A 54,941-nucleotide genomic window follows, 5' to 3' on the forward strand; every position below is an offset into this window, starting at 1 on the left:
GGCCCAGTTTCAGGGCAAGAAGCGCTACGGCGAGGCAGTAATACTCGGCGTTCTTCGCCTTGCAGCAATCCTCACGGTTATCACGACGATCGGCATCGTGTTTGCCCTCCTGATACCGTCGCTTGGGTTCTTCCGCGAAGTTCCGCTCACCAACTTTCTCTTCGGGGACCGCTGGGCACCACGCTTCGCCGATGATTCGTTCGGTGTTCTCCCACTTATTTCAGCGACGGCTTGGACCACCGCAATTGCCTTAGTCGTCGCAGTCCCGCTTGGGCTGGGAGCGGCTGTCCTCCTGTCCGAATACGCCAAGCCGGGTGTCCGCAAGGTTCTCAAACCAATTCTTGAGATTCTGGCCGGTGTACCGACAGTTGTATACGGCTACTTTGCACTGACTTTTGTTCAGGCGACCGTCTTCAGGGAGTGGCTCAACCTTGAAACAGGGGCTTTTAGCGTACTCGCTGCAGGAGTGGTCATGGGCGTGATGATCGTCCCCACAATTGCCTCGATTTCCGAGGACGCCATGAGCGCTGTGCCATCAGCGCTAAGGCAAGGTTCCGCAGCACTGGGAGCGAACCGGATGCAGACGAGCATTCGGGTAGTCTTCCCGGCTGCCCTGTCGGGGATTGTCGCAGCAATTGTGCTCGGCGTATCCCGGGCGATCGGCGAAACCATGATTGTCGCGCTGGCTGCTGGCAACCAGGCACGGATTGTTAACAATCCGCTCGAACAGGGGCAAACGATGACGGGGTTCATTGCAAACGCGGCCCTTGGCGACTCCAGGGTCGGATCCCTCGAATACGACACACTGTTTGCTGTTGGACTCCTGCTGTTCCTGATCACCCTGCTGGTGAACTTCATCAGCATCCGCCTTGTCCGCAAGTTCCGGGAGGAGTACTGATGAGATCAATAGCCGACGTCGTCAAACCGCTGGGTCATCGCCAAAGCAAGTTCAGCGGTGAAAGAAGTCCAACTGCACTGATTTTCCTTATCCTCCTCTGGGCCTGCATCACGTTTTCTTTCCTCTTCCTCATTATTCTCATCATCACCACTTTTCTTGATGGGGCTGGAAGGTTCACTACTGGCCTGTTCACCGAATATCCCGCGTCCGATCCTGACCGCACCGGTGCGAGACCAGCCATCCTGGGTTCCGCCTGGGTGATTGGAACTACCGCCGTGATGACGCTGCCACTGGGCGTCGCAGCCGCTATTCACCTGGAAGAGTTCGCTGACAAACGCAAGTGGTACAACCGGATCATTGAATTGAACGTGCAAAATCTCGCAGCGGTCCCCGCGATCGTTTACGGACTTCTCGCCTTGGCTTTTCTCGCTCTCATCGGTGTGCAGAACAAGAACATTGTGATAGCTGGTGCGCTGGCTCTGAGTCTGCTGATCCTGCCGGTGATTATTATCTCGACCCGTGAGGCCATCAGATCGGTGCCGCTGGAGATCCGACAGGGGTCGATGGCGCTCGGGGCCACCAAATGGCAGACTGTCTGGCGGCAAATCCTTCCCGCCTCGGTGCCAGGCATCGCCACTGGTTCAATCCTGGCTCTATCTCGTGCGCTTGGCGAAGCAGCTCCGCTGCTCGTGCTCGGCGCGCTGGTCTTCCTCAGCTTCGACCCGAACGGGCTCATGAGCGGCTACACCACTATGCCTATCCAGATCTTTGACTGGACCAGCAGGCCTCAGGCAGGATTCCAGGAACTCGCCGCAGCCACCAGCATCCTGTTGCTCGGGCTCCTCCTGATCATGAACGGCTTGGCAATTTTCATCCGCAATCGCTTCCAGACACGGTGGTAAACATGACTGAATCAACGAATATGACGGTCGAGCCTGGGGGCAAGTCGGAACAGCAAGGTGTTCCTGTGCATTTCCGTAGCTCCCAAAAGAACGATAATTTACCGGACCAACCGGATGCATTGCTTACCTGCGATGACGTCAATGTCTACTACGGGAAATTCAGAGCCGTCACCGATGTGAACCTGAAGTTCGGGCTGAACGAAATCACCGCATTGATCGGCCCTTCGGGTTGCGGGAAGTCAACTCTGCTGCGGACCTTGAACCGGATGAACGATCTGGTCGAAGGAGCACGGGTCGAAGGAACCGTGTCCTTCCGTGGCGTGGACATGTACGCGCCAGGGATCGACGCGATTGAAGTGCGCCGGCGGATCGGAATGGTGTTCCAGAAGCCCAATCCGTTCCCGAAATCGATCTATGACAACATCGCGTACGGCCCCCGCGTCACTGGCATGAGGGTCGAGAGCATGAACGACCTAGTGGAGGAAGCTCTCACCAAAGCAGCTCTCTGGGGCGAAGTGAAGGACAAGCTGAAGCAATCGGCGTTCGGATTGTCCGGCGGCCAGCAGCAGCGTCTATGTATTGCGCGGACCATAGCTGTCCAGCCCGATGTAATCCTGATGGATGAGCCATGTTCGGCGCTTGACCCGATCGCCACCACTCGTATCGAGGACCTGATGCATGAGTTGCGGAAGGACTACACGATCGTGATTGTCACCCACAACATGCAGCAGGCGGCCCGCGTTGCCGATCGGACAGCCTTCTTCACGGCGCTCGCGGCCGAAGGCAGTGGGGACCGTACCGGCGTCCTGGTCGAATACGGCAAGACCACAAAGATCTTTGAGGATCCGGATGATCAGCGAACCGAAGATTACATCTCCGGCCGGTTCGGATGAGTGCGGTGGCCGAACGAGTTGAGAGCAGGATACGTAGGGTGGAAAGGACTGGGCCGTCCATGGGCGCGATCACCCGGTGGCCCTGCCATGTTGTCTCGGTGAGGTCGGCCTCCGTTTCCTACGCCAACGATGAACTGTCACTCATGCGTCAGGGCATCGAGATTCATCAGTACGACGACGGAGCCAGCGCCCTCTTGGGTATCGGAGCCAACAATCCGCAAGTGGTGATTGCGCCCACGGACATGGAGGGGGTACCGCTCGATAGGTTCGTCCATGCGGCGTCGGAATTGGCGGGAATCCCTGTTTTAGTCGGCATCCTGGCCACTGAAGCCAGCCAGATTCTGGGTTTCCGCGCATTGGAAGGCGGCGCGCGCGGGTTAATCCCATTGCCGTCCACTGCGGAGCGGATTGCAGCAGCGATCGGTCAGCTGGGTGTGCTTGCAAGCGGTTCAGGGAATGAGCTGAGCTCAGGTCCGTTGCACCTGAATCCTCAGTCGTTGCGGGTGACCGTTGAAGGTAATCCGGTGCACTTGGCTCCGAAGGAATTCGAGGTTTTGCGCTACCTGATGGCCGAGTCGCCTCGAGTAGTAGGCGTGGACGAGATTACATCACATTGCCAGGATGGCGGACCAGGCGGGGAAACCCGGTCCAGGCTGGCCATCATGCGGACGCGTAAGAAGCTCGCGCTCGCATCATCGTTCGGACAATCCTTTATTGAAACGGTACGAGGAGTCGGATACCGCATGGCTCTCTGATTTACCGAGGGGTGACAAGTTCTGGCAGTAAGGACTTGACCCGGTCGTAGATTTCATCACGAATCTGGCGTACTTGATCGTCGGTCAATCCGAGCGGGTCCTCGATTGCCCAGTCCAGATAGCGTCGACCAGGATACACAGGGCAGGCATCGCCGCAACCCATAGTGATCACAAAGTCGGACGCCTGAACTATTTCGTCGGTCAAGGGTTTTGGGTACTCCCCGGCCACCGAGATGCCAATTTCATCGAGGAGCCTGACGACTGTCGGGTCGACGCCTTCCCCGGGGGTTGACCCTGCCGAACGAACGTTGAGCCGGTCCCCTGCCAGCTGTTTGAGGATACTCGCGGCAATTTGCGACCGCCCGCCGTTCCGTACACAGACGAACAAAATTTCTGGCACCCGGTGAAGCGTTAATCCTCGGGCGGATGCGAGAGCCGTCAACCGGTCGGTAGCGAACCGGCTGGTCAACGAGGGCAGGAATCTTTTTACCTTGGCCCGTTCTTGGAGGAGAAGGTACGTATCACCGACGTAGCGGTACACGGTGTCATGCGAGAAATTGGCGGCGAACCGATGGCTGAGTTGGTCGGCGATCCTGACGATGATGTCCGGCAATATCTCCTGGTCGGACCCACGAGAAGCGATCAAGGTTCCAGCGGCGATCAGCCTCCTGTCATAGGAGCTCAATTCGATGGAGGGCTGTGCAGCAGTGGAAGGTTTGGTCAATAGTCTGCCGAATCGGATCCAGGCATCTGCCGACGGCGCGAGCGTCCCCGCAGACGAGTGTTCGACCAAGCCTGCGCGGACCAGGCGATCCAGGGCATCTTCAGTGACGTCTGACTCGAGGTCGAGGTCCTGGCTCAGGCCTTCCGGACGGTAGTGGTGATCGCTGCTGACGGCGAGCAGGCTCAGCACCCGGAGCCTTACCGGATCTGCCACAGCCGAGAGCTGGTAGGCCAGCTCGGTGGCTGAATGATCATCCAGCGGCTTCGCAATAGCACGCGAGGACAACTGATCCGAGGTCATCGCAGCAGGTCCGAGATCGAGGTGCGGTATGCACTCGCAATGGAATACCAGACCTTTCGGCCGCTTTGCTCCCTGTCCAGAATCCCCTCGTCATACATGATCCGTAAATGATGGCTGATGGTCGGCTGGCTGAAATTCAGCTGGTCGACGAGCTCCTTTACCGACACCCTGCCTCCCGTGCTTCCAATAATCATGCTCAGCAACTGGATTCGGGTGGGGTCGGCGAGGGCGCGAAGGGTGCGTGCCAGAACTTCCGCCGACGCCCTGTCCAGCGGACCACGGGGGATTTCGTTTCCCACATCGTGGCTGTGGCCTGAGGCTTCGGACATAGAACGAAGTCTAATGCGTTCATGCCACCACCCCGCTTTGCTACTGGTCCAACAGTTCGTCGGCCAGTTTGCGGACCCGCACGTCCAGGTCGTTCCGTACCCGTTCAACACCTGCCGCATCGAGATCAGCGGGGTCCTCAACGTGCCAGTCCTCGTAGCGTTTTCCCGGGTAGATCGGGCAGGTATCGCCGCAGCCCATGGTAATGACGACGTCGGCCGCACGCACCACGTCATCGGTGAGGGGCTTGGGGAAGTCGGCACCGAGATCTATACCGAGTTCCTTCATGGAATTGACCACGTTGACGTTGAGCTGTTCGGCGGGCATGGATCCCGCGGAACGGACATTGATCCGACCTTCTCCGTAATGTCTGAGCAGCCCAGCCGCCATTTGTGAGCGTCCGGCATTCTGCACACAGACGAACAGCACCTCGGCTTTTCCGCTGGGACGAATGCCCTGGGAATGGGCGAGGGCGTTGAGTCGGTCCTCAGCGAAGTGCTTGGTGATGGAGGCGAGATAGGTCTTGATCTTTGCCGTGCGGGCGAGAGCTGTGTAGGACTCGAAGACGTACCGATCCACCATCTCCGGGGTGAAGACGCCATCAAACCTGCCAGCCAGTTCACCGCTAATCCGGTGTAGGACGTGTTCGTCGTTGATCAATCCGGGCATCGGGTCGGGCTTGGTGGACATCATTGCTCCTTGGCGGTCAGTAGTCAGGATCGTTGGAGCGGCCGTGCGCCGTTCCAGTAGGAACTCCTACGGTCACGAGCTGCGGTGTGCTGCAGCAGCTGTCTGCCGCTGCTTCAGCAGCGGGGGCGGGGGCATCACAGGAGCCCCCCAGGTCGGTGCTGCACACTCCCGTTTCCGGCAGTTCCAGTTGGACATCCGCTGAGGCTGCCGTATCTCCTGCGATTGCTGCGACCACTGACCGCACCTGCTCGTAGCCGGTAGCCAGCAGGAAGGTGGGAGCACGGCCGTAGCTTTTCATCCCGACCAGATAGAAGTCCTTGTCGGGGTGGGCGAGCTCCTTGGCGCCGTGAGCGGGGACCGTTCCGCAGCTGTGGAACTCGGGATCAATCAGTGGCCCCAATGCGCGCGGTGCCTCGACCGCTGGGTCCAATTCCAGACGAAGTTCGCGGAGGATGCCGAGATCTGGCCGGAAGCCGGTCGCTGGAATCAGCAGATCCACCTCGACTGAGTCATCGATGGTGTGGACAGTCAGGGTGTCACCGGTTGAGAAGCTGCTGATGGTGAAGTTCGTTTTGAGCTCCACTACGCCGTCGTCGACCAGTTTGCGCAGCCGGGAGCCGAGCTGGCCGCGGGCTGGGAGGCCGTCAAGGTCGCCGCCCCCGTAGAGCCGTTCAGCGGAGCCGGTGCCGCGGACTGCCCAGATGAGGGTGGTGGACTCGGATGCCCGGGCCACCTGTCCCAATGCGATCAGGGTGTTCGCTGCGGAATGACCGGCACCGACCACCATGACCCGTTTGCCTTCGAACTGTGCCCGCTCGGACCCTGTGACGTCGGGGAGGGGGTGCGTGATGAACCGTGCCGCCTCTGCCTCCCCATGGGCGGGGAGTCCACTCTGGCCGAGAGGGTTGGGTTGGTCCCAGGTGCCGGACGCATCGATGACGGCGTGAGCAAGATGATCCTCGACCCCGTAAGGGCCTTGCACGCGAACCAGGAACGGCTGGGTGTCGCGGCCCTTGGTGCGGGTTTTGTCCATGCCCTGACGGGTCACGGCGACGACGCGGGAGTTCAGGTGCAGTGCCTCGGCGATGGCCGGGACGGCGGCGAGCGGCGCCACGTAGTCGGCGACCAGTTCGGACCCGTAGGGCAGCGCCGTTCCCCGCGGCGAGGTCCAGCCGGTGGGCTCCAGCAGGCGTCGGGCGGCGGCGTCGACGTTGAACTGCCACGGTGAGAATAAGCGGATGTGGCCCCAGTCGCTGATGGCTGCGCCCGGCGTCGTGCCGGCCTCGAAGATGAGGGGGGTCAGTCCGCGCTCCAACAGGTGAGCCGCAGCGGCGAGACCGATCGGTCCGGCGCCGATGATGACGACTGGGAGTCCGCTCATGCGGGGATCAGCTCTGCGATCAGCGCTTCGACGCGGCCCTTGATGGTGTCGCGGATGGGGCGAACCGATTCGACGCCCTTACCCGCCGGGTCTTCCAGTACCCAGTCTTCATACCGTTTCCCGGGGAAATAAGGGCATTCGTCGCCGCAGCCCATGGTGATCACTACATCGGAGTCCTTGACGGCGTCGTCGGTCAGGACCTTGGGGATCTCGGCTGACATGTCGATGCCCAGTTCACGCATGGCCTCGACTGCGGACGGGTTGATGGAATCGGCTGGCTGCGAGCCTGCCGATCGGACCTCAATCCGGCCTTCGGAAAGTGTGGTCAGGAAGGCAGCCGCCATCTGTGACCGTCCGGCATTGTGGACGCAGACGAAGAGGACTGAGGGTTTTGTCGATGAATCAGACATGAGAGGTTTCCTTTGATGGTGTCAGGGAGTCGGTGGAGAAGAAGCGCTTCCGCGTCCACAGGGCCACATAGACCAGTGCAACAAGAACTGGAACTTCAATCAAGGGTCCGACGACGCCGGCGAGGGCCTGACCGCTGGTGACCCCGTAGGTGCCAATGGCGACGGCGATGGCCAACTCGAAGTTGTTGCCAGCGGCGGTGAAGGCGAGGGTGGTGGTTTTGGCGTAGCCAAGGTTCAGGAGCTTGCCGATCACCATTCCTGCTGCGAAGACCACCAGGAAGTAGATCAGGAGGGGCAAGGCAATACGGGCGACGTCGAGCGGCCGGGCGAGGATCTCATCGCCCTGGAGGGCGAAGAGGATCACGATGGTGAACAGGAGACCGTAGAGTGCCCACGGTCCAAGCTTGGGGAGGAACTTCCCTTCGTACCAGTCGCGGCCTTTGGTGCGTTCGCCGATGGTGCGGGTCAGGAATCCGGCCAGCAGTGGTATTCCGAGGAAGATGAGGACGCTGATGGTGATGGCCCAGAAGGAAAAGTCTGCGCTGGTGGTTGGCAGGCCAAGCAGGCTCGGCAGCCCCTGCAGGTAGAACCAGCCCAGTGCTCCGAACGCGAAGACCTGGAAGACCGAGTTGATGGCGACGAGAACGGCCGCCGCCTCACGGTCACCGCAGGCGAGGTCGTTCCAGATCATCACCATGGCGATACAGCGGGCCAGGCCGACAATAATCAGGCCGGTGCGGTACTCGGGCAGATCGGGGACGAAGACCCAGGCCAGGATGAACATGAAGGCGGGGGCTGCGACCCAGTTGATCACCAGGGAAGTGATCATGAGCTTCCGGTCCTTGATCACGGCGCCGGTTTGGTCGTAGCGAACCTTTGCCAGCACCGGATACATCATCACCAGGAGGCCGAGGGCGATGGGCAGGGACACTGAGCCGACAGCCAGCGAATCCAGGGCACCGGCCATGCCGGGGATGAACTGGCCGAGCGCTATGCCCACCACCATGGCGGCGATGATCCACACCGGAAGCAGCCGATCGAGGGTGGACAGTTTGCCGGCCGTTTCTTCGGCGGGAAGGGTGTGAGTACTCAAGGGGCTCCGTTGAACTGTGGTGAATGACGGTCGCATGGATCGATGGTCTTCGATGCCTGAAGTATTTCCCAGGACATCGACGAATGTCAATGTCAGTGCATAATAGATGGATGACTACAGCCATGAGCACAACGCCGGAGGCGCTCACCGCCTGCTGCACACCCACGGGTGAGCCTGCAATGTCGGAGGAGACGGCGTCGTCGTTGGCTGCCCAGTTCAAGGCGATCGCTGATCCCAACCGGCTGCGGATGGTGTCGATCATCTCCTCAAGCGAGAACGCCGAGGCGTGCGTCTGCGATATTACCGAGCCGTTGAAACTTGGGCAGTCGACCGTGTCGCATCACCTGAAGATCCTTGTGGATGCCGGCGTCCTGACGCGGGAGAAGCGCGGTGTGTGGGCCTACTATTCGCTCGTGCCGGGGGCGCTGGACAGCCTCGCGGGAGTGCTCACTAGCCGTCCTTAGAGCGGAGCTATTCCCCGTCTGCCCGGCGTGGCTGTCAATAGGTCCTGCTCGCTTTGTCGTGGAACGGTGAAACGCCGACAGGACTAAACTGCCGGACAACTGACGACGGGAGCAGCTGATGCAAAGAGGAAAGTGGCAGGGGCACGTCTTTATCGGAATGAGCGTCGACGGGATGATCGCCCGCACAGATGACGACCTCGACTGGCTTACCGGTAGCCCCAGCGACGCTGCAGATCCGGAGGAGGCAGGGTTCTCGGACTTCATGCAACTGGTCGATCACATGGTGATGGGCCGCAGCACCTATGACATCGTCAATTCCTTCGGCGAGTGGCCCTACGGTGACACCAAAGTTCTGGTGCTCAGCACCACCCTTGAGTCCGACGATCCCCGGATCGAGGTGGTGCGTTCCCTCACCGAGGCACTGGCGAGGCTCGACGACGGCGGCGCCCGGCATGTCTACGTCGACGGCGGCAGAACGGTGCGGACGTTCCTGGCGGAGGGCCTCATTTCCACTTTGACGCTCACTCGGGTGCCGGTGCTGATCGGTGACGGTAAGCCCCTCTTCGGCTCAGTTCCCGCCGACATCCAGTTGACCCACGAGGAGACCAAAGTCCTGACCGGCGGTGCCGTCCAGTCCCGTTACCGGGTGAACGGTCCAGCAGGCAGCACATCGTGAGTATCGGCCCGGCACGGTTCAAAAACACCCGGCACGGACTCAGAAAAGTGGCCGGGCCGCACCCAAGTGGTGTCGCCACCACGAAGCTGCGGGTCCAGCACTTTTCTGGGCCGAGAAGGAGCTAGTCCAGCGGGGAGAACTCGATCCACCGCGGCCCCGGGGAGCAGCCATGGCTTCCGCGGTCGTGCAGCAGCCCGCTCTGCGGGTCGATCGCGTACAAGGTCATTCCGTCCGAGGCCTCCCCGCATGCCAGCAGAAATTCACCGCTAGGGTCGATGTTCATCCCGCGAGGCTGGGACTGCGTGGGTGTGGTGTCGACCAGCGAGAGCGTGCCATCGGGTGCCACGGCGACGACGGCGATGGTGCTGCTGGTGCGCTCGGTGCTGTACAGGAAGCGACCATCGGGGGACACCTGCAGCTCAGCGCACCAGATGGCGTTGGCTGCCGGTTCGGGCCCGGACCCGTCCCGGACCCGTCCGGGCACCAGATTCAGTGAGGGGGAAATCGAGGAGATCCGCTGCTGCTCGGTCAAGGCGCCAGACTCGGGGTCCCGGGCGAACGCCGCGATCTCCCCGGACATTTCGTGGAGCGCGAAGAGCGTCGCGCCCGACGGTGAGAAGCGGAGATGACGCGGGCCGCTCCCGGCAGGGGTGGCAATCTGGCCGTGATCAGTCAGCGTGCCCGTGGCCGAGTCCAATGCCCACCAGGCAATGAGGTCATCACCCAGGGCGGTGGCGTAGGCAAACCGACCATCGGGGCTCGTGACGACGGCGTGGGCGTGGGCCCCGGGAGCCTCGGAGGTGGCAGTGTCCGGCAGCATCCTGCCGTCGCCGTCGAGCTTCATCACACTGACCAGGTGGTCAGTATAGGACGCGCCCAGCAGGTGGCTGCCCGATGGGTCGACACCCAGATAGGCCATCCCGGCAATCAGAGCGGCGTTATGAGCCGTGGCGAGGCTGCCTGAGCTTGAGTCGATGGATAACGCGGTGACCGAGGGCGGGGAAGTGGCGAGAGCGGCGTAGAGCACTCGGCTGGAGGGGTGTATCGCGAGGCATTGAACCTTCACGCCCAGCGGCAAGGACTGGCCGGTCGCCAACGTTCCGGAGGCTGTGTCCAGCTGGAAAGTATCGATGCTCCGGCCGTCGGCGCAGGCAACATGTACGGCGAATCGAGTCATATGGCTCAGCCTAGCAACCGAGCCGCAGGACTCCCCGGATGTGCGAGCATTGCAGCGGTGCAGACGCATGTCAGGCGGGACGAAGGAGTTGCAATGCACGTTCAGTTGGTATTCCCCCACCAGCTCTTCGAAGAGCACCTGGAGGCCCCCTCGTCGCGCCGTTTCATTCTGGTTGAAGACGACCTGTTCTTCCGCCAATACCGCTTCCACCAGCAGAAACTGGTCCTGCACCGGGCGAGCATGCGCCTTTTTGCGCAACGCCTGAAAGATTCAGGTCACGCTGTGGATTACCTCGAAACGTCAGCAACCCAGGCGAGTCAGGACCGGCTGGGCGCCCTTCTGGGCGAACTTGGCGCCACACGGTGTACCTACTACGAAGTTGTGGACGACTGGCTGAACCAGCGGCTCGCCACGACCCTGAGTGACCTTGGCCTGCCTGCTCAGATCGAAACCAGCCCCGGTTTCCTGCTCAGTAGTGAAGACATCGGCGGCTACTTCAGGGCCAACGGTTGGCGCATGCAGAACTTCTACGAGTGGCAGCGCCGCCGGTTGGGCATCCTGGTCGAGCCCGATGGCAGCCCGATTGGTGGGCGGTGGAGCTTCGACTCGGAGAACCGCAAGAAGCTTCCGAAAGGGATGACGCTGCCGGACCTTCCCGTGTTTGACCGTTCGGATGAGGTGCTGAGTGCGCTGGAGTGGGTGGCTCAGGAATTCCCCGACAACCCAGGAGCCGCTGGCGGGTTCAACTGGCCGGTCACCCACCAGGAAGCGGCCGCTGCCCTGGAAGCGTTCTTGAATGACCGGTTCACGAAGTTCGGCCCCTATGAGGACGCCATCTCGGCCCCTGATTCCTTCCTGTTCCATTCGGTGCTGAGCTCAAGCCTGAACCTGGGTCTGCTCAGCCCCCTGGAAGTGGTTGACGTGACCCTGGATCATGCCGCGCGGCATGACACACCAATTGCCAGCGTCGAGGGCTTCATCCGTCAGGTCATCGGGTGGCGCGAATACATGCGCGCCTCCTACCTGCTGCGTGGCCGTGAAATGCGCACCATCAATACCCTCGGGTTTGAGCGTCGCCTCGACGACGGCTGGTGGACCGGGGAGACCGGGCTGGAGCCGGTCGACGTGGTCATCAAGCGAGTTGACGCCACCAGCTACGCGCATCACATTGAGCGACTGATGGTGCTCGGCAACGCAATGGCCCTGTTGCGGATGCACCCGGACGACGTCTACGAATGGTTCATGGCGATGTTCATCGACGCCTACGACTGGGTGATGGTCCCGAACGTTTACGCGATGAGCCAGTTCGCGGCCGGCAACATGATCACGACCAAGCCTTACGTGAGCGGCAGCAATTACCTGAAGAAGATGAGCAATTTTCCACCGGGCCCGTGGCAGGACAGCTGGGATGCGCTCTACTGGCAGTTCGTGAATGATCACCGCGAAATGTTCAGCCGGAATCCACGGTCCTCCATGATGGTCAGCCTCTATGACAAATTCGACGACGACAAGAAGGTGCGCCTGCAGAACGAGGCAGCACGGTGGTTGCAGGGCAAATAGGCGCATCACCGCCGCGGGCTGCATAGCGCACGCGTCGTGACGAGACCACCCGATACGGGTGAGCCCTGAAGGAGACCTTGATGGCAGGATGGGCCTCACCGAAGCGGGTAAGAAGCCCGAGAGAAAGTGAAATGCTCATGATCCGGTTTCTGTTCCATGTCGTCATCAATTTGATTACTGCGGCCATCGGTCTACTTCTGGCTGCGTGGCTTGTCCCCGGGGTGACTCTGCAGCTTGCGGGTTTCATCGTCGCCACTCTGGTATTTGCCTTCGCGCAGGGCATCCTGGGGCCATTTGTTTTCAACGTCGCGCGACAGTACGCGTCGCCCATCCTGGGTGGGATAGGGCTGGTGACCACGCTGATCGCCCTTTTCGTCGCCTCCTTCTTTCAGGGAGGGCTGGAGATTCGAGGTGTCTCCGCCTGGGTGCTCGCAACTCTGATCGTGTGGATTGTCACCGCGCTAGGAGGCTGGATCCTCGGAGCGATCTTTCTCAAGAACAGGAGCGCACGGCGCAAAGCTGAAACTCAATAGCGGAATGACCGGTGATGTCGCGATTTCAGGGGAAACGCGGGAAGTGCAGACTGTGGTCAGTAGCTTGGTGAGCTATTGGATTTTGGGGGGGTGTTGCCGCTCGGGGTGTCGTACTAAGGTTGGATTGTTAGCGTCAGACGGGTAGAGGGCGTCTGTCATAGTGCACGCTCCAACGAAGGAATCACTCATGACCGAAAACATTTCCCCCGCCAGCCAGGACCACCACAACATCCGGGACTGGGCAGATCTTGCCGAGGAAATGTGGACGTACCTCACCGGCAAGGGCGCAGCCGTAAATTACAGCTTCATCGACATGACCGTCGAGGTACCCCGGGATATTGGTCCCGACGCCCCTCGCGCCACATGGAAGCTGAACGGAACGTTGCGGGTCACAACCAGTGACAACGATGCAGCGGGCTCAGACACCCACCGCAGCTGAGCCATGACCGCAAAGATCCGGTTGGAGATCGATCTCGAATTTTCGGTGACCGAACCAGCAACGCCGGACCGCTCCCCCTCAACGATCAACGGGACCGTCAAGGCGGACGGATCGACCGTCGAGGTGTATCTCGATACGCCCGAGGCTTTTGGCGGGTCTACCCTTCCCAGCCTCGACGCCGTCCGGGAGTTGGCCAAAGCGTTCGCTGACCAGGGCGTTGCCGTATCGGTGTCCGGCCCCAAGGGGAACCTCGTAAGCCTCGGCGCCGTCAAGGTCTCGCGGGCGCAGCGGCTCCTGACCCGGTCACCCCACATCCGGCTGGGATCCCTCAGCGCACTCAAACCCATGGCCAAAAGCGTGCGGGCCTCAGGGAAGTCCGACGCCACCAACCTGCTGCCGCCGTCGACCCCGTTTCCCCTCGTGCCCACGGTGAACCGGAAGATCCGTCGGCGGGTGACCACCACCCACCACACGCCCGGCAGCGGGCGTGCCCGGCTGATCTTCGTCCAGGATTCAGCGACCTGGAATGGGCAGGTGCCACGGGAGTTCAACCTGGGGCCGGTGTCCACCACGATCGGCAGCGGAGACGGTGTCGATCTGGTATTGCCCGGCCTGGACGCCGTGCACGCCGAAGTGGTGCACAACGACGCCGACGAGTACGTACTCATCCCGCATGGACCGGTCAGCGGCAGCGTCAACCCCTCGGGGCCGTCGGTGCTCCGGACCGGGGCGCGCATCCAACTGGGTCAGTGGTGCCTCGCCTATTTCCGTGAGGAGTACGCCGATCATGGGCGGCCATTCGGCGGGCGCAGCGGAGGGGAACTGGCATACCAGCGACCGCAGTTCGATCCGCGCACCGGCAGGACCGAGGGTGACGGCTCAGAAGGCGTCGGGGACTTCCGCCGCCGGCCGCGCTAAACCGCTCGGTGGACAGCATTGAACTGCTGCTCGATGAGGGATCCGAGCAATTCATCCTGCGCGAGTGGGAGGCGCTTCAGGCGGCTGGACTGCCCAGCAGGGCTTCCCACCGTTCTCCACATAACCGTCCGCACATCACCCTCGTAGCCGCACCAGCCATCACCGGCAATCGGGATGAGCAAACAGGGGCAGGTCTGAACCTGCCCCTGGCGTTCACCTGCGGTGGGATGTTGCTGTTCAACGCCGGGCGGAAGGGCTACGTGCTGGCACGGCAGGTGATCTGCACCGCCGAACTGCTGATGCTCCATCGCGGAGTGCACGACGCCGGTGCGGTGGCTGGCGCGGCGCACACCTCGCTGCCCGGCAGGTGGATCCCGCACATTACGCTCGCGAACGCGGTGCCGGGAGAGCAGCTGGCAGCAGCGCTCGACGTCGTCGGCGCACCCATGCCCGAGGGCAGCGTGGTGGAGGCACGGCGCTGGGACAGCCAGGCCAAGACCATCACCTCACTGGCTCATCTCACCAACGCGACAAGCGGCTAGGTCAACAACCAGGCAATCACAATCAGGGCTGGCACCGACAGCATCGACGAAATCAGGATGACGTCCCTCGCGACAGTGATTCCGCGGTTGTATCGGCCAGCGAACAGGAACACGTTCTGGGCGGCGGGCAGGGCGGCCATGACCACCGCGCCAAACACCAGCTCATCATCCAGCTGAAACAGGAAGTTGCTGAGCAGGTAGGCAGTCGCGGGCATGACGAAGGTTTTAATGAGGGTCGCCACGATGACCTCGGTGCGGCCCTCGCTGGCACGCAGCGGGCGGCTCCCCCGCAGCGACATGCCGAACGCCAACAGTACGAGCGGAACCGCCGCCCCGCCCAGCAGCGCCAGCGGTTCCCAGATCAGTTGGGGCACGTCGAGGTCAGCCCATCCGACGGCCAAACCAATGAATGAGGCAACGATCATCGGGTTGCGAAATGGCTGGGTCAGAACGTTTTTGACCGAGGGCTTCCGTCCCGAGGAGAGGTCAAGAATGGTGAGATAGAGCGGAGTCAACAGAAGCAACTGCACCAGCAACACCGGGGCGACGGCCGTCGCGTTGCCCAGCGCGTAGACAGCGATCGGGATGCCGATGTTATTGGCGTTGACGTAGGAGCCTGCCATCGCACCGATGACTGTTTCGGCCGCTGGGCGCCGGAACCAGATCCGGCTCACCACTACATACAGGAGCGCCGCGACCACGGCAGTGATGAGCGCGATTGGCAGGTAGGCGGACAGGACCGACGTAAGGTCAGCGTCCGCGAGAATGGTGAACAGCAGGGCCGGATTGGTGATGAAAAAGGCCGTCTGGGTGAGAGCCTTTACGGTCTCGGGCCCACCGATCCGCAGGCGGGCAGCAATATAGCCCGCCAGGATCACCGCTCCGACTATCGCGAAGCCCGCCAGTACGCCGCTCAAAGGCCCTCCGACCGCAGTTGATGATGGGGAAAGTTCGGATGAGACCCGGGGCCTCGGGGTGCATCCGTCCCGTCGCTGTGGGGGTCGTTCGGTCGGTACTACCTGAGGTGGCCGACGAGCTGTTCAGCGATCCCCGTGTAGGTGGCGGGAGTCAATGCCATCAGTCGGGTCTCCGCCTCGGCTGAAAGCCCCAGGCCGGAAACGAACTCCTGCATCCGGGCGCCATCGACACGCTGTCCACGGGTCAGCTCCTTCAGGCGCTCGTAGGGGTCATCCATACCCGGGACACCGGCGATGCCCTCGGCCCGCATGACCATCTGAACGGCTTCACCGAGTACTTCCCAGTTGGAGTCGAGATCAGCGGCCAGCACTGGACCAGCGACGTCGAGCCGCTCCAGGCCCTTCGCCACATTCGACAGTGCCAACAGCGAGTGACCGAACGCGACACCAATGTTCCGCTGCGAGGATGAGTCGGTGAGGTCACGTTGCCACCGTGAGGTGACCAGGGTGGCCCCCAGTACGTCCAACAGGGAACAGGAGATTTCGAGGTTCGCTTCGGCGTTCTCGAATCGGATCGGGTTCACCTTGTGCGGCATCGTGGAGGACCCGGTGGCGCCTTCCACCGGAACCTGGGCGAAATACCCGATCGAAATGTAGCTCCACACATCGGTGCAGAAGTTGTGCAGGATCCTGTTGAAACGAGCCACATCCGCGTAGAGCTCAGCCTGCCAGTCGTGGGATTCAATCTGGGTGGTCAGCGGGTTCCAGGTCAGCCCCAGCCCCTCGACGAAATCCCGTGACACCCGCTGCCAATCGGCACCGGGAACGGAGGCGTAGTGGGCGGCGAAGGTGCCGGTCGCACCGTTGATCTTGCCAAGGTACTCAGTGCGTTCGATCCGTTTGAGCTGGCGGTCCAACCGGTGCGCGACGACGGCGAGCTCCTTGCCCAGCGTGGTCGGAGTTGCTGGTTGACCGTGGGTGCGCGAGAGCATGGGTACGGCTGCCGACTCGCGTGCCATTTCAGAGATCTGGGCAGTCAGGGCCCGGGCGGCGGGTAGCCAGACGTTCTCGACGGCACCCTTGATTCCCACGGCGTAGGAAAGGTTGTTGATGTCCTCCGAGGTGCAGCCGAAGTGGACCAGAGGTTTGAGGGCCGATATTCCGATCTCGGGGAGCCGGCGTCCAATGAAGTACTCCACCGCTTTGACATCGTGGACTGTCACCCGTTCCAGTTCGGCGAGCTCGGCGACCGATTCTCCGTCGAAACCGGTCACGATCTCCCGGAGTGCCGCCTCCTGATCGGACGTCAGGGGTGCGGTTCCCGGCAGGACGGCATTGCGGGTGAGGTGGATCAACCACTCCACCTCCACATGGACGCGGTCCCGGTTCAATGCTGCCTCTGAGAGATAGTCGACCAGGGCCGCCACGGCACCGCTGTACCGACCGTCCAGCGGGCCGAGAGCCAGCGGAACGCCCGACTGGGTTGAAGTCGATGCGAGGTTTACTCGGGAAGTATCAGCCATACCCAGATCATTTCACGATCTGGAGGGTGCCTGCTGTCGTGTGACTTGCCCCCGCCTCCAGCCAACGCACTGCGCCAGCTCACATAGCAACGCTTTCGCCCACGGCTGCCCTGCTGCGGGGGTACCGTTCGAGTGATACAGCCCCGGTTAGGACAGACAGGGAGATTCAATGAACGGTGCGGCTGGGTTACCGTGCGAGCCCTGGGCGACCGACAGTGGCACCGCAGTAGCGCTCAGCGCCCTGGTCCTGCTCCAGGCTGACGCGGTGGATAACGTGGCGTCCCGGATGGTGGAGGTTGCCGACCTTGAGTGGGAATCACCGGCGGGCCGGAACTATCGGGATTACGTTCTGGTCCAGGCGGGAGGAGTGCGCCTGTGCGGTGCACTGTTGCGAGACGCCGCGATCGGTGTCGAATCGTTCGCCGCCACGCTCAGAAGCTTCGAGTACAACCGGTACCTGGCGCAGCAGCTGCCATGAGGGCAACGGGCGACCTTTTGCCAGTCAACCCACCACCGGAACCGGTGGAGTCCAGCATCGTCGTCAACGGTGGAGTAGGAAGCATCAGGTTCCAATGGTCGGAGCTACGGCAGGGAACGGTACGGCTCGGGCTCCTGGCCGACAGCATCAGCGATATCCTCCAGCAGTGCGGGGAGCTCCAATGGCGGCTCCAAATGCTTCTCAAAGAGCAGGACCCGACCGTGCGGGGCGCAGGGGTCGGCGCCGTCACCGGCCTTGACGATGCGCGGACCGCGCTGGCGGCAGCCGAAGACGAACTGCGGGACACAGCCCAGCGGGTTGAAGCGTGCCGACTGGCCTACGAAGCGGCCGAGGCTATGGCTCGCCTGGCTTCGGCCGCAGCCAGGACCGCTCTGGGAGAGGTCGAACGGGACCTGGCTCGGGCCATCAGCCTCGCCAATGGTGGCGACCTGGCCGAACCCAGTGCGTTGAGCGTGGAACGGCTATCGCCTGTTGCCGGGCTGACACTCGACGGCACAGTGCCCGCGTTATTGGATCGGGTCCAGGCGGTCAATGCAGACGGACCAGGAGCCTTCGAGGTGCTGAAAGTTCAGGGACCGGAGGGGTCGGTGTTTGTCGTAGTGCTGCCAGGCACCCAGGGGTCGTCCATCACCGCCAGCACCCAGCCCTTCGATCCGACCGGAATCGTCGAGGCGGTCCAGTACGACAGCATGTTTGTCACCGAGGCAGTGGGAGCGGCGCTCGCCGAATCTGGAGCCGTCCCGGGGGACCGGGTGATGGTCGTCGGCTACAGCCAGGGCGGAATGCACGCAGCGAACATTGCCCAGAACCCGGGCTTCGTGGAAACCTACCAGCTTGAGCTGGTGTTGACCGCGGGATCTCCCACCGGCCGGGAACCCTCCGGTGGGGCTCAATACCTGCACCTGGAGCATGCCGACGATTGGGTCCATCAGGTGGATGGCACCTCGAATCCCGACGAACGCGACCGGGTGACGGTGACCCTGCGGGATCCGGTCGCAGGGATTCCCGACGGCGACAAAGGGTTGGGCGCAGCGCACAAGCTGGGCACCTATCTGGCCGGGGCCGAAGCGGTCGAGGCCAGCAGCCACCCCTCAGTGGTAGCGACCGTCGCCACACTCAGGGCTGCGATCGGTCCCCGGGTCCCGGCCGAACGGCATGTGTTCATAGCCCACCGCCCATCGGTTGAGGGGCGTACCTCCTCGACTGACCAGCGGCGACGGGGACATCGGTTCACGCCTGGTCCGGCCCCTGAGCCGGGCCGCTCGGTGGGTGGACCCCAGCTACCTGCGAGTGCCAGTGAGTGACCCTGCCACCATCGAGACCACGCTGATGATGAGTGAGCCGAGGACTGCGGTCCAGAAGAAATCGTCAACCGAGAACAGAATTGGGGTGAAAGAGGTCAGCCACGCGGTGAGCATCAGCATGCCTGCGTTGATGATGACGGTGAACAAACCGAGCGTCAGGATGGTGAGCGGGAGGGACAGCAATGCAACGATTGGCCGGACCAGCGCATTGACGATACCGAAAACCAACCCTACGAACAGGTAAGACAACACGACTCCGGTGGTATCCCCACTGGACGCCGCTCCTCCCACCTCGATGCCTGGAAGAAGCCAGGCCGCGACGAAAAGCGCCAGCGCATTAATGAGGATACGCACAATGAACTTCAGCATGACCCAATGCTGTCATAAGGCTCAACCCATGCCCAGCGATAAGCTGGACCTATGACTACACCAGAGCGCCAGGGCGACGACGCCGGGGCACAGGAACCTTCAATCCATCCCCGCAGCGTGTTGGGCCGCCTGCCACGCTATGCGGCCGGCAAGCCGCCGGTCGTTGTCGAGGGCCTGCAGAGCTACAAACTTTCCTCCAATGAGAACCCCCTCCCACCGCTACCGTCGGTGCTAGCGGCGATCGCGTCGCAGACGCACATCAACCGCTATCCAGACCCGATGACCACCGCGCTCCGGACGGCGCTCGCGTCGTTCCTCGCCGTCCCCGCCGATGACATTGTTGCCGGCGCAGGAAGCCTGGGCGCGTTGAACCAGGTCCTGGCCACGTTTGCGGGGCAAAACGACTACGACGCGGCCGATGAAGTGATCTATCCGTGGCGCTCATTCGAGGCGTACCCGATTTGCGTTGGGCTGGCCGGGGCGGCCGGTGTGCAGATTCCACTAAACCAGGATGGAACCCACGACCTCGAGGCAATGCTTGCGGCAATTACTGACAGGACCCGCGTCATCCTGCTGTGCACGCCCAACAACCCCACCGGACCGATCCTTAAGGCGGCCGAGGTCGCCTCGTTCCTGCAGCGGGTGCCGGCGCATATCGTCGTCGTCATCGACGAGGCTTACCAGGAGTTTGTCAGGGACGCCGAGGCAGTGGACGGGCTCGCGATGTACCGGGAGCACCAGAACGTTGTGGTGTTGCGCACGTTCTCCAAGGCGCATGGCCTCGCTGGGCTTCGCGTGGGGTACTCCGTCTCGCAGCCGGAACTGACTCAACATCTCAGGGTGAGCGCCGTGCCGTTTGCAGTCTCCCAGATCGCTGAACAGGCTGCGGTCACCTCCCTGGAGCATTTCGACGAGGTGAGGGAGCGCGTCCAGGGGATTGTCGATGAGCGGACCCGGGTGGTCGAGGGCCTGCGGGAGCTGGGCTGGACTGTGCCCAACGCCGAGGGAAACTTCGTCTGGCTCGCGCTTGGCGACAACACGCCGGAATTCGCGGGACTCGCTGAACAGCGGGCCTTGTCGGTCCGCGCCTTCGGCACCGAGGGGGCCCGGGTGAGTATTGGCGAGCCCGAAGCCAACACCCGTTTCCTTGACCTTTGCGCTGCTTACCCACATGGGCCCGGCCTTTCGTAGAGCGTCATAAATGGGTTGAGCACGATCACGTGACTAGTGTGGACGAGGTACATGCGCATGAGCGTATGTCCCAGCGATACATTCCATTCAAGGTATATAAGGACGGGGAGGGAGCACGTATGGACGTTGTGCAATCGACCGCAGCCGGGCTGGACAGCAACGGAAACGGCGTGGGTCCGGCCGGTGCTGGATTGGACACCCCGGACATGGTCCAGCTGATGACCGCAGACGGCGATCTGCTGGACGATGCTCGGTTCAGCGACTATGCCCCCGATCCGGACACCTATCAGGGCCTGTACCGGGACATGTTCCTGATCCGCCGGTTCGATCAGGAGTCGACTGCGCTCCAGCGGCAGGGCCAGCTAGCCCTCTGGGTGCCACTGACCGGCCAGGAAGCCGCGCAGATCGGCTCGGGTCGCGCAATGCAGCCACAGGACTATGCCTTCCCTACCTACCGGGAGCACGGCGTGGCACTGACCAGGGGAGTCGACTTACCGGACATCCTCAAGCTGTTCCGCGGGATCACGAACGGTGGCTGGGATCCCCGGAAGCACAACTTCCAGCTCTACACGCTGGTGCTGGCTGCCCAGACCCTGCACGCTGTCGGCTACGCGATGGGGATTCAGCGGGACCGTACCGCCGATCCTGCCGTCCCCGCGGCGGCATCGGTCGCCTATTTCGGGGATGGGGCCAGCTCCGAGGGTGACGTTCACGAAGCGATGGTCTTCGCCGCCTCGTTCAACGCCCCGGTGGTGTTCTTCTGCCAGAACAACCACTGGGCCATCTCGGTGCCCTCGGACGTCCAGACCCGGGTACCCCTGGCCCAGCGCGCCTCGGGCTACGGGTTCCCCGGCATCCGCGTCGACGGCAACGATGTCCTGGCAGTCAGTGCGGTCACCGCCTGGGCGCTGGAACATGCCCGGCAGGGCAAGGGGCCGGTGCTCATCGAGGCGTTCACCTACCGGATGAGTGCCCACACGACAGCCGACGACCCGACCAAGTATCGTGCCTCCGCTGACGAAGAATCATGGCTGGCGCGTGATCCTCTACTCCGGTTGGAAACTTATCTCCGAGCCAACGGCACCGCCGACTCGTTTTTCGAACGACTTGAGGCGGAGGCGGCGGAGCAGGCCGGCCGGCTCCGTCGCGCGGTCCTCGCCATGGAAGCACCCGATCTTAGCCAGCGTTTCGGCACGGCTTATGCCGAGCCGCACCCCCTGGTTCAGGAGGAACTGCGGTTCTGGCAGGACTACGAGGCTGGATTCGCGCCAGAGAAGGATGGAGGTCGCTAGATGCCGGTCATGACCATCGCCAAAGCGATCAACGAGGGCCTCCGCGCCTCGCTGGAGGCTTCCCCGACGACGCTGCTGATGGGCGAAGATATCGGCGCTCTCGGGGGCGTCTACCGCGTGACCGAGGGCCTGAAAGCCGAGTTTGGCGCAGATCGCGTAGTCGATACGCCGCTTGGCGAGTCAGGCATCATCGGGACAGCCATCGGGTTGGCCTTGCGCGGCTATCGACCCGTCTGCGAGATTCAGTTCGACGGGTTTGTCTTCCCGGGGTTTAACCAGATCACCACCCAATTGGCGAAGATGCATGCCCGCAGCGACGGAATGCTCCGAGTTCCGGTGGTCATCCGGATCCCTTATGGGGGCGGGATCGGTAGCGTTGAACACCACTCCGAGTCACCCGAGGCGTTGTTTGCGCACACCGCAGGACTGCGCATCATCACGCCCTCCAACCCCCAGGACGCCTATTGGATGATCCAGCAGGCCATCGAGTGCGACGACCCGGTGATCGTCTTCGAACCGAAACGACGCTACTGGCTCAAGGGGGAGGTGGACCTAACCTCCCCATCCGGGGACCCGTTCACCGCCCACGTGCTGCGTGAAGGCACGGACGCGACAGTGGTGGCGTACGGCCCGCTGGTGCCCGTTGCGCTCGCCGCCGCAGCGGCTGCAGCGGAGGATGGACACAGTATCGAAGTAATCGACCTTCGGTCGGTGTCACCGATGGATTTCGACACGGTGACGGCATCAGTCCAAAAGACGGGACGGCTGGTTGTCGCCCATGAAGCGCCCACGTTCGGCGGGATCGGCGGTGAGCTTGCGGCCCGCGTGACCGAACGCGCCTTCCTTTCGCTACAGGCCCCCGTGATGCGGGTAGGAGGCTTCCACCTGCCGTATCCCGTGGCGCGCATGGAAGAGCACTACCTGCCAGATATTGATCGGATCCTCGAATCCGTCGACCGGGCCCTGGCCTACTAGAGGAACCCCATGACACTCAATACGTTTAATCTCCCCGACGTCGGGGAAGGGCTCACCGAGGCAGAGATAGTTCAGTGGAAGGTCCAGCCAGGCAGCGTCGTCGCGATCAATGACATCATCGTCGAGATCGAGACTGCCAAATCCCTGGTAGAGCTGTCCTCCCCGTACGCGGGCGTCGTCGCGGAGCTTCTAGCCACGGAGGGTGAGACCATCGACGTCGGCTCGCCGATCATCTCTGTAGCGGACGGCGACGACGACGCGCCAGCTCCCCAGATGCCCGGCGAGTTATCCACCCCGCCGGCGACCACTCATCCATCAGCCGCGACGGACGCGTCAGCCACCAGCGGCTTCGCAGCCGACAGCGGACAGCCTCCGGGCGCCCAGGAGACACCGGAGGCCGGCCCACTGGTGGGAACCGGCCCGAAAGCTGATGCGGTGAAGCGGCGGCCTCGACGGGCTGACGCAGCGCCAATGCAGGCTCCAACTCCGCAGTCCGCCCCGCCGGCTGACGGGGCGCAGCCAGCCAACCGGGTGCTGGCCAAACCGCCGGTTCGGAAGGCGGCCCGCGATCTCGGAATCAACCTGTCCGATGTCGAAGGGACTGGCCGCTCGGGCGAGGTGACCAAGCGGGATCTCATGAGCTACCAGGCGCAGCGCGACGCCGAACAGGACGGCGCCAATACCTTCTGGGAAGCGACCCAAAAGCCTCAGGACCAGCGGATTGAACGCGTGCCCGTCAGAGGTGTCCGCAAGGCGACCGCCAAGGCGATGGTGGACAGCGCCTTCTCGGCGCCGCACGTCAGCATCTTCGTGGACGTGGACGCCTCCCGCACCATGGAGTTCGTGAAGCGGCTCAAGGCTTCCCGGGACTTCGAGGGAATCAAGGTGTCGCCCCTGCTCATTCTGTGCAAGGCAGTCATCTGGGCCGCCGCCCGCAACCCGTCGGTCAATGCGACCTGGGCCGGTGACGAGATCCTCGTCAAGCACTTCATGAACCTGGGCATCGCTGCCGCTACTCCTCGCGGACTGATGGTTCCGAACATCAAGGATGCGCAGGACCTGACGTTGAAGGAACTCGCGATCGCCCTCAATGAGCTGGCGACCACTGCTCGTGCGGGAAAGACGCAACCAGCCCAGATGCAGGGCGGGTCTCTCACAGTCACGAACATCGGCGCACTCGGGATCGATACAGGGACGCCAATCATCAACCCGGGAGAGGTTGCAATCGTGGCCTTCGGCACGATCAAGCAGAAACCGTGGGTGCTGGACGGGGAAGTTATCCCACGGTGGATCACCACATTGGGGGGATCGTTCGACCACCGGGTGGTGGATGGCGACCTCAGCGCACGCTTCATGGCCGACGTCGCCTCCATCCTGGAGGAGCCTGCGCTGCTGCTCGACTGAGGTTGTGCCCTAGGCTGGTTTCCGATGCCAAATAACCCCAGTCCGAGCCAGCGCCCCGACCGAGAAAATTCGGGGGCGCCGTCGCCCACCGGTTCCTACCTCAAGCGGCTGTTGCCCATGCTGCTCGCCGCGTTCATCGGCTCAACCGTGCTGCAGTGGCTCTTCCCGGAACTGAACTTCGTGGTCCGGCTGCTGATTCTTGCCGTCCTGCTGCTGGCGGTCTCGGTTGTCCTGGACCGGTTGCGTTCCCGCAACAGGTAGCCTCCGCTTACGCATGATTCGATGCGATCGCTTCCTGGAGGATCGGGGCAAGACGCTCGATTCCCGTGACGATGTCCTCGCTGGAGACTGCGCTGAAGGCAAGCCGCAGCTTGTTCGACGGGGCATCGGAGGGGGTGAAAGCGGCACCGGGAATGAACACCACCCCCGCGTCGATTGCCTTGTACAGCAGGGGGTAGGTGTCGATCCCTTCGGGCAGGGTTACCCAGATAAAGAAGCCCCCATCGGGACGCGTCCACGACACCGACGCTGGTAGGTGCTGCGCCAGGGCACTCAGCATGGTTGAACACCTCTCGCTGTACAAGGCTCGCGTGGTCTCAAGATGACCCAGCCAGTCGTAATCGCTGAGATAGGCCGAAACCAGCATCTGGGTCAGCGGGGATGGACAAAGCACCACAGCTTCGCACGCCAGATAGAACCGCCGATGCAGGTGCCTGGGCACCAACGCCCAGCCGAGCCGCACCCCGGGGGCGAAAATTTTGGAGAAGGACCCCAGATAAATGACGTCGTCGGGGTTGCCTTCGCGCAGCGGGGTCAGCGGCTTGCCATCAAAGCGCAGCAGGCCGTACGGGTTGTCCTCCAGCACGAGGATGTTGTGTTTTTTGCAGATGTCGACAATGACCTGACGGCGACTGGCCTTCAGGGTAATCCCGCTCGGGTTGTTGAAGCTGGGGATGGTGTAGAGGGCCTTGATGGTTCGGCCCTCCGACTGTAGTTCGGTGATCCGCTGTTCGAGGGCTTCGGGGATCAGGCCGTCGTCGTCCATGGCCACCGCCTGGACATCCACCTGGTATGCCTCGAAGGTGTTGAGCGCTCCGACATATGTGGGGTCCTCACACAGGATCACATCGCCTGGGTTGCAGAAAACCTTGGCGGCGACGTCCTGCGCTGACTGCGATCCGGTTGTGACCACGAGGTCTGCCGGGTCGGCGTCGGTAATTCCCTCGGCCGCCATGACCTCGCAGATCTGTTGGCGAAGCTTTTCCATCCCCTGGCCACCGCCGTATTGCAGCGCCTCCAGGCCGTGCTCGGCGATGATCCGGTGGGCAGTGTCGCCAAGCTCCTTCAGGGGAAGCGAACGCAGGTAGGGGCTTCCTCCGGCGAGCGACACCAGCCCGGGTTGGATTGAAATGTCGAAGACATCGCGCACCGCAGACTGTTTGATGTTCGCAGCCCGATCGGAGAATAGAGCCTCGTGTCGATGAGCTGAATCAACTGCGCGGACCAGCGCTGCTTCGGTTTCGGCCGGCATGGTCGTTGGGTCAAGTTTTGCCTGTGAGTTCACTCACGCAGTCTAAGGCAGGGGTTAACTAATGAGCAACGGGTGTTGCCTGTTGTAGGTATTCTCCCTGTGGTCAGATCCAGCCCGCATCGCGGGCCTTCGCGCCCGCCTGGAATCGACTGTCAGCCTTCAATGCCTCGAGCATCCAGGCAATGTGCCGTCTGCACGTGCGTACACTGAGATCGAGGCGCCGGGCAATAACCTCATCCGAGTAGCCGGCAGCGAGGCCCGCAAGAATTGCCTGCTGGGTTCCATTGAGCGGCGACACCGTATCCTCCTCCGTTGGAAACGGCTCGGCGAACTCCCAGGTGAAGTTGAAGAACCGAATGAAGACGTTCACCAGGTTAGGGTCGCGGATCATCATCGCGGCCTTGTCGTCGCTCGTCAGCTGCCGAGCCACCACAGCGAGTTTCCGGTCGAAAATCAGCATCCTGAATGGCACCGACGGCAAAGTGCGGAACTCGCCGCCCTCCGCAGCAATCGCTTTCACCGCCTTGCGGGTCGGCATGTGGTCGCGGGTACTGAGGTCGTAGAGGTTCCTGCGGTTCACGCCCTGCTTCAGCAGGTCGACGTCCTTCCTGACGTTCTCCTCCTGGAAATCTGCATTCGCGCCCTGGCCGGGGACAGCCATCAACACGTGCTCGGAAACGTCCCGACCATACTCGATCAACACCCGTTGAATCAGGTGCGGGTCCTCGAGCACCTCAACCGATGCGCTGGAGAGGACGTCCCTGCGGGCTTCGAGGTAGAGGGGAACCAGGCCGGATAGCTCGAGGCGCCTGGTGTTGATCCGACTCTTCAAGTCCTGGACGAGGCGCTCGTCAGCGTCAACCAGATCGGCCAGCGCGACGTCGGGCGAAATCGCGACGAACGCGTCCGAATCCGCTGCATGTGAGCTGAGCAGCTTCCGCTCACTGAGCTGGTTCGTCGCGGAATCAATGTCCCTCAGGGTGTAACCAAGGGCCTCCGAGGCACCCTGACGCGTCCATCCGGGGTGGGCGACGGCGTAGCGGTAGAGCTCTAGACCTAGTCCGTCGAGCATGAACATTCCTCCCCGGTATGGCGGCACACCTGCCTGTAGCCTACCGACCTGTTTCCTCGCGGGGCGATTCGGTTGTGCAGCGCCGCCTGATAGGTCGATCATGGCGCTGTAAAACATGACATGTCCACTTTATGACACAGTGCTTGATGCCTGTCGCGGTTCCGCCCCAGGAGCGGATTTCCCTTGGACGGGTGCGGGTATTGGGGTCTTGCGAGCGTTGGTTGCGCCGGCAGAAATCTGCCATTTAGTCATCTTTAGGCCATGTCCAGAACAGGGTGGTTATCTGGCTGGACATCGATAGAGCCAGCGGCTCATGGTTGTGGGTATCGGCATCACTTCCGCCGACGCACCACCACATGTGGCCACTCAAGGGGGGTTCTCGTGAAAAAGATTGTCGGCACAGTAGCCGGTCTTCTAGTCGTCATGAGTGTCGTTGCCTCTACCAGTCCCGAGCTCAGCGCGGCGAACTGGGAATGGCCTAAAACGGTGATGGCAGACAACTGGGAGTGGCCGAAATAGCAGGTTGTTTTGACCGATTCCCGTCGGGATGGCAGCACTTAGACTCGCCCCAGTGGCGGTGACCAACATCCGGAAGGAGAGAGCTATGAGTCAGCTGGTTGCAGTTCGAAACGCCTCACGAACCGCCAACAGCACTCAATGGTGGCATCTCTCGCTCTTTACCGGTGGCTTCGATGTAGCGGACGGCATCATTGAAGATCTGGTCACCCCACTGGCGGCGCAGGCTCAGCTTTTGGGGGCCAGCCGTTGGTTCTTCACCCGGGGTGAGGAACCAACGGTGCCTCAGGTGCGGCTTCACGTTCTTGCCAGTCCCGCCGCAATTGCCAGTCTTCAGACCTCGCTTGCCACCTTCCGGGCCCGGGCCACCGCGGGGGACCTTGGCGGCGCAAACCCCAGCGCTGTGGCTGGGTTGCACGTCCGGCAGTACCTCTCCTCACCAGCGGGCAGCCAGCTGCCCCCGGGCTCCGATAAATCCAGTGGCAATGAGATCAGAAGGAAGCTGGAAGCCGACCTCGAGAAATACGGTGGGGTTGCAGGTCTCCAACTTGCTGAAGAGGTCTTCGAACTCTCCTCCGAGCTGGCCTCATGGGCCAGCCGACGTTTCCCCAAGATGCACAACCGATCGGCGTTCGGTGCGCTGATCCTTTTCGACTCTGCACGGAGCATGATGAAAGGCCCACGATCTGCTGGTTGGCCTGACCGGCGGCGAATCAGCTGGGACTTTTATTGGAACAGTCACCTCAGAACCTGCACCGCTGACCTGGGCCCCCGCGCGGTGGGCGTCCGTGAGGCCCTGGCGGCACAGGTGGAGGTCCGGGCTTCAGCCTTCCACGGCTTGATGGCGGCCACCGCTGCCGAATCTGCGGCGCATAACTGGCGTCGCAGATGGTCCCGCGGGATCGACAATTATCTTTACCGCGCCGACAAGGCCCAGGTGAGCCGCAGCGCTCAGCACCTGACCGTTTACCAGGCGCACCTGACGCTGAATCGGCTGGGCTTTTCTACCCGTGAAGAGGCAGTCCTCGGTCTGTACGCCCGGTCATGGGGCATCGAACGCGAGTCACCCACTTACCGACAGAATTAGGCCAGACCCAGACCCGACCAGCAGGGCACCACGGAAGGATTAGAGCACCATGGCGATTAGCAATGATGTCATCCTGGCAACCGATGTGCGGGAACTCAGTGAGGCTCTGGGGTGCTCACCGGACACCCTTGAGGACATGCTGGTGCAGGGTGTGCTCGCTTCCCGTGGCGAATTGTGGGAGGTTGGACCGGCCAGGGACTACCTGCGCGATGCCGCCTGGGCGGACAGCCTCTGGTCCTGACTGCCTCTGGTTCTGACTGCCTCTGATTCTCACTGCGGGCGGTGTTCATTGCGGCTGAGGTTTATCGAACAGTCGAGGATCGAAGGGTTTAACTCCGCCCGGTAGGCTGAGCCCATGACGACAATCCGAACAGCAGTCTTCGGCTACGGCCTTGGTGGACGCGTGTTTCATGCCCCTTTCATCCACGCTGACCCGCGGTACTCACTCGATATCATCGTCACTTCCGACCCAGCCAGGAAAGCCGAAGCCGAGGTGCGGTATCCGGGTGTCCGCGTAGTACCGACTGCCGCGGACGCCTTCGCCCTGGCTGGTCAGCTCGATCTGGCCGTGATCAGCACTCCGCCGGCCACTCACGTTCCGCTGGCTCAAGCGGCTTTGGAGGCTGGGCTCGCTGTCGTCGTCGACAAGCCCTTCGTCGTCGACACGGCGGATGGTCTGCGGCTCATCGAACTGGCGCGGTCTCGTGGGACGGTGCTGAGCGTTTTTCAGAACCGAAGGTGGGATGGCGATTTCCTGACCGCCCGGAAGCTCATCGACGACGGCGCCCTCGGGACGGTACGCCGCTTCGAGTCCCGCATGGAGTCCTTCAAACCTGTGGTGTCCAAACCGTGGAAGGGGGCGGTCGCCGGGGAGGGCGGCGGCATACTCTACGATCTGGGACCGCACCTGATCGACCAGGCGTTGCAGCTATTCGGGCCCGCGGAGCTGCAATACGCCGAGCTTGCCGCGCACCGCGGCGACGGTGGGCCGGATGACGATGCGTTCCTCGCCCTGCGGCACACCAGCGGGACCATCAGCCACCTGTGGATGAACGCCCTGGCACCACAGGCTGCCCCCCGGTTCCGTATCGTTGGATCCCAGTCGGCCTATTCGAAGTGGGGTGTTGACGTGCAGGAACCGTCGATCATCGCGGGAATGCTGCCCACAGATTCCCTTTATGGAGTCGAGGATGAACTCGCCTGGGGGCTCCTGGGGTTCGACGCCGACGCTACCAAGGTGCGCACGGAGAAGGGCGCTTACCCGCGGTTTTACGAGCTGATGGCCTCAGCCGTGCTCGATGGTGCACCGGTGCCCGTAGATCCGCAGGACAGCATTGCTGCCCTGCGGATCATTGAGGCAACCCACCTCCGCTGAGTCAGACCAGTTCTCGCCAGTCAGCGGCAAGGTCGAGGCCGTGAGCTTCGGAAACAGAATGGTGTGCAACCCGTCCACCGGCAATATTCAGGCCATGCGCCAGTGCAGCGTCGGACTCAAACGCAGCCCGGACCCCGCGGTTCGCCAGTGCGACCGCATAGCGGAGCGTCACATTGGTGAGTGCGTAGGTTGAGGTGTTGGGCACTGCGCCCGGCATGTTCCCCACACAGTAGAACAGCGAGTTGTGCACGGTGAAGGTGGGATTCTCGTGCGTGGTCACATGTGAATCCTCGAAGCAACCACCCTGGTCCACAGCGATATCCACAAGGACGCTTCCCGGTTTCATCCGGGAAACCATTTGGTTCGTCACGAGCTTCGGAGCACGGGCACCGGGGATCAGGACAGAACCAATCACCAGATCAGCGTCCAACACTGCTCGCTCGATTTCAAAGGCATTTGAGGCGACGGTCTTGACCCGGCCCGCGTAGAGGGCGTCCAACTCGCGCAACCGGCCAATGTTGATGTCGAGAATGGTGACTTCAGCGCCAGTGCCCACCGCCATCGCTGCCGCATTTGTGCCGGCTACGCCGGCGCCGAGGACAACTACCTTCGCTGGGCGTACTCCGGGTACCCCTCCGAGGAGTAGACCGGGGCCACCAGCAGGAGCGGTCAGGACCTGAGCTCCCACCTGTACCGACAGTCGACCGGCAACCTCGGACATCGGTGCCAGCAGGGGCAGCGCGCGCCCGTCCTGAACCGTTTCGTAGGCAATCGCCGTTACGCCCGCGTCCAGCAGTGCCCGGGTCAGCTCGGGTTCCGCCGCAAGGTGGAGGTAGGTGAAGAGAATCAGACCCTCGCGGAACCGGTGATACTCCTCGGCGATCGGCTCCTTGACCTTGAGCACCAGGTCCGCCCGGGACCACAATTCGTCGGCAGAGGTGACAATCTCCGCGCCGGCTGCAGAGTACTCATCGTCGGTAATGTATGAACCGACTCCAGCGTCTTTTTCAATCAGGACTGTATGCCCGTTGGTACGGAGCTCATGCACCCCTGAGGCGGTGATGGCCACGCGGAACTCGTTGTTTTTGACTTCTTTAGGAACGCCGACGATCACGGGATTCTCCGTTCACTCTCAAGGTGCGGTGAGGTGGCTTATAGCCAGGTCCCTAGCCTACGGACAACCAGGAGCCTTCGGGCAGCCCCCCGGTCGTGTTAGATCGTCGCCCGGGGACGGATGATGGCCCGACTGGGTCAACGATCCCTGTGGATGCGGGCCCGGTGCGGAATGTGACCTGGTTCACTACCATACGAACAGCAGCTAACGACGTCGACAAGTGTCGACCTTTTGCGCATCAATTGTCTCCTTGGTGACGCCGCCCAGTAGCATGAGGCAATGCAGCCAGACGGGGTCGACGCGGCCGTCGAATCGATAGCCGCCCGGCTGAACCGCGGCCTGTCTCTTGAAGATCTCGACGGCGTGCTGCTGGCGTACAGCAGCCACCAATCCGCTGCTGACCGGGTCAGGGTCAATTTCCTGCTGAGCAAGAAGGTGCCTGCCGACGTCAGCCAATGGCAATTGCAGCACGGCATCTCATCGGCAGTCCGTCCAGTGGTGCTGCCAGCCAACCCGTCGCTAGGGATGCTCGGACGAGTCTGCGTTCCCTTGCTGGTCCGAGGGTTCCGGGTGGGCTACCTCTGGGTGCAGCAGGAGGCAAACGAGACGACCCCCGAGGCCATTCTCGACCAGCTCCCGGATGTGCGTGCTGACATGGATCGACTTGCATCACTACTACTGGAAGGCAACACGGCAGCCTCCGAACACCGTCGCAAGAGGGAAAGCATCTTTCTGGCGGCCTGTGACGGGACCGAGGCTGGTACCGACGAGCTGGCTGGTTGGCCCGAGCTTCACAACACTGCTCCCTGGCAGGTAGCGGTGCTCTACGCCCAGAACGATCTGCCCGAACCCGCAGACCCCCACGCGAGCCTGCTGACCCACCGCACTGCCGCCCTGCAGGCCACCGTCGGTGTGAGGTCGGTGCTGTTCAGCGCCGGGACTCCGGCCATCGCCGTGCTGCTCCTCACCGGTGACGTGGGCGGCGGCGAATACGCTGAGATCCTTCGCCGATACGATCAGGAACAAGCCAAGCGTGAAGGCGGTGCTGTGGGGCGCGCCCTGCTGGGGCTGAGCGAACGGGTGCTTGATCTACGGGAGCTGCCAAAGGCTTTCAGCCAGGCACGCCACGCCGTCCAGGCGTCGGCGGTCGATGGAGGGCTCGGTCTGATCACTGAATACCGGGCCACCGGGTGCTATCAGTTCCTAGCCGCCGGAGGGTGGCAGCTGACATCCGCCAAGTCGGTCCACTTCGCCGAAATTGAGGAGCAGGATAAAAACTCTGAACTACTGCCCGTCCTGGAGTTGCTTTACGACAAGAACGGGTCGGTTCAGGATGTAGCCGCGCAACTGCACCTCCACCGCAGTAGTGTCTACAACCGGCTGGCGCGAATCCGGTCGATCATCGGCGCGGACCCGCTGAACGGTCATGTGCGGCTGGAACTCCATTTAGCCCTCAAGGCGCGGAAATGGTCACGGCGTCCCAGGATCTAATCCGGTATTGGCAGTCTGTTAGCTGCCCGTAATTGATCGCGGCGACTCTCCGCGTTTGTCTGATTTCTGCGTGGCCAGCCACTTGGTAATGTCCTGGGATCTAATTCGTCGATGGGTGCCGCGATATTCGACCGGAATAATCCCAGCATCAGTGAGATTTCGTAAATAGGTGTGTGAAATTCCAGCTGCCGCCGCGGCCTGTGAAGTGGTCAGGGTCTCGGCAGCGGAGGTGGTGGTGACGGCGTCGCCGGCAGCAAGCCGACGCAGGACGTCGACGACAGCATCCCGGGCGGCAGGTGGCAGTTTCACCGCGGTGCCGTCAACAAATACGGTGACGTCAGCAGTTTCGGCGAGGGCACGGTTCAACGGTGCTGCATCGGCTGGGCGAAGGGCCTCGGTGGTGTGGGGGCTGCGGATGACCATTCCTCTATTCTGCCAAGGCCTGTCAAAAGTGAAAGTTTCAACAGAATTCGTTAATCCAGTGGTGACGACAGGCTCTTCCCCAAATGTCGTGAGAGGACTAGGGTGGGGTCCACTCATAAGGGGACGGAATTAACCGGAGCTCAATTATTCACTGGCTGGAGTGGTGATTCCCATGGCAATATTCAATCCATACGAGTCCGAGCGGACCCGAGTGCCCGCAGGCGATGTCAGGGAACGTGACCCGGGCCTGCCCTGGTGCTCCGAATGCGACACCGACGAGTTCCTGATGTATGAGGATTTCGTCCCGGCGCGTCGTCCCGCGGGGGGCGGTCACCTTGTTGCAGCGAGCGTCAATTACTCCTGCTCTGTCTGCGGGAGGTTTAACGGGCACGAGGTGCCGGATTCCTGGAACCCGCCCAACTGGTTCTGGTACTCCTGACGGCGCTGCACCTCCTGGCATAGCCGCACCGCCCAGTGGCCAAAAGGCGCCCGGGTCAGCCGCGGCCGACGAAGGGCATCCCGCTCGCGGTGATGAGCAACGACCCGACCGATGCAGAGGCCGGCAGTTGAGCCATCAAAAGGACCGCCCGGGCTGCCTCTGCCACGGGGAAGGTGGGCTCCGGTCGGCGGGAGCCGTCTGCTTGTAACGCGCCGCCGTTGACGCCGATGGTGTCCATGAGTTGGGTGTGGGCGTTCCCGATGTCGATTTGGCCGCAGGTGATGCCGAAGGGGCGTCCATCCAGCTCGATCGACTTGGTCAAGCCAGTAATCGCATGCTTGGTGGTTGTATAGGCGACCGACAATGGGCGGGGTGAATGAGCCGAAATGGACCCGTTGTTGATGATCCGCCCACCCGGTGGCTGCTGGCTCTTCATCAGTCGAACAGCGGCTGCGGCACACAGGAACGCGCCGGTGATATTGACCGCAACGGTGTCGGCCCACTCTGCCAGCTGAATCTCGTCAACGGCGCCCGAAGGACCGAACACGCCCGCATTATTGAAAAGTACCGACAGGGCCCCGAACTCCTGCTGGACGTAGTAAAACAGTCGGTCGACATCGTCGGGCCGGGTAACATCGGTGGACACCACATGGGCGTGGGGATGCCCGTCTGCGGTCTCCTCAAGGGCAGCTTGTCTCCGGCCCGCCAGGACGACGTCGAACCCGGCGGTGAGAAACTCTCGGGCCACGGCACGCCCAATGCCCGAGCCTGCGCCTGTCACGACTGCGGTGGGCGTACTGGGTGTTACGTCCATCTGTTTCCCCTGGGCTAGTTCTGGTGCTGTCGGTTGGTTCATTCCGCGATGCTGGCTCACCTAGTCGCCGTTGAGCCAGCTGAGCAGTTGCTCCTCCGGCCAGGTAGTGATGATGCGCTCAGCCGGAACGCCATTGGCTTCGGCCCGTTCCGCCCCGTACTGCAGGAAATCCAGCTGGCCGGGCGCATGCGCGTCGCTGTCAATGCTGAAAAGACAGCCAGCATCCAGTGCCAGGCGAATCAGTTCATCGGGGGGATCCTGGCGTTCCGGTCGGGAATTGATCTCGACGGCAACGTTGTTTTCGGCGCAGGCCGCGAAGACCTGGACGGCGTCGAACTCCGACGGCGGGCGAGTCCCCCGGGCCCCCTGCACGAGACGGCCGGTGCAGTGTCCCAGGACGTTGGTCTGTGGGTTCCGGATCCCGCCGAGCATCCGCCGGGTCATAGTGGAACGGTCAGAGCGAAGCTTGGAGTGCACGCTGGCGACGACGACGTCGAGCCGGTCCAGCAGCGCTGGCGTCTGGTCGAGGGTGCCGTCCTCAAGAATGTCGACCTCGATGCCGGCCAGCAGCCGGAACCCGGCGGCGCTGGCGTTGATCCGCTCCACAATATCGAGCTGCTCAGCGAGTCGTTCGGCGCTGAGCCCATTGGCGATAGTGAGGTTGGGTGAATGATCAGTGAGGGCCAGATACTGATGGCCGAGGGTTTGTGCGGCCTGGACCATCAGTTCGATGGGGCTACCGCCGTCGGACCAGTTGCTATGGCTATGCAGGTCGCCTCGTAGGGCGGCCCTGAGCGAGTGTCCGCCTTCCACCAGGGGCATGGCCGACTGTTCGCGGAGTTCAGCGAGGTAATCGGGGATCTCTCCGCTGACGGACTGGGAGACCACCTCGAAGGTGCGCGCCCCGATGCCCTTCATCCTTTTTAGTCGACCGTCTCTGGTCCTGGCCAGCAGCTCGTCGAAGGACAGCTCACCGAGGAGATCGGCGGCGTTCCGGAATGCCTTGATTTTGAAGGTTGGCGCTGCCTTGCGTTCGAGCCAGAAGGCAATTTCGTTAAGCGCAGCTAGGGCGTCCATGCTTCACCCTACAAATAACCCGGTATGAAGTCGCCGAAACACCGGGTCAGGCCTTCAGATTCAGTTCCGCGGCGATTGATCGGACCGCCTCGCGGAGCAGAGGGACGGCCTTCTCGGCGAATCGTTCATCGACGCGGGAGACCGGCCCGGATACTGAAATGGCGCTGGGGGTCGGCGCGTCGGGGACGGCCATGGCGAAACACCTGACGCCGAGTTCCTGCTCCTGCTCATCGACTGAGTAACCGCGCTCGCGGATGAGCTCCAGTTCGGCCAGCAACTCGTCGATGTTTTTCAGGCTCCTGTCGGTCGGCGTGGGCATGCCCGCGCGGCCGACGATGCTGCGCACCGCATCGTTGCTCAACTGCGCAAGGATGGCTTTCCCCACACCGGTGTCGTGGGTGTGGGCGCGGCGGCCCACCTCGGTGAACATGCGCATCGAGTGGGGGGAGGGCACCTGAGCGATGTAGATGACCATGTCCGAATCCAGGACTGCCATATTGGACGTCTCGCCCAGACTGTCAACCAGGTTCTTCAGCTGGGGACGGGCAAGAGCTCCGAGCTGTTTGTTGGCGCCTTCGCCCAGCCGGATTAGCCGCGGGCCCAGCGCGTAACGGCGGTTTGGTAGCTGGCGGGCATAACCCTTTGCGACCAGGGTGCGCAGCAGGCGGTGGATGGTCGGCAAGGGAAGCTCGGTCGAGGAGGAAAGTTCGCTGAGGGAGACTTCCCCGCCGGCGTCGGTGATGAGCTCGAGCAGTTCGAAGACCCGCTCGACGGACTGTACCCCGCCGCCTGCTGCTTTCTCAGCCATGTGACACTCCCAATTCTCGAGCTCCCACTGACAGGTTTGATCCGCGAGGTGGAAACTTTCTAGAGGCTATCGTACTTTCCACTCAGTGGAATCGGGAATCCAGCAAGATGAGGGCAGCCGTCAGGCGAGGACATCGCGCGTGGTGAACCGGCCGTAGGCGAGCGCGCCGAAGACCAGCACATAACCCGATTGTAGGAGGGCATTCGCGGCGAAGGAGGACCACTCGATCGGCTGCCGGAGCAGATCCGCGAAGCCAAACCAGTAGTGGCTCAGGAGCCAGGGGTGCAAGAGTTCCAGCTGGGGAAGCTGACCCACCACTTGGGAGACGACCGAGATGACCACCGTCGCGGCCATCGCGCCGACCGGCACATCTGTGAGGGTCGAGATGAACAGGCCGACGGCGCAGAGCCCGGTAAGCGACACGGTGACGTAGGCGCAGATCAACGCCGACCGCAGCAGAGACTCGCCGATGCTCACGGTGTCACCGGACAGGAGGGTCACCGGCCCCACTGGGAACAGGACAGCGCCAATCAGTGTTCCGGCCAGGACGACGGCGAGTGTCGCTGCCAGGCAGAACACCACAGCACCGGCGAATTTCACGGCGAGCAGCCGGCCCCGACCCACGGGTGCCACCAGGAGGTAGCGTAGCGTTCCGGTGCTGGCTTCGCCGGCGATGGTATCGCCAGCCACTACCCCGACAGTGAGCGGCAGAAACAGCGGAATAGCGACAGTGATCGCTGCGACAGCCACGAACAACCCGTTCTGGGTGATCTGGTCGAGGAAGGCCGGGCCGCGCCCCGTAGGCGGACCGGAGGTCAGCCGGACAGCCACCGCAATCAGAACCGGGATGGCCGCCAGCGCAAGAAGCAGAGCCCAGGTGCGCCGTCGTCTGAACAGGATTGAAAGTTCCGAAGCCATAAACACCAGCCCCGTTGCGGGCCGCCGCCCGATGCTGTGCGCCGGATCGTTATTGGACAACGTCAAACCCTTCCCCGGTGAGCGACACAAAAAGTTCCTCAAGCCCCACCTGATCGACGGTAAAGCCCTTCACGCGTACCCCGGCGGCCACGAGAGCGGCGACGATGGTCTCGGGTGGGAAATGCTCGGGTAGCGGGGCGCCCACCGCAACATCGGAACCGCCCGGGGTGTGGTGACTGGGTGTCGGCTCTTGCGGGGTCAATCCCAGCCGGGTCAACACCTGTCGGCAGTCCGCGCCGTCGGGGGTAAGTACCTCCACCCGGGTCTGGCCGGCGGCGCGCAGCTCACTCAGCTCGCCCTGCGCCACCAGCTTGCCCGCTCGGAGGACCGCCACGTGGGAGCAGATCTGTTCCACCTCGGCCAACAGGTGACTGGAGACGAAGACCGTGGTGCCTTCAGCGGTGAGGGAATGGACCAGATGGCGCACCTCCCGGGTGCCCTGGGGATCGAGGCCGTTGGTCGGCTCGTCCAGGACGATCAGGTCCCGATGTGTCAGCAGTGCGTTGGCGATCCCTAGCCGTTGCTTCATTCCCAGAGAGTAGGCCCCCACCTTTTTGTCGGCCGCCTGTGAAAGGCCTACCCGTTCCAGTGCCTGCGCGGTGCGGGCGCGGCGGGTCGACGGGTCAACGAAGCGGTCTGCGGCGTCGAGGCGGTGCAGGTTGGCCCGCCCCGAGAGGAAAGGGTAAAACCCAGGTCCTTCCACGAGGGCTCCCACCCTGGGCAGTACCTCGGGAAGAAACCTGGGGATCTTGCGCCCGAGTACCTCCACGTCGCCCGATGTCGCGCTCGCCAGGCCTAGCAGGATACGGATCGTTGTAGTTTTGCCTGACCCATTGGGGCCGAGGAAGCCGAAAACCGACCCCCGTGGCACTGACAGGTCGATACCGTCCAGGACTGTTTGCCCACCGAATCGCTTCGAGAGCCCCCTGGTCTGAACGGCAGGGCCCTCCGGTAACGTTTCGTCGCTCACTCGTCGTCGGCAACTGCCTGGAGACGATCGGCGGGCACGGAACCCACCAGAACCCGCCCATCATCGGTGAGCAGAACGTTCAGCAGTCGGGTCTGCATCAGGCGGCCGCCGTCGACCGGTGTGCTTAGCTGATCGATCATTCCGGTCAACTCGGGGTCTCCGGTCGGGAAGTCCCCGGCGGAAAACTCCACCACGGTTCCCCAGCCGGTGCCGGTGACAGTCGGTTCGGTTGACTCGTCGGTGGCTTCGGGCTTGCCATCGCTATGATCGCGTTTGTCGTCGTGTTCGCGGTATTCGCCGTGTTCCGGAGCCTCAGTGATGGTGGCACCAGCCGGGGGCGTGAAGTCGAATATCTCGGGAGCGGGCGCCTCGAAACTGATCTCGGTGTATGCGGCACTGAACGCCGGGGTGGTTCCGCTACTGGCAGCGACGCTGACCGCGAGCGGGAGGCCCGTCTCGGCGTCGACGTCGACCGTGATCGAACCCACCAGAGTTTCGTTGCTGCGGGGGGTCATGATCAGCTGGTAGGCGGCACGGCCGGCGACCATCCGGTCGGGGCCAACTGAAACTTCGGTGGTCGGGTCGGCCTTCTCGAGGAGGAGTGTGGCGAGCTGGTCCGGGGTCTGCACCCCGGGGAGGTCAGCCGGCACTCCGTCTGCCGACTTGATTACCGAATGTACTGCGGAGTTTTCTTCGGAGTCGTAGAACCAGAGCTCATCGCCGTTGAGGATGAGGTTTCGTTCGGCCATCTCGTCCTGGATCTGGATTCGAGCCTGGGTTGGGCCGTCAAGGAAGACCCGTGCGGTGTGTGGGGCAGTGAGCATTTCCAGCATGGCGCCCTCGGCAGTCGGAACCGAACCCCCGTCGGCGCCGGGATCAGTTCCAGGGGCTGTGCTGGGCCCCATACCGCCTCCGCTCGCACCATTGATCAGGGAGAGGTCAGGCAGCCCGAGGTCGGACGTCTGCTCCACGGTGCCCGAAAGTGCATCCACCGAGTGGCCGGCAGCTAGTTCGAGTACCTCGGCGGCGGTCAGGTCCGGCAGGTCGACCGCGGCGTTAGCCGTGAGTGGGACCAGGATGACCCCGGCGCCCATGACAGCTGTCACTGCTACGGCCGGCGCCCAGTTTCGCCACTTACGGTTCATGGTCCATCTCCCTTGATCACAAGTTCCGCAACCACAACGGTTATGTTTGGACGTTACTCCGGTTTCCTGAGAGTTTGATCTGAGTTTCCCGCCCCTGTCCGCTAGGGAAGCGAACGGTCTGGCCGGGGGAAAGTGAGCGCCTAACGGCGGCGTGAACCGAAAAGGTAGCCGCCGACTGCGGCGCCGAGGGCGACCCCGCTGGTCAACAGGGCGGTGCCGATCGGCCGGATCGGGAGTCCACTGCCGAAGGGCGTGTGGACGGCACCCGGATGCGAGGCCAGAGGGGCAGGCACGAGTCCCGATCCCACCGCAATGAGGACTCCGGCCAGAAGTAGACCGGTGCCCACCCACAGCACCACCACCGGTGAGCTGGGCTTCCTCGGGTTTGTCCCAGTCATGACCCGCTGACGTTTCCCCAGCCGGAGGCCGGCGGCTGCGGCGCTGGCCATCAGCCCACCGACCAGCAGCACTTGACCGCACACGGCGAGCAGGTCGGAAAAGGAGGAGGCGTCGTCGTCGACCGCTATGACCAACTCGGAGGAATAGGCGATGCTCTGCTCGCCGACGCCGGTGGGCAGGGGCAGCGTGGTGGGGGTGGCGCCGAACAGGAGTGACACCCCACCGAGCGTCACCACAAATGAGAGCGCGACAAGCCAGACGGCCACCGGCTTTAGAGTGAAAGTGGTCATGGTGCCCGCCACCCGCGAAAGTAGCCAAGTGCCCAGGCGATAATTATCAGCCCGAGCGCAGCAAGACCCAGCCCGAAGATTTCACCAGCGGTCGGACCGGGCAGGAGCACGGAGTTTGACAGCGGCGCGTAGGCAAACCAGCCAAACTCCAGGGGCGGCCTGGTCATCGCTGCTGTAATGATCATGGCCAGCCCGACGACGGCGGCGCCCAGTCCTCCCGTGAATACCCTGTGTGTGCGGATCCAGTTCAATGTTTCCCCCATCGACGCGCCGCGGCAGCGGCGACCTGCTCCAGAGACTACGCCGTGATGGGTGCGCCCGGGAATCGTGGTGGGGAACGGCGGGATTACCTCCGGCGGATCGCGGAAGGTTGAGGACCCCGGACGATCCGGTCGCGGGGTGCTGGGTGGGGTTTGAGGTGGGCTACGGTCGGCCCACCGGCGAAATGCGGCGGGGCGCCTGCAGGATCGGCTGCAGCGCTGCAGCCAGGCGTCCCGGGAGGCCGGCCAGTTCCGTTAGGAGCGCCTCCGTGGGGCGCATCAGGTTCAACTGCCCATCGGCGGCGCCCGCGAGAATCCACCGGGCTGTTGCCCAGTGCGACGAATCGGCCTCGGTGGTCTGGTGTCGCGGATCCATGGTCGGAGCAAGCACGGTCAGGTAGAAGAAGGTGTCGAAGCGCTTGCCGTAACTGGCAGGCGTAATCCAGTTGGCCCACGGGGTCAGATCCTCGGGCGCCAACACAGCCCCCGTTTCCTCCTGCACTTCGCGCACCGCTGCGGCGAGTAACACGCCGGATGCCTCAGCCGGGGACACCTCAATCGAGCCGGGCCCCCGGCCGGAGGCAATGCTGGTCGCCGCCCAGCTCCGCGCATGATTGGCCAGGAGGTGCGCCGGGGCGGGGTGGGCGACGGCGGTGACATGGTCGACGGCGTCCACGCGGCCCCCTGGGAAGACGACAACCCCTGCAGCAAAGTCCATCGTGAGCGAGCGGTTCTGGATGAAAATCTCATCCCCACGGATCATCAGAACGCTGACGGCCAGGCGGGGAACCACCGCCGGTGCGTCGTTGTGGGATGTTCTCATGCTGCGCACTTTATCCGATATGGGGGTCGGCGCAGGGACCGGGATCGCTAGGGTAGATGCATGGTTCAATTGCACACGCCAGGTCTGGTTTCCAGCAGCGACCTCACCCGGTATCGGCTTGCCCCAAATCCGGGGCCGATGAGTCTGGAGGGCACCAACTCGTATCTCATTGCAGCCCCGGAGGGTGAAGTGCCCGGCGAAGTGCCCGGTGAAGCAGCCGGTGTCGCAGCGGCGGAGACGGGGCAACGCCCGGTTGTCGTCGTGGATCCCGGCCCGTTGGATGAGGAACACCTGGCGGCGCTGGCCGGCGCGGGGAAAGTTGAACTGGTCCTGATTACCCATCGGCACCGCGACCACACCGAAGCCAGCGAACGCTTCCATCAGCTGACCGGTGCGCCGGTACGGGCAATGGATCCTGACCACTGCCACGGGGGAGCTCAGCTGGTCGACGGTGAAGAAATTTTCGCGGCGGGGGTGGCCATCCGGGTTATCGCCACCCCCGGGCACACCTCTGACTCGGTCTGTTTTCTCCTGCCCGACGACGGCGCTACCGGTTCAGTCCTGACGGGCGACACAATCCTGGGCCGCGGCACCACCATCATCGACTACCCCGATGGCCGGCTGGGTCCTTACCTGGACTCGCTGGCGAAGCTCAGCGCGCTCGGACCGGCCAGGGTCCTTCCCGCCCACGGCCCGATCCTCCCGGATCTGACAGCCATCTCACGCCACTATTTACGGCACCGGGGCGAACGGTTGGATCAAATCCGCGCTGCGCTCGCGGATATTGGTGCTGGCGCAACGGTACAGAACGTTACCGACGTGGTCTACGCCGACGTCGACGGGTCAGTCCGGCGGGCAGCCGAGGCATCGGTGGCAGCTCAGCTGGATTACCTGGGCGTCCCCGGCCAGACCACCGAGCCGGGGTGAAACCGACTTCGAACGGCAAGACCAGCGCGATCCGCCCACCACCCCGGTCAGGAGTGACAGCGGGCAGCGCTAACTTCGCCGAAGTAGCCCCTGACGCGCCGCGAAGAACACCACTTTTACGATCAGGATCAACAACCCCAAACCGGTGATCATCTGGATGGTCACCGCGACCCGCGCGAGAGTGTCGATGGGCACGACGTCGCCGAAACCGACGGTCGCAAATGTAGCTGTGGTGAGGTATAGCGCGTCCACCCGGCTCAGGGGCTCGCTGAATGACTGCGGATCCGTCACAGAAATGGACACGTAGAGCAGGGCGAACAGGCAGAGGAAGAGGGCAACACTCTGGACAACCGCCTCGGCGGCACGCACCTGGGGGACCCCGGAGGTGAGGACCAGCTGGATCTGAAGGGCCATGGCGATCAGGAAAATGAGCAACAGCGCGATGAGCCGTATCCAGGCGGCTGCCGCAGTGCCTGATGCGAATCCGGAAACGGGGAACTGGAAGTAGACGGCAAGTATCACTGCGAGAGTCACGATCGAACGGATCACGGCAACGACAACGACCCGGCGTCGTCGTCGTTGATCGAGTTCAAGAAAGGACGCCGGCCGGTTTTTGCTGTTCCGCCTGTCTGGTGTCATCGAGGTTGGGTGCCCGCTCCAGGTGAGCGGCCTGTGCTGAAGGGCAGATCGACCAGGATGCTCTCCTTGAGCCGTTGGAACTCGGCTTCAGAAATTGCGTTGTCATCCAACAGGGCCTTCGCGGTCTTGATCTGGTTCACGGCCGTCGCCTCTTCGTTGCCCGCGGTGGCTGCTGCTGCGGGGCGAGAAGACTCAATCATTCCGTAGCTGCGCAGGGCCATCGCCTGTCCGTGGGCTACGAGGTAGGCCAATGCTGTGAAGAAGGGAAGGAAGATGAGGAGAAGAACCCAGACGAACTTGACCCATCTACCCATTTCCGGGCTGCGGAAGATGTCGGCCAGTACAAAGAAGAGGAGCGACAAATAGGACACGAGCAGGAAAAAGACCAGCGTTGCCCAAAAGAAGTCCCAGAAGTTGATGCTCACAGAGCACCTCCTAGGGTCGGGTGCTACGACTAGTTGTCGTAGCGCGGGGTAAGGGATTTACGCGCGCCGTTGAGCACAACGGCGGAACTGGCTGGTGTGCTGGCGGTTGCCGGCAACAGCCCAAGGTCCTGGGCAATGGCGATCGCTTCCCGGCGGGAAGTCGCCCCCAGCTTCCGGTAAATGCCCCGGACATGTGTCTTTACGGTGTTTGTTGAGATAAACAGCCGCTCCGCGATCTCGTCGACGGTCGCGAAGGTGGGCAGCAGGGTGAGGAGATCCAATTCACGATGGGTGAGGGGCGGGTAGAACGAGCTTTGCCCGTTACCCCGGAAACGGGTGATGCGTGCGATGATGTGGCCGAACGCGGGAAAGTAGAGTTGTTCATGAACCACAGCAGCTCGGACTTCGGCCCCGGCAAACGCGAACGCGCGTAGCGTGCCGCTTTTGGCCCCCAATTGAAGAGCCTCCCCCAACGCGGTTCGAGCCTCGTAGGTCCGGTCCTCTTCGAGCGCTATGCGGCAGGTCAGAGCCCACGCGGTCAGAATGGAGCACCGGCTTTGGCTTTCAACGTAGCCAGCGGTGACTGCTGACAGGAGCTTCCGGGCGGCATTCAGATGCCCGGCGGCGAGGAGCTCCCACGCGGAGATGGTGTGCAGTTCTCCGCTCACCCCTTGATGCTGCCTGAGTTCCGACTTGAGCGTCTCCAATGCGTCGCCGTGTCTCAGCTGGAGCAGCATTGACGCCGTTTGGAGGGAGCAAATAGCGAGGTCTGGTGGGAACGCACCGTGGATAAGGTCGTGCCGCACCCGGTTTAACAGCCCGGCAGCAGCCTCATGCCGGTTGCTCCCGCTTTGAAATTGCAGGATCAGGGATAGCTTTGAGTTCGAACGGGCGATTACTGGGACGGCCGAATCGGCCCGTCTGACGTAGGCGTTGTGGAGCCGGGCCGACGAATCGTCCAAGGCGTGATAGGCGCACCACGCGGCGATCAGGTGCGCCGGCCTCAGGCTGGGGCCGTAGCGTAGTTCGGTTTCACCGGCGCGCCGGATAGCCCAGGTGGCTTCTGCCCGGGCCAGCCTGAATTCTTCACGGGAGACATGGACAGCGGCAGCAACCGATCGGGCATCAACCAGAGCCGTCAGGTTCCCGCGGTTACGGGCAAGCCGGGATGCCTGCAGTGATAGGGCCAGTGCGTCTTCAAACCGCCCCACCCCGACCATCGCTGCGGCCAGGACATTCGTCAGGTACAGGTCGAGGTCGTCGAGGGGAGGTTGTTCAACGACCTTTTCAAGCAAGTCCACAGCGTCCGTGAATGAGCCTCGCGACATATCCAACTGAGCCTGGAGAGCGGTTGCCAGCAGCACAAATGCCGCCGGTAGGTGCTGCCCAGCGCCGCTGCGTTTGAGGCGATCGAGGCCTTCAGAGGCTACGGTCGGGTCGCCCGCCCGTAACGCGATCACCCCTTCCAGGAGCGTCAGCTCCTGGAAGGGGTGACGCTTTTGGCTGGCGGATATTTCGAGAATCAGGTTGGCTTCGCCGCCCCACAGGAGTTCAAGACCAGAGGTGGCCACGGTGGTTCGCAATACATCGGGGTTTCCTGACTGCACCGCATGAACCAGAGCCTCCGCGTGTCGTCCCTGCTCCGGTAACCAGGCGGCCATCCGGGCGTGGGCGGCAGCCAGGGAATCTGTAGGATTCGCCGCAGCGTGAGCGTCGAGGAAGCGCTGCAGCAACCGGTGGCATCGAAAATGTCTGACCGTCAATGGCTCGCTACTGACGTCCATGATCAGACCCGTTTCGGCGCGGAGGCGTTCGAGGACCTGCGCGCCATTGGTTCGGCCCAGAACATGGTTGAGATCCTCGACAGTCCAGGTGGCAAGCGTCGACACGGAGAGCAGTAGTTGTTGCAGTTCGGGCCTGTAGGAGTCGAAGAGAGGCCGCATAAGCTGGCGATGCAAAGGGTCTGAGGTCGCATCCGGTGGGTTCTGGGAACTGACCGACTCTGCGTGGCGGGACGCCAGTCTGGTCGCCGCAGGCCACCCCTCGGTCAGATCAAGTAAGCGGTCAACGTCCAGGGGGGAACCCCTCACCAGCCGAACCAACTCACGTCTGGTGAAGGCGAGCGATCCGCCGTCGACCTCGATGAGAGCGTCGTCAAGATTGACCTGATACAACGCACTGAGCCTCGGTAGGGATCGACCGATCAGAATGAAGCGCACGTTCGATGCGGAGCGCAGAACAAAATAGTCGAGGTCCTGAAGGACCCGACGATCCCTCAGCGCGTGGCAGTCATCCAGGACGAAAATAACCTGTCCCTTCACCTCAGCGATGATCGTGATGATGCTGTCGATGGATGCGTTGTCCCCGGATGTCTCCGGCGCTGGGTGTCTGCGCAGGCGGCCATCCCCCAGCGTGGGAATTGCCAGCTCGATGGCACTCACCACCAGGGACCAGAACCGCGCGGGTTGGTCGTCGGCCGGGTCGATGGTGAGCCAGACGACGGGGCGGCCCTGAGCTTTCCGCCTGGAAACCCACTAAACAGCGAGCGTCGTTTTGCCATAGCCCATGCCACCGGTGATCGAGGCAAGTCGGGAGCCGGGCTGAAGCACGGCGTCCACCGCCTGCAAGAGACGTGGACGCAGCAAAGCAGACTGGTCCGGCCGTGGCGGCCTGACCTTTGTCGCGGCAACTGCTCCATATGTGACCATGGATCAACACGTCCTCACGATGGACTATCGGGCGGTCTCATGCATCTTTTGCAGCAGAACCCGTCAGCTGATACCAATCGTGGGAGTTCCTGGCTTTGAGCACAAGACCCGAGAGGCGTGGTCGGTCGCCGAAAAGGTGTTGCGGAGCGCATCCGCTGCTTCCCAGCCCAGGTTAGGTCCGAGGAGCACCATCCTGGTCCCGGCGAAGGCTTCACTGACCCGGTCGACGATTGCCCCACTCGTCAGCAGGAAGAGTGCCGAGGTGCCAGTGGTGACCATCTAACTGTGTCGTTCGGGACGTGGTTGGCAGATCACCCGGACCGGGTGATTTCAGTTCGTGTGGTTTGTGGAAAATTGAGCTTTGAACCTGAGCGTAGGTGTTGAAGAGGAGCCACATGCGAGTCGGCCCAGTCGAAGTGATCATCTGCACGTTTCCCAGCCCGGAGATTGACCAGAGTGTTGCTTTCTCATTGAGCGAGGCAGTTGAGTCGGGGGCAGTCGCCCTCCTCGACGTAGTAGTCGTTGCCAGGGATGGGCTGGGCACGCTCAACGTCAGGGATCTGGGGGACGATCTGCCGGCGGCCTGGTCGCGATTGATTGTCGATCCGCGGCCACTGACGTTGCTCAGCGAAACCGACATTGAGGTGGTGGCGGAGTCAGTCGGTGACAACGAGTCCTCGGTGATCGTCACGCTGGAGCATCGGTGGGCTCGGCGCCTGTCTGAAGACGTGCGGGCCGCGGGCGGGACAACCGCGCTGCACGTCCACATTCCGCACGACACAGTGGTCGACGCTTTTCAGGCCGATGGTGTCGCTGCAAGCTAATCGACTCATCCCAAAATCCGTTCGAAGGACACGAAATGCCATTCGGCAGACAGGGCAGACCGGGCCTCCTTGGATCCGTGGCCCAAACAGCAGTCATCTCAGGCACAGCACAGATGACCGCCGCGGCTATCAACCATCGGATGCATGACCGACAGGTTCGCCCCCATCCGGCGTCGAGTCCGCCACCGCCGATGACAGGCGGAGATCAGTTGGTTGACCAACTGGCCCGGCTCGCCAACCTTCACTCGGCCGGGGTGCTGACCGCCGCGGAATTCGCGGCCGCGAAATCCAGATTGCTGGCCTAGCCGGAGCGCGGCCATGCCCAGGAAACGTTGGGTCACGTCAGTGATCCTGGTAGTCCTCACCGCCGGACTGGTCTTCGCCACGGTTCCGGCTCTATACCTGCGCACCCAGATTCTTGCCACCGATCGATATGTGGCAACAGTCGCTCCGCTGGCGGCCGACCCAGCGATTCAGGCAGAGGTGGCCGAACACGTGACCGAGCGAATTGTTGCGTCAATTGATGTTGAGGGACGCGCCCGGGATGCATTGACCGAGCTGGCCCGGTCGGCACCGTTGGCAGAATCCCTGATCGCGGACCTGGTGCCGGTGATCATTGAACAAACCCACGCCAGAATTGAGGCTGTCGCTTCCCGGGTGGTCACCGCCCCGGAGTTTCAGGTCCTGTGGATCGCGGCGAACCGCGAGGCGCACCAGCGGCTCATTGGTCTGATCACGGGCGAACCCACCGGTGCGGCCCGCCTCGACGAGAGCGGTGCTGTAACTATTTCCACCGGGGAGATCATCGTGCAGGTCAAGGAGCGGCTGATCCGAGAAGATGTGACGATCGCGGCAAGAATTCCAGAGATCGACGCCGAGGTCACCCTTTTCCAGTCGCCAGAGCTGGTCCGGGCTGGGCGAACGATCAATGTCCTTGACCGTGGTGCAGTGACCCTGACATGGCTCGCCGCGCTAGGGTCAGTCGCTGCGATCGCGGTGGCACCCACCGGCTCGAGGCTGCGAGCGATTGGGACGCTGGGCTTTGGGACTGCGCTTGCCATGGCACTGCTAGCGGTCGCAGTGGGACTGGGGCGGGCGTATTACCTCAACGCGATCCCGTCCGACCGGATTACCCCAGCGGCAGCGCAGAGTCTCATCGATCGTCTACTTGCCCCACTGCAGGTCAGCTTGAGGAGCGTCTTCGTGGTTGCGTTGCTGACCATGCTGGTTGCGTTCCTGGTGAGACGGTCCAGTGTGGCTGTGGGGCAGCGGCGCGGCAATACCCCGGATGCCGGATACGCCCGCGGCGACAGCGACCCAGAGCCCTGGCAGCACAGCCTGGGGCGGCACAAACGTGCGGCCCAAGCCGCCGTCATCGTCGTCGCAATGGTCGTGTTGGTGCTGTGGCAGCAGCCGACGGCGGCCGTTGTACTGTGGACGACGGTTACTGCTGGGCTGGCCCTGGTGGCGGTCGAACTGCTGCCGCGGTTCATGACTGCTCAGTAGTCGACCCTCGCGGCCAGGGTACGCCAGGCGGCAAACGGAGCCGAGGCTGGGAGTTCCGCTTCCGCGAGTGGGGCCACCTGCCGTACCGGCATCGACCGTTCTTCATCCGGGGTGTTGAAGTAGTCGTAGAAGACCGCGTCATCAAAGCCGGCTTTCTCCGCGTCGAACCGGTCGGCCGCGTAAACCACCGATTCGACTCGCGCCCAGAGCGCGGCGGAGACGCAAAGTGGGCAGGGCTCGCAGCTCGTGTAGAGCGTGCTTCCAGAGAGTTCGAAGGTTTCCAGTGCGGTGCAGGCGTTGCGGATGGCCATCACTTCGGCATGCGCGGTCGGGTCATTGGACGCGGTGACACGATTGACGCCCGCGAAGCTACGACCATCGCTGGTGACGATTAGCGCCCCGAATGGACCGCCGTCGTTGTGGACATTTGCGACCGCCAACGCGACGGTCTCGTCGAGGAACCGCGCTTCGTCTTCAGTGTTCACAGGTGTTGTCTCCCGGGTGGGCAGCCGCCGTCGAGCCCTGGCCGGGGAATCCTCCCGGCGGGCGCTTCCGGGCAACTGCGGGTCATCAATGTGCAGGTCCACCTGGTAGATAGCTATCCCAGCCGGGACGCCCGCCGTTGGTTTCGTTCGAACTGTAGCACCGCGCTTTCCGTGGCCGAAAGGGCGCCCTGCTGCGAAGGCATCCCTCCTACTGACGTTTCGTCAACCACTAGCGTGGGCGAGGGTCCCTTCAGGAGCTGACGACGGGCCGCTTCCGAAGTTTTCCGGGTCGCTCCCCCGCCCGGATAGGGTAGAAGCTCTGGCTAATGGGGGAGCGTGGATGTCCGCGGGGGGAAGCAACAGGTCCGGAATAGCGGATACGGCTGAAAGTATCTCGGACGGGTTGGCATTGGACGTCACCGCTCGTTTTGGGTTTGCGGTGCTCGGGGTGGTGCACATCCTGATCGGGGTCATCGCATTGCAGGTCGCGTCCGGTGGGGACGGGCAGGCGGAGCCCACGGGGGCGCTGGAGCAGTTGGCTTCAGGATCTGCTGGACCGTGGACCATGTGGGCGTGTGCGATTGGTTGTTTGGGGCTTGCCCTGTGGCAGCTCAGCGAGTCCACCCTGCGGTATCGGCGGAAGCCAGTGGGGAAGCGGCTTGAGAAAGCCGTCTCGTCGGGGTCCCTGGCCGTCACCTACGGGATCATGGCGGTGACCATGGCACGATTCGCACTGGGCGATGGCCCGGACTCGAGTGAGTTCACCAGGGATTTCACCAGGACGATGATGGCCTACCCGCTGGGATCCTTCATCGTGCTCGTGGTGGGCGGCACGGTGCTAGGGATTGGCGTCTACTTCATCGTCAAAGGGCTGCGTCGAACGTTCAGACCCGAACTGGAGCACTTTGTTGATTTGCGGCGGGGTGCCGTGGTCGACGCACTGGGGGTGCTGGGCCACGTCGCGAAGGGGGTGGCGCTCATCCTCATGGGATTGCTCTTTGTGGTTGCTGCCATCACCAACCAACCGTCCCAATCGACGGGTCTGGATGGGAGCCTCAAGGCGCTCCAGGACCACCCGTTTGGGAATGGGATCCTGATCGCCATCGCTGTGGGGCTGATCTTCTACGGCGCTTTCGCCATCATCCGTGCCAGGTTCGGCCGGATGTAGCACTTTTCACCTGGCCTAGAACTGGATGCCCCGGGACAGCCCGCCGTCGACCAGGATGTTGGCTCCAGTGGTTCGGCTGGACCGCGGACTGGCAACGAATACCACGGTATCGGCAACTTCTTGCGGCGTGCCCATCCGGTGTGTTGGGTTCAGTCCCATCGCCATGCTGAACAGCTCGGGGTCGCCTTGTTCGATGTTCTGCCACACGCCGCCCTCGTGAAAGGTATTGCCGGGGGAGACCGTGTTGGCGCGGATGCCTTGCTCGGCCAGTTGAAAAGCCAGCCCTGCCATGTAGGCGATGAGAGCCGACTTGACGGTCCCGTAGGGCCCGGAGGCGAAGTCCACTTCCCGTCCGGAGACGCTGGAGATGGCAATGATTGACGCAGCGCTGCTCTGCTGCAGGTGGGGCAGCGCCGCCTTGACCAGCCTGACCGTACCCATGAGGTCTACCCTGAGGGATGCTTCCCAGTTTTCGTCAGTGTCGGGGATGGCGAGGGCGCTCACGTTACTGACCACTATGTCGATCCCGCCGAACATCGACGCTGAATCACCGACCCATCGTGCCACCGCGGCGGCGTCGCCCATGTCCATCGCCGTACCAGAGATGCGACCGCGGCTGCCAACCAGTGCGGCTTCACTAGCTTCGATCTCGGCGGGGTTCCGAGCGCAGAACCCCACGTTGGCACCCTCTGCCGCGAAGGATTCGACGATTGCCCGGCCAATACCTTTAGTACCGCCGGTTACCAGTGCGGTCAGTCCAGCCAATTGCAGGTCCATGGTCTCTCCTAGAGGTTCTTGCTGCGGTGACGCAGGTCATCGTGTAATCCGTCAAAAGCATGCACTCGGGGGAATAGCTTCTTTGCGGCCTTCACCACCACGCTGTAATTGGCATCGACGGCGTTGGCGATGGGCGCCAGCGCCGTCTGGGTGAGTAACTGGTAAGCGTCCATCTGATGCAGTCCGAAGAGCTCCTCAAACCACCTCACCATCTCCACCTGACCGATTCGCCAGGAGTCTTCCATGGGTCGTGAAGAACCAACGGCCATCCAGTGACTGTCGCTTTCGAGCCGAGGCCAGGCCGGAGCTCCACCCTTTATAAGCTCGACGATAATGGTTGAATTCATCGCTCCCTCCACGGCCGTTCCGCATGCTTCGCCCTCGCCCTGCCGGTAATGGCCATCTCCAATGGAGAACAAGGCTCCCTCGACGTTCACCCCTAAATAGACCGTGGTTCCGGCTTTGACTTCGGGGGAATCCATGTTGCCGCCGAAACGCTCCGGGACCAGCGATGACCGCACTTCGCCGCCGGGCGGAGCGACCCCAATGGTGCCAAGCATTGGTTCGAGAGGCAGCGCGACCTCGAATTCGGTATGCCGGGCTTGGAATCCAACGGTCTGCCGCGCAGTGTCAACGTGGTAGATCCAGGTGGTATCCGGGAGCGGTTCCTGCAGTAGAGCAGTGCGATCGGTGCTGGTGAGTCCGCCGAAGAAGGGAATGGTGGCCGATGCACCCCAGGAACGGGCGGGCGTCAGGTCCACAATATGAATGGCTAGAGTGTCTCCGGGTTCCGCGCCAGCTACGTAAAACGGTCCGGTTTGGGGGTTCACAAACCGGAGGTCCACCTTCTCACTGGACAGATCATCGACGCTGGTCAGGGCGTGGTTGAAGGCGTCCTCAGACCACAGCTTCAATACCGTTCCGGGCTGGATCGTCATGACTGGCGCTGCGCCGCCGAACGTGTAGACGAGCTGATCTCGGGCTGGAGTGTATTCAACGGCATCCATTACTGGATGCTATGCCGGTGGTTGGGCACTGACAAGGGTGCGGCACCGTCAAGGATGCGTAGCAGCCCGCCCCCATCCCGATCCGTGGGTGTCAGACTCAGGTACGCCGGTTCCTTGAACTAGGGCCGGCCCTGCGCAGCTCCGGTATGAAGGAGGTCAAATTCTTCAACCACGCCATCTGGGACAGCCCGGGGCTGGCGGCGTCGAAACGGTGAAATCCCACTGGGCGCAGCACGTGCTCCCGCACCTCTGGCCCCGCCCAGGATCAAGTGAACTCGACCTAGGACTCGATCGCTCGATGGTGCGGGCGCTCGGTAGTGGGGCCGTGGGGCCGCGTGGTCTGCCTGGCTTGGTGGGAGGCTGGCCGGAGGGATCAGCTCGTCGTCGTGGCCGTTCGGGAGCTGACCCATGCTGCCGCGCCCTCCACCTCCGAGGCGTGTACCCCGTGCCCGCCCTCGCGGACGCTCTGGTGAACGTCGGCGCCGGCGGCGTCGAGCACCGACTTCAGCTGCATCACGCTGGTTAGTGGCGCCATCGCATCCGCCTCCCCGTTGAAGAGGGCGACGGCGGTGCCCGCCAGGCCGCCGTCGACCGTCCGGTCACCCAACGGGTACATGCCGGAGAAGGCGACGACGTCAGTCAGCACCTCGGGGTGCAGCAGCACCGTAGCGAGCGCGATATTCGCGCCGTTCGAGAACCCGACGGCGATGATCTTCCGGCCCCCAAGGCCGTGATGTTCCCGCGCCCAACCGATGAAGTCGGTAAGCTCGCCCGCGCGCCGGACGACGTCGTCGACGTCGAACTGGCCTTCGCCGAACCGCCGGAACCACCGGTTCATGCCCTGTTCCTGCACCGGGCCACGAGGGGAAAGATAGCCGGCGCCGGGTGCGAGGCGTTCGGCGAGCGGCAGGAGGTCGTGCTCAGTCCCACCTGTGCCGTGGAGCAACAGCAGGACCGGGCTAGCCGGGGTTCCTGCGTGATACAGGTGCGGCCAGTTCTCAACGTTGGTCATCTCGATTCCTAACTCAGGAAAGTAGCGATTGACGGATTGTTCTCCGCTGGCACGTCGATCTTCGCGACCGCGTTGGAGATGGCGTCACGGTTCGGCTCGAGCCATGGTGGCAGCTTCAGGGAGCGGCCCAGTTCGAGCAGCGGCTCGTCGATGTCGAAGCCTGGGGTGTCGGTGGCGATTTCCAGGAGGGTTCCGCCGGGCTCCCGGAAGTAGATCGAGGTGAAGTACTGGCGGTCGAGGATGGCTGTCACGGCGTACCCGCGGTCGGCCAGGTCCTGGCGCCAGAGCTCCTGAGTGGCCTGGTCGGGCACCCGGAAGGCGATATGGTGCACGGTGCCGCCGGCTACGAGGCCACGCTCGCCGCGGCGGTCGGTGACGATGTCAACAACTGTTCCGGGCTCGCCATTGTGTGTGCTGAGCCGGTACCTGCCATCGGTCTCGCTGAGGATGTTCATGCCGAGGTCGCGGGTGAACGTTTCGAGGCTGGCGGTGGGGTCCTCGACGGTGAGCACTGAGGAGTGCTGCCCGCGGACCGCGTATTCGGCTGGCACCGAGGCGGAGTCCCAGGGGTTGCGGGGGTCAGAGAGCGACGATGCCACGAGGTCAATCTGCAGGCCGTCAGGGTCACGCAGTGACAGGCGTTCTTCCTCGGAGGAGGCGCGAGCAATCACCGAGTCGACCCCGATAGCTTTGAAGTGGTCCTGCCACCAGCCGAGGCTGCCCTGCGGGACAGAGAATGCAGTGGTGGTGGACTGTCCACTGCCGACCTTGCCGCTGCGAATGCCCTGCCAGGGGAAGAAGGTGAGGAGGGAGCCGGGATTGCCCGCTTCGTCCCCGTAGTAGAGGTGGTAGGTGCCGGGATCATCGAAATTCACTGTCTTCTTCACGAGCCGCAGGCCTAGACCCTTGATGTAGAAGTCGATGTTCTTCTGGGGGTCACCAGCAATTGCGGTGACGTGGTGGAGCCCTTCGGTCTGTGCGGTCACAACTTCCTCCTCGATAGATCCAGCGCTCGACGCCGGTATGTAGATGCAAACGCATGGACCCACGGGTTTGTTCCCGGGGTGTAGATGGGGGGAACTGGTTGACGCACTTCCGTGATCCTCCTAGCATTTCGCAAGGCGAAGAATACTTCCGAGATGCGGAATCACCGATGAGAGAATCCATATGACGTACACCGTGAACTGTTCAATCCTCTTCACCGAGCTGCCGCTATGGGACAGGCCAGCTGCCGCGAAGGCCGCCGGCTTCGATGCGGTCGAGTTTTGGTGGCCATTCCCCACTTCAACGCCCACCGCAGCCGAAGTTCAAGACTTCGAAGACGCCATCACGAATGCGGGAGTCCAGCTGACGGGCTTGAACTTTAATGGCGGTGATATGCCGGGCGGGGATCGAGGTCTGGTCTCATGGCCGGCCCGCAGCGAGGAATTCCGAGCCAACGTTCCGGTCGTCGTCGGTATTGGCGAGCGGCTGGGTTGTAAGCACTTCAACGCCCTGTACGGGAACCGGGTGGAGGGCGTGAGCGCGCAGGAACAGGACACGCTGGCCGTCGACAATCTGGTCCTGGCCGCCAACGCTGTCGCAGCAATTGGCGGGACGGTCCTCCTGGAGCCAATCAGCGGTGCAGACCGTTACCCACTCAAGACCGCCCAGGACGCGCTCAGCGTCATCGCCAATGTCCACGCCCACGGCGCCACCAACATCAAACTGCTCGCTGATTTCTACCACCTGTCAGTGAATGGCGACGACGTCGGCGGAGTCATCGAAGCACACGCCGAGGACTTTGGACATATCCAGATCGCCGATGCACCAGGGCGCGGCGCACCCGGCAGCGGTGACCTTCCGCTTGCCGACTGGATCGATCGCAGTCGAACCCTCGGATATCAGGGCCCGATCGGCCTCGAATACAAGAGCCCCCCGGAGCAGGCGTTCACCTGGCTTGGCCGGCAGCTGTCAGGTGAAAGCCGCATCGGTTGACCGCTTGCGTCGACGTGACGACTGGCAGGAACACTCCTTCACAGGATGTAGAACACCAACGGCCACCATTGGACACCCTCGGCAATCCGTTCGGTGGTGGCGTTTCACCTGCTGCACCGGGCTGTCCCGAGGCCGCAGCCGGCCCACCAATGATCTAATGGCGGTATGCGCATAGTGATTGCACCGGACAAGTTCAAGGGTTCACTCTCCGCCCCCGAGGTCGCCGAGGCAGTGGCCGCGGGGCTGCGCGGCGCGCTGGGACCCGATTCGATCCTCAACATTGAGCAGGTGCCAGCGGCCGACGGCGGCGAAGGGACTCTCGATGCGGCCGCCGCCGCCGGATTTTCCCTCCTGATCACCACGGTCACCGGCCCCACGGGTGAGCCGCTGGAAGCGCCGATTGCGATCCGCGGTTCGCAGGCAGTGATTGAAATGGCCCTCGCGTCGGGCCTGGCCGTATTGCCGAACAGCACGCTCGATGCGGGCGGCGCCACCAGCCGAGGCACCGGTGACCTCATTCGCTTCGCGCTCGACCACGGCTGCACCGACATCGTGCTCGGGGTGGGCGGCAGCGCCAGCACCGACGGCGGGGCGGGCCTGCTGGCCGGACTGGGCGCACGATTGCTCGACGACGACGGCGGTGACCTTCCGCCCGGTGGTGCAGCGCTCGTCCACCTCGCATCAATCGACCTGACTGGTCTTGACCAACGCCTGTCGA

The 54,941-nt window shown here is 62.9% G+C and carries 62 protein-coding genes (1 of these 62 running past the window's edge); 30 read left to right on the forward strand and 32 right to left on the reverse strand.

From position 1 onward, the window contains the following. The 4 genes from pstC to K728_RS0104525 all read left to right on the forward strand — a co-directional run. The coding region (gene pstC / locus K728_RS0104510) for a phosphate ABC transporter permease subunit PstC (RefSeq protein WP_024475985.1) at window positions 1-898 on the forward strand (898 nt) is incomplete at its 5' end. Then, window positions 898-1,800, forward strand: coding sequence for a phosphate ABC transporter permease PstA (gene pstA / locus K728_RS0104515; protein WP_024475986.1), 903 nt, complete (start codon window positions 898-900; stop codon window positions 1,798-1,800). The genes pstC and pstA, both read left to right, overlap by 1 nt. Window positions 1,801-1,802: 2 nt before the next feature. Continuing rightward, window positions 1,803-2,693 (forward strand): phosphate ABC transporter ATP-binding protein PstB, encoded by an 891-nt coding sequence (gene pstB, locus K728_RS0104520; protein WP_443110920.1) that lies wholly within the window; start codon window positions 1,803-1,805, stop codon window positions 2,691-2,693. A gap of 143 nt (window positions 2,694-2,836) precedes the next feature. After that, window positions 2,837-3,448 (forward strand): winged helix-turn-helix domain-containing protein, encoded by a 612-nt coding sequence (locus tag K728_RS0104525; protein ID WP_193353914.1) that lies wholly within the window; start codon window positions 2,837-2,839, stop codon window positions 3,446-3,448. A gap of 1 nt (window position 3,449) precedes the next feature. Here K728_RS0104525 and K728_RS20450 read toward each other — a convergent pair whose 3' ends face one another. From K728_RS20450 to arsB, 6 genes are read right to left on the reverse strand one after another with little or no spacing between them, the layout of a single operon-like run. Continuing rightward, entirely contained in the window at window positions 3,450-4,472 is a 1,023-nt protein-coding gene (locus K728_RS20450) for an arsenate reductase ArsC (protein ID WP_084442816.1), read from the reverse strand. Continuing rightward, complete coding sequence (locus K728_RS18410) at window positions 4,469-4,801, reverse strand: ArsR/SmtB family transcription factor (RefSeq protein ID WP_051317609.1); 333 nt, start codon at window positions 4,799-4,801, stop codon at window positions 4,469-4,471. Before K728_RS18410 ends, K728_RS20450 begins: the two co-directional genes overlap by 4 nt. Before the next feature lie 40 nt (window positions 4,802-4,841). Further along, a complete protein-coding gene (locus K728_RS0104540) occupies window positions 4,842-5,492 on the reverse strand; it encodes an arsenate-mycothiol transferase ArsC (RefSeq protein WP_443110921.1) in 651 nt (216 codons plus the stop codon). Between the two features lie 13 nt (window positions 5,493-5,505). After that, window positions 5,506-6,870 carry an NAD(P)-binding domain-containing protein gene (locus tag K728_RS0104545; protein WP_024475991.1) on the reverse strand — a complete coding sequence of 455 codons (1,365 nt, stop codon included), beginning with the start codon at window positions 6,868-6,870 and terminating at the stop codon, window positions 5,506-5,508. Next, window positions 6,867-7,280 (reverse strand): arsenate reductase ArsC, encoded by a 414-nt coding sequence (locus K728_RS0104550; protein ID WP_019482121.1) that lies wholly within the window; start codon window positions 7,278-7,280, stop codon window positions 6,867-6,869. Before K728_RS0104550 ends, K728_RS0104545 begins: the two co-directional genes overlap by 4 nt. Further along, on the reverse strand, window positions 7,273-8,373 hold the full coding sequence (arsB, locus tag K728_RS0104555) for an ACR3 family arsenite efflux transporter (RefSeq protein WP_024475992.1): 1,101 nt from the start codon (window positions 8,371-8,373) through the stop codon (window positions 7,273-7,275). The genes K728_RS0104550 and arsB overlap by 8 nt, the downstream gene beginning before the upstream one ends. 122 nt (window positions 8,374-8,495) lie before the next feature. Between arsB and K728_RS0104560 the strand changes: the two genes are divergently transcribed. Next, on the forward strand, window positions 8,496-8,837 hold the full coding sequence (locus tag K728_RS0104560; RefSeq protein ID WP_156911170.1) for an ArsR/SmtB family transcription factor: 342 nt from the start codon (window positions 8,496-8,498) through the stop codon (window positions 8,835-8,837). A 118-nt stretch (window positions 8,838-8,955) separates the two neighbouring features. Next, the gene (locus K728_RS0104565; RefSeq protein WP_024475994.1) at window positions 8,956-9,513 is read left to right on the forward strand and encodes a dihydrofolate reductase family protein; all 558 of its coding nucleotides are present in this window, start codon (window positions 8,956-8,958) and stop codon (window positions 9,511-9,513) included. A gap of 121 nt (window positions 9,514-9,634) precedes the next feature. Here K728_RS0104565 and K728_RS0104570 read toward each other — a convergent pair whose 3' ends face one another. Continuing rightward, window positions 9,635-10,690 (reverse strand): lactonase family protein, encoded by a 1,056-nt coding sequence (locus tag K728_RS0104570; protein ID WP_024475995.1) that lies wholly within the window; start codon window positions 10,688-10,690, stop codon window positions 9,635-9,637. Between the two features lie 93 nt (window positions 10,691-10,783). Here K728_RS0104570 and K728_RS0104575 point away from each other — a divergent pair, with 93 nt between their 5' ends. From K728_RS0104575 to K728_RS0104595, 5 genes are all read left to right on the forward strand, one after another. After that, window positions 10,784-12,250: a cryptochrome/photolyase family protein gene (locus K728_RS0104575; RefSeq protein ID WP_024475996.1), complete on the forward strand. Its 1,467-nt coding sequence runs from the start codon at window positions 10,784-10,786 to the stop codon at window positions 12,248-12,250. Window positions 12,251-12,330: 80 nt separating this feature from the next. After that, the gene (locus tag K728_RS0104580; RefSeq protein ID WP_237742085.1) at window positions 12,331-12,783 is read left to right on the forward strand and encodes a phage holin family protein; all 453 of its coding nucleotides are present in this window, start codon (window positions 12,331-12,333) and stop codon (window positions 12,781-12,783) included. A 187-nt stretch (window positions 12,784-12,970) separates the two neighbouring features. After that, a complete protein-coding gene (locus tag K728_RS0104585) occupies window positions 12,971-13,222 on the forward strand; it encodes a hypothetical protein (protein WP_019482128.1) in 252 nt (83 codons plus the stop codon). A 3-nt stretch (window positions 13,223-13,225) separates the two neighbouring features. After that, window positions 13,226-14,140 (forward strand): FHA domain-containing protein, encoded by a 915-nt coding sequence (locus tag K728_RS0104590; RefSeq protein WP_024475998.1) that lies wholly within the window; start codon window positions 13,226-13,228, stop codon window positions 14,138-14,140. A gap of 8 nt (window positions 14,141-14,148) precedes the next feature. Continuing rightward, window positions 14,149-14,682 (forward strand): 2'-5' RNA ligase family protein, encoded by a 534-nt coding sequence (locus K728_RS0104595; RefSeq protein ID WP_024475999.1) that lies wholly within the window; start codon window positions 14,149-14,151, stop codon window positions 14,680-14,682. Here K728_RS0104595 and K728_RS0104600 read toward each other — a convergent pair. Next, window positions 14,679-15,599 (reverse strand): AEC family transporter, encoded by a 921-nt coding sequence (locus K728_RS0104600; protein WP_019482131.1) that lies wholly within the window; start codon window positions 15,597-15,599, stop codon window positions 14,679-14,681. The two genes, K728_RS0104595 and K728_RS0104600, sit on opposite strands and share 4 nt — an antisense overlap. A 98-nt stretch (window positions 15,600-15,697) precedes the next feature. Continuing rightward, complete coding sequence (gene purB / locus K728_RS0104605; RefSeq protein WP_024476000.1) at window positions 15,698-17,122, reverse strand: adenylosuccinate lyase; 1,425 nt, start codon at window positions 17,120-17,122, stop codon at window positions 15,698-15,700. Window positions 17,123-17,291: 169 nt separating this feature from the next. Here purB and K728_RS0104610 point away from each other — a divergent pair, with 169 nt between their 5' ends. Both K728_RS0104610 and K728_RS20045 read left to right on the forward strand, forming a co-directional pair. Next, window positions 17,292-17,600 carry a hypothetical protein gene (locus K728_RS0104610; protein ID WP_024476001.1) on the forward strand — a complete coding sequence of 103 codons (309 nt, stop codon included), beginning with the start codon at window positions 17,292-17,294 and terminating at the stop codon, window positions 17,598-17,600. Continuing rightward, complete coding sequence (locus K728_RS20045; protein WP_156911174.1) at window positions 17,597-18,925, forward strand: hypothetical protein; 1,329 nt, start codon at window positions 17,597-17,599, stop codon at window positions 18,923-18,925. Before K728_RS0104610 ends, K728_RS20045 begins: the two co-directional genes overlap by 4 nt. On the opposite strand, the gene K728_RS0104620 is transcribed toward K728_RS20045, so the two are convergent. After that, window positions 18,902-19,294: a phage holin family protein gene (locus K728_RS0104620; protein ID WP_019482135.1), complete on the reverse strand. Its 393-nt coding sequence runs from the start codon at window positions 19,292-19,294 to the stop codon at window positions 18,902-18,904. The genes K728_RS20045 and K728_RS0104620 overlap by 24 nt on opposite strands. Window positions 19,295-19,345: 51 nt before the next feature. Between K728_RS0104620 and K728_RS0104625 the strand changes: the two genes are divergently transcribed. From K728_RS0104625 to K728_RS20865, 5 genes are all read left to right on the forward strand, one after another. After that, complete coding sequence (locus K728_RS0104625) at window positions 19,346-20,485, forward strand: histidinol-phosphate transaminase (RefSeq protein WP_024476003.1); 1,140 nt, start codon at window positions 19,346-19,348, stop codon at window positions 20,483-20,485. A gap of 119 nt (window positions 20,486-20,604) precedes the next feature. Then, entirely contained in the window at window positions 20,605-21,777 is a 1,173-nt protein-coding gene (gene pdhA, locus K728_RS0104630) for a pyruvate dehydrogenase (acetyl-transferring) E1 component subunit alpha (RefSeq protein WP_024476004.1), read from the forward strand. Then, entirely contained in the window at window positions 21,778-22,752 is a 975-nt protein-coding gene (locus K728_RS0104635; RefSeq protein WP_019482138.1) for an alpha-ketoacid dehydrogenase subunit beta, read from the forward strand. It abuts the gene before it with no gap. A gap of 9 nt (window positions 22,753-22,761) precedes the next feature. Then, the gene (locus K728_RS0104640; RefSeq protein ID WP_024476005.1) at window positions 22,762-24,156 is read left to right on the forward strand and encodes a dihydrolipoamide acetyltransferase family protein; all 1,395 of its coding nucleotides are present in this window, start codon (window positions 22,762-22,764) and stop codon (window positions 24,154-24,156) included. A 24-nt stretch (window positions 24,157-24,180) separates the two neighbouring features. Continuing rightward, on the forward strand, window positions 24,181-24,417 hold the full coding sequence (locus tag K728_RS20865; protein ID WP_133185410.1) for a hypothetical protein: 237 nt from the start codon (window positions 24,181-24,183) through the stop codon (window positions 24,415-24,417). A gap of 7 nt (window positions 24,418-24,424) precedes the next feature. Here K728_RS20865 and K728_RS0104650 read toward each other — a convergent pair whose 3' ends face one another. Both K728_RS0104650 and K728_RS0104655 read right to left on the reverse strand, forming a co-directional pair. Continuing rightward, window positions 24,425-25,687: an aminotransferase-like domain-containing protein gene (locus K728_RS0104650; protein WP_024476006.1), complete on the reverse strand. Its 1,263-nt coding sequence runs from the start codon at window positions 25,685-25,687 to the stop codon at window positions 24,425-24,427. Window positions 25,688-25,790: 103 nt separating this feature from the next. After that, window positions 25,791-26,759, reverse strand: coding sequence for a helix-turn-helix transcriptional regulator (locus K728_RS0104655; RefSeq protein ID WP_024476007.1), 969 nt, complete (start codon window positions 26,757-26,759; stop codon window positions 25,791-25,793). 604 nt (window positions 26,760-27,363) lie between these two features. Between K728_RS0104655 and K728_RS0104660 the strand changes: the two genes are divergently transcribed. From K728_RS0104660 to K728_RS0104670, 3 genes are all read left to right on the forward strand, one after another. Next, window positions 27,364-28,362 carry a lantibiotic dehydratase C-terminal domain-containing protein gene (locus tag K728_RS0104660; RefSeq protein ID WP_024476008.1) on the forward strand — a complete coding sequence of 333 codons (999 nt, stop codon included), beginning with the start codon at window positions 27,364-27,366 and terminating at the stop codon, window positions 28,360-28,362. 49 nt (window positions 28,363-28,411) lie between these two features. After that, a complete protein-coding gene (locus tag K728_RS0104665; protein WP_019482144.1) occupies window positions 28,412-28,603 on the forward strand; it encodes a hypothetical protein in 192 nt (63 codons plus the stop codon). Between the two features lie 114 nt (window positions 28,604-28,717). Beyond that, window positions 28,718-29,737, forward strand: a complete 1,020-nt coding sequence (locus K728_RS0104670; RefSeq protein WP_024476009.1) for a Gfo/Idh/MocA family protein — start codon at window positions 28,718-28,720, stop codon at window positions 29,735-29,737. 1 nt (window position 29,738) lies between these two features. Here the strand turns inward: K728_RS0104670 and ald are convergent, their stop codons facing one another. Then, window positions 29,739-30,851, reverse strand: coding sequence for an alanine dehydrogenase (ald, locus tag K728_RS0104675; RefSeq protein ID WP_019482146.1), 1,113 nt, complete (start codon window positions 30,849-30,851; stop codon window positions 29,739-29,741). Window positions 30,852-31,130: 279 nt separating this feature from the next. On the opposite strand from ald, the gene K728_RS0104680 reads away from it, so the two are divergent. Then, complete coding sequence (locus tag K728_RS0104680) at window positions 31,131-32,342, forward strand: PucR family transcriptional regulator (RefSeq protein WP_024476010.1); 1,212 nt, start codon at window positions 31,131-31,133, stop codon at window positions 32,340-32,342. Window positions 32,343-32,360: 18 nt separating this feature from the next. On the opposite strand, the gene K728_RS0104685 is transcribed toward K728_RS0104680, so the two are convergent. After that, a complete protein-coding gene (locus K728_RS0104685) occupies window positions 32,361-32,765 on the reverse strand; it encodes a helix-turn-helix domain-containing protein (RefSeq protein WP_019482148.1) in 405 nt (134 codons plus the stop codon). A gap of 172 nt (window positions 32,766-32,937) precedes the next feature. Here K728_RS0104685 and K728_RS21170 point away from each other — a divergent pair, with 172 nt between their 5' ends. After that, window positions 32,938-33,204, forward strand: a complete 267-nt coding sequence (locus K728_RS21170; protein ID WP_019482149.1) for a hypothetical protein — start codon at window positions 32,938-32,940, stop codon at window positions 33,202-33,204. Window positions 33,205-33,259: 55 nt separating this feature from the next. On the opposite strand, the gene K728_RS0104695 is transcribed toward K728_RS21170, so the two are convergent. From K728_RS0104695 to K728_RS18425, 9 genes are all read right to left on the reverse strand, one after another. After that, window positions 33,260-34,018 carry an SDR family oxidoreductase gene (locus K728_RS0104695; protein ID WP_019482150.1) on the reverse strand — a complete coding sequence of 253 codons (759 nt, stop codon included), beginning with the start codon at window positions 34,016-34,018 and terminating at the stop codon, window positions 33,260-33,262. Between the two features lie 60 nt (window positions 34,019-34,078). After that, window positions 34,079-35,095 (reverse strand): PHP domain-containing protein, encoded by a 1,017-nt coding sequence (locus K728_RS0104700; protein ID WP_024476011.1) that lies wholly within the window; start codon window positions 35,093-35,095, stop codon window positions 34,079-34,081. A gap of 46 nt (window positions 35,096-35,141) precedes the next feature. Beyond that, on the reverse strand, window positions 35,142-35,903 hold the full coding sequence (locus K728_RS0104705) for an IclR family transcriptional regulator (RefSeq protein WP_019482152.1): 762 nt from the start codon (window positions 35,901-35,903) through the stop codon (window positions 35,142-35,144). A 120-nt stretch (window positions 35,904-36,023) separates the two neighbouring features. Further along, the gene (locus tag K728_RS0104710) at window positions 36,024-36,887 is read right to left on the reverse strand and encodes an ABC transporter permease (RefSeq protein WP_443110851.1); all 864 of its coding nucleotides are present in this window, start codon (window positions 36,885-36,887) and stop codon (window positions 36,024-36,026) included. Next, a complete protein-coding gene (locus K728_RS0104715; protein WP_019482154.1) occupies window positions 36,871-37,851 on the reverse strand; it encodes an ABC transporter ATP-binding protein in 981 nt (326 codons plus the stop codon). The genes K728_RS0104710 and K728_RS0104715 overlap by 17 nt, the downstream gene beginning before the upstream one ends. Beyond that, on the reverse strand, window positions 37,848-38,996 hold the full coding sequence (locus K728_RS0104720; RefSeq protein ID WP_019482155.1) for a LolA family protein: 1,149 nt from the start codon (window positions 38,994-38,996) through the stop codon (window positions 37,848-37,850). The genes K728_RS0104715 and K728_RS0104720 overlap by 4 nt, the downstream gene beginning before the upstream one ends. Window positions 38,997-39,136: 140 nt before the next feature. Further along, on the reverse strand, window positions 39,137-39,685 hold the full coding sequence (locus K728_RS0104725; protein WP_026040990.1) for a hypothetical protein: 549 nt from the start codon (window positions 39,683-39,685) through the stop codon (window positions 39,137-39,139). Next, the gene (locus tag K728_RS0104730; RefSeq protein ID WP_156911176.1) at window positions 39,682-39,936 is read right to left on the reverse strand and encodes a hypothetical protein; all 255 of its coding nucleotides are present in this window, start codon (window positions 39,934-39,936) and stop codon (window positions 39,682-39,684) included. Before K728_RS0104730 ends, K728_RS0104725 begins: the two co-directional genes overlap by 4 nt. A 172-nt stretch (window positions 39,937-40,108) precedes the next feature. Next, window positions 40,109-40,768 carry an NUDIX hydrolase gene (locus tag K728_RS18425; protein ID WP_019482158.1) on the reverse strand — a complete coding sequence of 220 codons (660 nt, stop codon included), beginning with the start codon at window positions 40,766-40,768 and terminating at the stop codon, window positions 40,109-40,111. 60 nt (window positions 40,769-40,828) lie between these two features. Between K728_RS18425 and K728_RS0104740 the strand changes: the two genes are divergently transcribed. After that, a complete protein-coding gene (locus K728_RS0104740) occupies window positions 40,829-41,695 on the forward strand; it encodes an MBL fold metallo-hydrolase (RefSeq protein WP_019482159.1) in 867 nt (288 codons plus the stop codon). Window positions 41,696-41,764: 69 nt separating this feature from the next. Here the strand turns inward: K728_RS0104740 and K728_RS0104745 are convergent, their stop codons facing one another. The 4 genes from K728_RS0104745 to K728_RS0104760 form a co-directional block, all read right to left on the reverse strand. Beyond that, window positions 41,765-42,334: a potassium channel family protein gene (locus K728_RS0104745; protein ID WP_019482160.1), complete on the reverse strand. Its 570-nt coding sequence runs from the start codon at window positions 42,332-42,334 to the stop codon at window positions 41,765-41,767. Further along, entirely contained in the window at window positions 42,331-42,759 is a 429-nt protein-coding gene (locus tag K728_RS0104750; protein WP_019482161.1) for an SHOCT domain-containing protein, read from the reverse strand. The genes K728_RS0104745 and K728_RS0104750 overlap by 4 nt, the downstream gene beginning before the upstream one ends. A gap of 29 nt (window positions 42,760-42,788) precedes the next feature. Beyond that, window positions 42,789-45,200: a LuxR C-terminal-related transcriptional regulator gene (locus K728_RS0104755; protein ID WP_156911178.1), complete on the reverse strand. Its 2,412-nt coding sequence runs from the start codon at window positions 45,198-45,200 to the stop codon at window positions 42,789-42,791. Window positions 45,201-45,530: 330 nt separating this feature from the next. Then, window positions 45,531-45,746, reverse strand: a complete 216-nt coding sequence (locus tag K728_RS0104760; RefSeq protein ID WP_019482163.1) for a DUF1269 domain-containing protein — start codon at window positions 45,744-45,746, stop codon at window positions 45,531-45,533. Window positions 45,747-45,862: 116 nt separating this feature from the next. Between K728_RS0104760 and K728_RS0104765 the strand changes: the two genes are divergently transcribed. Genes K728_RS0104765 through K728_RS0104775 form a run of 3 tightly spaced genes read left to right on the forward strand, consistent with a single transcriptional unit; the run spans window position 45,863 to window position 47,797 of the window. Next, window positions 45,863-46,291, forward strand: coding sequence for a DUF6325 family protein (locus tag K728_RS0104765; RefSeq protein ID WP_019482164.1), 429 nt, complete (start codon window positions 45,863-45,865; stop codon window positions 46,289-46,291). Between the two features lie 35 nt (window positions 46,292-46,326). Next, window positions 46,327-46,596 carry an SHOCT domain-containing protein gene (locus K728_RS0104770; RefSeq protein ID WP_019482165.1) on the forward strand — a complete coding sequence of 90 codons (270 nt, stop codon included), beginning with the start codon at window positions 46,327-46,329 and terminating at the stop codon, window positions 46,594-46,596. Between the two features lie 13 nt (window positions 46,597-46,609). Next, a complete protein-coding gene (locus tag K728_RS0104775) occupies window positions 46,610-47,797 on the forward strand; it encodes a hypothetical protein (RefSeq protein ID WP_156808982.1) in 1,188 nt (395 codons plus the stop codon). Here the strand turns inward: K728_RS0104775 and K728_RS0104780 are convergent. Then, complete coding sequence (locus K728_RS0104780) at window positions 47,791-48,282, reverse strand: nucleoside deaminase (protein WP_019482167.1); 492 nt, start codon at window positions 48,280-48,282, stop codon at window positions 47,791-47,793. The two genes, K728_RS0104775 and K728_RS0104780, sit on opposite strands and share 7 nt — an antisense overlap. A gap of 340 nt (window positions 48,283-48,622) precedes the next feature. On the opposite strand from K728_RS0104780, the gene K728_RS0104785 reads away from it, so the two are divergent. After that, window positions 48,623-49,450, forward strand: coding sequence for a DUF1206 domain-containing protein (locus tag K728_RS0104785; RefSeq protein WP_024476015.1), 828 nt, complete (start codon window positions 48,623-48,625; stop codon window positions 49,448-49,450). Window positions 49,451-49,465: 15 nt separating this feature from the next. On the opposite strand, the gene K728_RS0104790 is transcribed toward K728_RS0104785, so the two are convergent. The 4 genes from K728_RS0104790 to K728_RS18430 form a co-directional block, all read right to left on the reverse strand. Then, window positions 49,466-50,227, reverse strand: coding sequence for an SDR family NAD(P)-dependent oxidoreductase (locus K728_RS0104790; RefSeq protein WP_019482169.1), 762 nt, complete (start codon window positions 50,225-50,227; stop codon window positions 49,466-49,468). Between the two features lie 8 nt (window positions 50,228-50,235). Further along, window positions 50,236-51,234, reverse strand: coding sequence for an acetamidase/formamidase family protein (locus K728_RS0104795; RefSeq protein ID WP_019482170.1), 999 nt, complete (start codon window positions 51,232-51,234; stop codon window positions 50,236-50,238). 373 nt (window positions 51,235-51,607) lie between these two features. After that, entirely contained in the window at window positions 51,608-52,246 is a 639-nt protein-coding gene (locus tag K728_RS0104800; protein WP_019482171.1) for an alpha/beta hydrolase, read from the reverse strand. Window positions 52,247-52,254: 8 nt separating this feature from the next. Next, window positions 52,255-53,232, reverse strand: a complete 978-nt coding sequence (locus K728_RS18430) for a ring-cleaving dioxygenase (protein WP_019482172.1) — start codon at window positions 53,230-53,232, stop codon at window positions 52,255-52,257. A gap of 181 nt (window positions 53,233-53,413) precedes the next feature. Here K728_RS18430 and K728_RS0104810 point away from each other — a divergent pair, with 181 nt between their 5' ends. Together K728_RS0104810 and K728_RS0104815 are read left to right on the forward strand one after the other, a co-directional pair. Next, window positions 53,414-54,223, forward strand: a complete 810-nt coding sequence (locus tag K728_RS0104810) for a hydroxypyruvate isomerase family protein (protein WP_019482173.1) — start codon at window positions 53,414-53,416, stop codon at window positions 54,221-54,223. A gap of 165 nt (window positions 54,224-54,388) precedes the next feature. Continuing rightward, a protein-coding gene (locus tag K728_RS0104815; RefSeq protein WP_024476016.1) for a glycerate kinase crosses the window boundary here: on the forward strand, window positions 54,389-54,941 show its 5' end (the start). It continues 602 nt past the right edge of the window; the window shows 553 of its 1,155 coding nt (coding positions 1-553); the start codon lies at window positions 54,389-54,391; its stop codon lies off the right edge, out of view.

It is taken from the genome of Arthrobacter sp. CAL618 (assembly GCF_000468215.1).
GTDB lineage: Bacteria > Actinomycetota > Actinomycetes > Actinomycetales > Micrococcaceae > Arthrobacter_D.

Bases quoted from the DNA above. Each gene is read 5' to 3' on its own strand.
- K728_RS20865 (WP_133185410.1), top strand. From the start codon at position 24,181: ATGCCAAATAACCCCAGTCCGAGCCAGCGCCCCGACCGAGAAAATTCG.
- K728_RS0104640 (WP_024476005.1), top strand. From the start codon at position 22,762: ATGACACTCAATACGTTTAATCTCCCCGACGTCGGGGAAGGGCTCACC.
- K728_RS0104655 (WP_024476007.1), bottom strand. From the start codon at position 26,759: ATGCTCGACGGACTAGGTCTAGAGCTCTACCGCTACGCCGTCGCCCAC.
- K728_RS20450 (WP_084442816.1), bottom strand. From the start codon at position 4,472: ATGACCTCGGATCAGTTGTCCTCGCGTGCTATTGCGAAGCCGCTGGAT.
- K728_RS18425 (WP_019482158.1), bottom strand. From the start codon at position 40,768: ATGAGAACATCCCACAACGACGCACCGGCGGTGGTTCCCCGCCTGGCC.
- K728_RS20045 (WP_156911174.1), top strand. From the start codon at position 17,597: ATGAGGGCAACGGGCGACCTTTTGCCAGTCAACCCACCACCGGAACCG.
- K728_RS0104545 (WP_024475991.1), bottom strand. From the start codon at position 6,870: ATGAGCGGACTCCCAGTCGTCATCATCGGCGCCGGACCGATCGGTCTC.
- K728_RS0104765 (WP_019482164.1), top strand. From the start codon at position 45,863: ATGCGAGTCGGCCCAGTCGAAGTGATCATCTGCACGTTTCCCAGCCCG.
- K728_RS0104720 (WP_019482155.1), bottom strand. From the start codon at position 38,996: ATGAACCGTAAGTGGCGAAACTGGGCGCCGGCCGTAGCAGTGACAGCT.
- K728_RS0104590 (WP_024475998.1), top strand. From the start codon at position 13,226: ATGACCGCAAAGATCCGGTTGGAGATCGATCTCGAATTTTCGGTGACC.
- K728_RS0104625 (WP_024476003.1), top strand. From the start codon at position 19,346: ATGACTACACCAGAGCGCCAGGGCGACGACGCCGGGGCACAGGAACCT.
- K728_RS0104745 (WP_019482160.1), bottom strand. From the start codon at position 42,334: ATGACACCAGACAGGCGGAACAGCAAAAACCGGCCGGCGTCCTTTCTT.
- K728_RS0104525 (WP_193353914.1), top strand. From the start codon at position 2,837: ATGCGTCAGGGCATCGAGATTCATCAGTACGACGACGGAGCCAGCGCC.
- K728_RS0104560 (WP_156911170.1), top strand. From the start codon at position 8,496: ATGAGCACAACGCCGGAGGCGCTCACCGCCTGCTGCACACCCACGGGT.
- K728_RS0104685 (WP_019482148.1), bottom strand. From the start codon at position 32,765: ATGGTCATCCGCAGCCCCCACACCACCGAGGCCCTTCGCCCAGCCGAT.
- K728_RS0104725 (WP_026040990.1), bottom strand. From the start codon at position 39,685: ATGACCACTTTCACTCTAAAGCCGGTGGCCGTCTGGCTTGTCGCGCTC.
- K728_RS0104810 (WP_019482173.1), top strand. From the start codon at position 53,414: ATGACGTACACCGTGAACTGTTCAATCCTCTTCACCGAGCTGCCGCTA.
- K728_RS0104665 (WP_019482144.1), top strand. From the start codon at position 28,412: ATGGCGATTAGCAATGATGTCATCCTGGCAACCGATGTGCGGGAACTC.
- K728_RS0104670 (WP_024476009.1), top strand. From the start codon at position 28,718: ATGACGACAATCCGAACAGCAGTCTTCGGCTACGGCCTTGGTGGACGC.
- K728_RS0104650 (WP_024476006.1), bottom strand. From the start codon at position 25,687: ATGCCGGCCGAAACCGAAGCAGCGCTGGTCCGCGCAGTTGATTCAGCT.
- K728_RS0104550 (WP_019482121.1), bottom strand. From the start codon at position 7,280: ATGTCTGATTCATCGACAAAACCCTCAGTCCTCTTCGTCTGCGTCCAC.
- K728_RS0104575 (WP_024475996.1), top strand. From the start codon at position 10,784: ATGCACGTTCAGTTGGTATTCCCCCACCAGCTCTTCGAAGAGCACCTG.
- K728_RS0104610 (WP_024476001.1), top strand. From the start codon at position 17,292: ATGAACGGTGCGGCTGGGTTACCGTGCGAGCCCTGGGCGACCGACAGT.
- K728_RS0104680 (WP_024476010.1), top strand. From the start codon at position 31,131: ATGCAGCCAGACGGGGTCGACGCGGCCGTCGAATCGATAGCCGCCCGG.
- K728_RS0104540 (WP_443110921.1), bottom strand. From the start codon at position 5,492: ATGATGTCCACCAAGCCCGACCCGATGCCCGGATTGATCAACGACGAA.
- K728_RS0104570 (WP_024475995.1), bottom strand. From the start codon at position 10,690: ATGACTCGATTCGCCGTACATGTTGCCTGCGCCGACGGCCGGAGCATC.
- K728_RS0104695 (WP_019482150.1), bottom strand. From the start codon at position 34,018: ATGGACGTAACACCCAGTACGCCCACCGCAGTCGTGACAGGCGCAGGC.
- K728_RS0104660 (WP_024476008.1), top strand. From the start codon at position 27,364: ATGAGTCAGCTGGTTGCAGTTCGAAACGCCTCACGAACCGCCAACAGC.
- K728_RS0104705 (WP_019482152.1), bottom strand. From the start codon at position 35,903: ATGGCTGAGAAAGCAGCAGGCGGCGGGGTACAGTCCGTCGAGCGGGTC.
- K728_RS0104620 (WP_019482135.1), bottom strand. From the start codon at position 19,294: ATGCTGAAGTTCATTGTGCGTATCCTCATTAATGCGCTGGCGCTTTTC.
- K728_RS0104785 (WP_024476015.1), top strand. From the start codon at position 48,623: ATGTCCGCGGGGGGAAGCAACAGGTCCGGAATAGCGGATACGGCTGAA.
- K728_RS18410 (WP_051317609.1), bottom strand. From the start codon at position 4,801: ATGTCCGAAGCCTCAGGCCACAGCCACGATGTGGGAAACGAAATCCCC.
- K728_RS0104800 (WP_019482171.1), bottom strand. From the start codon at position 52,246: ATGACCAACGTTGAGAACTGGCCGCACCTGTATCACGCAGGAACCCCG.
- K728_RS0104775 (WP_156808982.1), top strand. From the start codon at position 46,610: ATGCCCAGGAAACGTTGGGTCACGTCAGTGATCCTGGTAGTCCTCACC.
- K728_RS0104565 (WP_024475994.1), top strand. From the start codon at position 8,956: ATGCAAAGAGGAAAGTGGCAGGGGCACGTCTTTATCGGAATGAGCGTC.
- K728_RS0104760 (WP_019482163.1), bottom strand. From the start codon at position 45,746: ATGGTCACCACTGGCACCTCGGCACTCTTCCTGCTGACGAGTGGGGCA.
- pstA (WP_024475986.1), top strand. From the start codon at position 898: ATGAGATCAATAGCCGACGTCGTCAAACCGCTGGGTCATCGCCAAAGC.
- pdhA (WP_024476004.1), top strand. From the start codon at position 20,605: ATGGACGTTGTGCAATCGACCGCAGCCGGGCTGGACAGCAACGGAAAC.
- K728_RS0104635 (WP_019482138.1), top strand. From the start codon at position 21,778: ATGCCGGTCATGACCATCGCCAAAGCGATCAACGAGGGCCTCCGCGCC.
- K728_RS0104795 (WP_019482170.1), bottom strand. From the start codon at position 51,234: ATGGATGCCGTTGAATACACTCCAGCCCGAGATCAGCTCGTCTACACG.
- K728_RS0104740 (WP_019482159.1), top strand. From the start codon at position 40,829: ATGGTTCAATTGCACACGCCAGGTCTGGTTTCCAGCAGCGACCTCACC.
- K728_RS0104580 (WP_237742085.1), top strand. From the start codon at position 12,331: ATGGCAGGATGGGCCTCACCGAAGCGGGTAAGAAGCCCGAGAGAAAGT.
- purB (WP_024476000.1), bottom strand. From the start codon at position 17,122: ATGGCTGATACTTCCCGAGTAAACCTCGCATCGACTTCAACCCAGTCG.
- K728_RS0104585 (WP_019482128.1), top strand. From the start codon at position 12,971: ATGACCGAAAACATTTCCCCCGCCAGCCAGGACCACCACAACATCCGG.
- K728_RS0104790 (WP_019482169.1), bottom strand. From the start codon at position 50,227: ATGGACCTGCAATTGGCTGGACTGACCGCACTGGTAACCGGCGGTACT.
- K728_RS0104770 (WP_019482165.1), top strand. From the start codon at position 46,327: ATGCCATTCGGCAGACAGGGCAGACCGGGCCTCCTTGGATCCGTGGCC.
- pstB (WP_443110920.1), top strand. From the start codon at position 1,803: ATGACTGAATCAACGAATATGACGGTCGAGCCTGGGGGCAAGTCGGAA.
- K728_RS21170 (WP_019482149.1), top strand. From the start codon at position 32,938: ATGGCAATATTCAATCCATACGAGTCCGAGCGGACCCGAGTGCCCGCA.
- K728_RS0104700 (WP_024476011.1), bottom strand. From the start codon at position 35,095: ATGGACGCCCTAGCTGCGCTTAACGAAATTGCCTTCTGGCTCGAACGC.